The 48683-nt window shown below is 42.2% G+C and carries 48 protein-coding genes and 5 pseudogenes (1 of these 53 cut by a window edge); 10 read left to right on the forward strand and 43 right to left on the reverse strand.

Annotated elements, in window-relative coordinates:
- The 16 genes and pseudogenes from ACTNBR_RS02515 to ACTNBR_RS02590 all read right to left on the reverse strand — a co-directional run.
- Window positions 1–742, reverse strand: partial view of an LCP family protein gene (locus ACTNBR_RS02515; protein ID WP_320813516.1) — the 5' portion only. The gene continues 242 nt to the left of window position 1, outside the view; 742 of the gene's 984 nt are visible here — the first part of the coding sequence; the start codon lies at window positions 740–742; its stop codon lies off the left edge, out of view.
- Window positions 732–1496, reverse strand: a complete 765-nt coding sequence (gene srtB / locus ACTNBR_RS02520; protein WP_427805793.1) for a class B sortase — start codon at window positions 1494–1496, stop codon at window positions 732–734. The genes ACTNBR_RS02515 and srtB overlap by 11 nt, the downstream gene beginning before the upstream one ends.
- Window positions 1497–1499: 3 nt before the next feature.
- Window positions 1500–2243, reverse strand: a complete 744-nt coding sequence (locus ACTNBR_RS02525) for a YveK family protein (RefSeq protein WP_441015706.1) — start codon at window positions 2241–2243, stop codon at window positions 1500–1502.
- A gap of 142 nt (window positions 2244–2385) precedes the next feature.
- On the reverse strand, window positions 2386–2940 hold the full coding sequence (locus ACTNBR_RS02530) for a hypothetical protein (protein WP_427805795.1): 555 nt from the start codon (window positions 2938–2940) through the stop codon (window positions 2386–2388).
- A 102-nt stretch (window positions 2941–3042) separates the two neighbouring features.
- Window positions 3043–4527, reverse strand: a complete 1485-nt coding sequence (locus ACTNBR_RS02535; RefSeq protein ID WP_441015703.1) for an AAA family ATPase — start codon at window positions 4525–4527, stop codon at window positions 3043–3045.
- A 69-nt stretch (window positions 4528–4596) separates the two neighbouring features.
- A complete protein-coding gene (locus ACTNBR_RS02540) occupies window positions 4597–5043 on the reverse strand; it encodes a response regulator (RefSeq protein ID WP_441015700.1) in 447 nt (148 codons plus the stop codon).
- A gap of 44 nt (window positions 5044–5087) precedes the next feature.
- Window positions 5088–5990 (reverse strand): ABC transporter permease, encoded by a 903-nt coding sequence (locus ACTNBR_RS02545; RefSeq protein WP_427820361.1) that lies wholly within the window; start codon window positions 5988–5990, stop codon window positions 5088–5090.
- A gap of 1 nt (window position 5991) precedes the next feature.
- On the reverse strand, window positions 5992–6900 hold the full coding sequence (locus tag ACTNBR_RS02550; RefSeq protein WP_441015697.1) for an ABC transporter ATP-binding protein: 909 nt from the start codon (window positions 6898–6900) through the stop codon (window positions 5992–5994).
- 138 nt (window positions 6901–7038) lie between these two features.
- Window positions 7039–8319, reverse strand: a pseudogene (locus ACTNBR_RS02555) (AAA family ATPase).
- A gap of 220 nt (window positions 8320–8539) precedes the next feature.
- Window positions 8540–9490: a sugar phosphate nucleotidyltransferase gene (locus ACTNBR_RS02560; protein WP_441015694.1), complete on the reverse strand. Its 951-nt coding sequence runs from the start codon at window positions 9488–9490 to the stop codon at window positions 8540–8542.
- Between the two features lie 465 nt (window positions 9491–9955).
- A complete protein-coding gene (locus ACTNBR_RS02565) occupies window positions 9956–11140 on the reverse strand; it encodes a MerR family transcriptional regulator (protein ID WP_441015691.1) in 1185 nt (394 codons plus the stop codon).
- A 29-nt stretch (window positions 11141–11169) separates the two neighbouring features.
- On the reverse strand, window positions 11170–12084 hold the full coding sequence (rfbD, locus tag ACTNBR_RS02570) for a dTDP-4-dehydrorhamnose reductase (RefSeq protein WP_441015688.1): 915 nt from the start codon (window positions 12082–12084) through the stop codon (window positions 11170–11172).
- Between the two features lies 1 nt (window position 12085).
- Window positions 12086–13120, reverse strand: a complete 1035-nt coding sequence (gene rfbB, locus ACTNBR_RS02575; RefSeq protein WP_441015685.1) for a dTDP-glucose 4,6-dehydratase — start codon at window positions 13118–13120, stop codon at window positions 12086–12088.
- A 14-nt stretch (window positions 13121–13134) separates the two neighbouring features.
- On the reverse strand, window positions 13135–13710 hold the full coding sequence (gene rfbC / locus ACTNBR_RS02580; protein ID WP_441015682.1) for a dTDP-4-dehydrorhamnose 3,5-epimerase: 576 nt from the start codon (window positions 13708–13710) through the stop codon (window positions 13135–13137).
- Window positions 13710–14597 (reverse strand): glucose-1-phosphate thymidylyltransferase RfbA, encoded by an 888-nt coding sequence (gene rfbA, locus ACTNBR_RS02585; protein ID WP_441015679.1) that lies wholly within the window; start codon window positions 14595–14597, stop codon window positions 13710–13712. The genes rfbC and rfbA overlap by 1 nt, the downstream gene beginning before the upstream one ends.
- A gap of 418 nt (window positions 14598–15015) precedes the next feature.
- Window positions 15016–15267, reverse strand: coding sequence for a hypothetical protein (locus ACTNBR_RS02590; protein ID WP_441015676.1), 252 nt, complete (start codon window positions 15265–15267; stop codon window positions 15016–15018).
- A gap of 67 nt (window positions 15268–15334) precedes the next feature.
- Here ACTNBR_RS02590 and ACTNBR_RS02595 point away from each other — a divergent pair, with 67 nt between their 5' ends.
- A complete protein-coding gene (locus ACTNBR_RS02595) occupies window positions 15335–15604 on the forward strand; it encodes a type II toxin-antitoxin system RelB/DinJ family antitoxin (protein ID WP_427805806.1) in 270 nt (89 codons plus the stop codon).
- Window positions 15597–15866 (forward strand): annotated as a pseudogene (locus tag ACTNBR_RS02600) (Txe/YoeB family addiction module toxin). The gene ACTNBR_RS02595 and the pseudogene ACTNBR_RS02600 overlap by 8 nt, the downstream one beginning before the upstream one ends.
- 649 nt (window positions 15867–16515) lie before the next feature.
- Here ACTNBR_RS02600 and ACTNBR_RS02605 read toward each other — a convergent pair.
- Together ACTNBR_RS02605 and ACTNBR_RS02610 are read right to left on the reverse strand one after the other, a co-directional pair.
- The gene (locus tag ACTNBR_RS02605) at window positions 16516–16836 is read right to left on the reverse strand and encodes a type II toxin-antitoxin system RelE/ParE family toxin (RefSeq protein WP_427805808.1); all 321 of its coding nucleotides are present in this window, start codon (window positions 16834–16836) and stop codon (window positions 16516–16518) included.
- Entirely contained in the window at window positions 16826–17116 is a 291-nt protein-coding gene (locus ACTNBR_RS02610) for a hypothetical protein (RefSeq protein ID WP_427805809.1), read from the reverse strand. Before ACTNBR_RS02610 ends, ACTNBR_RS02605 begins: the two co-directional genes overlap by 11 nt.
- 201 nt (window positions 17117–17317) lie before the next feature.
- On the opposite strand from ACTNBR_RS02610, the gene ACTNBR_RS02615 reads away from it, so the two are divergent.
- The gene (locus ACTNBR_RS02615) at window positions 17318–17521 is read left to right on the forward strand and encodes a hypothetical protein (RefSeq protein WP_427805810.1); all 204 of its coding nucleotides are present in this window, start codon (window positions 17318–17320) and stop codon (window positions 17519–17521) included.
- A gap of 73 nt (window positions 17522–17594) precedes the next feature.
- Window positions 17595–18175: pseudogene (locus ACTNBR_RS02620) on the forward strand (transposase); the annotation flags it as partial.
- Window positions 18176–18362: 187 nt separating this feature from the next.
- Here the strand turns inward: ACTNBR_RS02620 and dprA are convergent.
- The 10 genes and pseudogenes from dprA to ACTNBR_RS02670 form a co-directional block, all read right to left on the reverse strand.
- Window positions 18363–19115, reverse strand: a complete 753-nt coding sequence (gene dprA / locus ACTNBR_RS02625; protein ID WP_427805811.1) for a DNA-processing protein DprA — start codon at window positions 19113–19115, stop codon at window positions 18363–18365.
- A 1-nt stretch (window position 19116) separates the two neighbouring features.
- Window positions 19117–20655, reverse strand: a complete 1539-nt coding sequence (locus tag ACTNBR_RS02630; protein ID WP_427805812.1) for a YifB family Mg chelatase-like AAA ATPase — start codon at window positions 20653–20655, stop codon at window positions 19117–19119.
- Complete coding sequence (locus ACTNBR_RS02635; protein WP_427805813.1) at window positions 20640–21197, reverse strand: transposase; 558 nt, start codon at window positions 21195–21197, stop codon at window positions 20640–20642. Before ACTNBR_RS02635 ends, ACTNBR_RS02630 begins: the two co-directional genes overlap by 16 nt.
- Before the next feature lie 102 nt (window positions 21198–21299).
- The gene (locus ACTNBR_RS02640) at window positions 21300–21650 is read right to left on the reverse strand and encodes a helix-turn-helix domain-containing protein (protein WP_427805814.1); all 351 of its coding nucleotides are present in this window, start codon (window positions 21648–21650) and stop codon (window positions 21300–21302) included.
- Between the two features lie 201 nt (window positions 21651–21851).
- The gene (locus ACTNBR_RS02645; protein ID WP_441015673.1) at window positions 21852–22106 is read right to left on the reverse strand and encodes a polysaccharide pyruvyl transferase family protein; all 255 of its coding nucleotides are present in this window, start codon (window positions 22104–22106) and stop codon (window positions 21852–21854) included.
- A 183-nt stretch (window positions 22107–22289) separates the two neighbouring features.
- Window positions 22290–23282, reverse strand: a pseudogene (locus tag ACTNBR_RS02650) (isomerizing glutamine--fructose-6-phosphate transaminase); the annotation flags it as partial.
- A gap of 61 nt (window positions 23283–23343) precedes the next feature.
- A complete protein-coding gene (locus ACTNBR_RS02655) occupies window positions 23344–23508 on the reverse strand; it encodes a hypothetical protein (protein WP_441015670.1) in 165 nt (54 codons plus the stop codon).
- Window positions 23509–23698: 190 nt separating this feature from the next.
- The gene (locus tag ACTNBR_RS02660; protein ID WP_441015667.1) at window positions 23699–24499 is read right to left on the reverse strand and encodes a metallophosphoesterase; all 801 of its coding nucleotides are present in this window, start codon (window positions 24497–24499) and stop codon (window positions 23699–23701) included.
- 393 nt (window positions 24500–24892) lie between these two features.
- Complete coding sequence (locus tag ACTNBR_RS02665) at window positions 24893–25225, reverse strand: helix-turn-helix domain-containing protein (RefSeq protein ID WP_441015828.1); 333 nt, start codon at window positions 25223–25225, stop codon at window positions 24893–24895.
- Window positions 25226–25237: 12 nt separating this feature from the next.
- Window positions 25238–25441 (reverse strand): annotated as a pseudogene (locus ACTNBR_RS02670) (helix-turn-helix domain-containing protein); the annotation flags it as partial.
- Window positions 25442–25512: 71 nt separating this feature from the next.
- Between ACTNBR_RS02670 and ACTNBR_RS02675 the strand changes: the two are divergent.
- Genes ACTNBR_RS02675 through ACTNBR_RS02695 form a run of 5 tightly spaced genes read left to right on the forward strand, consistent with a single transcriptional unit; the run spans window position 25513 to window position 29388 of the window.
- A complete protein-coding gene (locus ACTNBR_RS02675) occupies window positions 25513–27357 on the forward strand; it encodes a hypothetical protein (protein ID WP_441015664.1) in 1845 nt (614 codons plus the stop codon).
- A gap of 36 nt (window positions 27358–27393) precedes the next feature.
- Window positions 27394–27798: a helix-turn-helix domain-containing protein gene (locus ACTNBR_RS02680; RefSeq protein ID WP_441015661.1), complete on the forward strand. Its 405-nt coding sequence runs from the start codon at window positions 27394–27396 to the stop codon at window positions 27796–27798.
- Window positions 27791–28321, forward strand: coding sequence for an IS630 family transposase (locus ACTNBR_RS02685; RefSeq protein ID WP_441015659.1), 531 nt, complete (start codon window positions 27791–27793; stop codon window positions 28319–28321). The genes ACTNBR_RS02680 and ACTNBR_RS02685 overlap by 8 nt, the downstream gene beginning before the upstream one ends.
- Window positions 28322–28325: 4 nt before the next feature.
- Window positions 28326–28583, forward strand: a complete 258-nt coding sequence (locus tag ACTNBR_RS02690; RefSeq protein WP_441042661.1) for a hypothetical protein — start codon at window positions 28326–28328, stop codon at window positions 28581–28583.
- A gap of 4 nt (window positions 28584–28587) precedes the next feature.
- Window positions 28588–29388 carry an AAA family ATPase gene (locus tag ACTNBR_RS02695; RefSeq protein WP_441015653.1) on the forward strand — a complete coding sequence of 267 codons (801 nt, stop codon included), beginning with the start codon at window positions 28588–28590 and terminating at the stop codon, window positions 29386–29388.
- A 437-nt stretch (window positions 29389–29825) separates the two neighbouring features.
- Here the strand turns inward: ACTNBR_RS02695 and ACTNBR_RS02700 are convergent, their stop codons facing one another.
- From ACTNBR_RS02700 to ACTNBR_RS02710, 3 genes are read right to left on the reverse strand one after another with little or no spacing between them, the layout of a single operon-like run.
- Window positions 29826–31382, reverse strand: coding sequence for a sugar isomerase (locus tag ACTNBR_RS02700; protein WP_441015650.1), 1557 nt, complete (start codon window positions 31380–31382; stop codon window positions 29826–29828).
- Window positions 31375–32820, reverse strand: a complete 1446-nt coding sequence (wzy, locus tag ACTNBR_RS02705) for an O-antigen polysaccharide polymerase Wzy (RefSeq protein WP_441042662.1) — start codon at window positions 32818–32820, stop codon at window positions 31375–31377. Before wzy ends, ACTNBR_RS02700 begins: the two co-directional genes overlap by 8 nt.
- Window positions 32821–32822: 2 nt before the next feature.
- Window positions 32823–33902 carry a glycosyltransferase gene (locus tag ACTNBR_RS02710; RefSeq protein ID WP_441015647.1) on the reverse strand — a complete coding sequence of 360 codons (1080 nt, stop codon included), beginning with the start codon at window positions 33900–33902 and terminating at the stop codon, window positions 32823–32825.
- A 307-nt stretch (window positions 33903–34209) separates the two neighbouring features.
- Between ACTNBR_RS02710 and ACTNBR_RS02715 the strand changes: the two genes are divergently transcribed.
- Window positions 34210–35451, forward strand: a complete 1242-nt coding sequence (locus tag ACTNBR_RS02715; protein WP_441015644.1) for an IS110 family transposase — start codon at window positions 34210–34212, stop codon at window positions 35449–35451.
- Window positions 35452–35554: 103 nt separating this feature from the next.
- On the opposite strand, the gene ACTNBR_RS02720 is transcribed toward ACTNBR_RS02715, so the two are convergent.
- The 12 genes from ACTNBR_RS02720 to loaP all read right to left on the reverse strand — a co-directional run.
- Window positions 35555–36544 (reverse strand): glycosyltransferase family 2 protein, encoded by a 990-nt coding sequence (locus ACTNBR_RS02720; protein ID WP_441015641.1) that lies wholly within the window; start codon window positions 36542–36544, stop codon window positions 35555–35557.
- Window positions 36545–36583: 39 nt separating this feature from the next.
- Window positions 36584–37684, reverse strand: a complete 1101-nt coding sequence (locus ACTNBR_RS02725) for a glycosyltransferase family 4 protein (RefSeq protein ID WP_441015638.1) — start codon at window positions 37682–37684, stop codon at window positions 36584–36586.
- A complete protein-coding gene (locus ACTNBR_RS02730) occupies window positions 37681–38646 on the reverse strand; it encodes an ATP-grasp domain-containing protein (protein ID WP_441015635.1) in 966 nt (321 codons plus the stop codon). Before ACTNBR_RS02730 ends, ACTNBR_RS02725 begins: the two co-directional genes overlap by 4 nt.
- Window positions 38647–38662: 16 nt before the next feature.
- On the reverse strand, window positions 38663–39829 hold the full coding sequence (locus ACTNBR_RS02735; RefSeq protein ID WP_441042663.1) for a hypothetical protein: 1167 nt from the start codon (window positions 39827–39829) through the stop codon (window positions 38663–38665).
- 10 nt (window positions 39830–39839) lie between these two features.
- Window positions 39840–40469, reverse strand: a complete 630-nt coding sequence (locus tag ACTNBR_RS02740; RefSeq protein ID WP_441015629.1) for a sugar transferase — start codon at window positions 40467–40469, stop codon at window positions 39840–39842.
- Complete coding sequence (locus ACTNBR_RS02745; protein WP_441015626.1) at window positions 40470–40880, reverse strand: VanZ family protein; 411 nt, start codon at window positions 40878–40880, stop codon at window positions 40470–40472. It abuts the gene before it with no gap.
- Window positions 40880–42154, reverse strand: coding sequence for a DegT/DnrJ/EryC1/StrS family aminotransferase (locus ACTNBR_RS02750; protein ID WP_441015623.1), 1275 nt, complete (start codon window positions 42152–42154; stop codon window positions 40880–40882). Before ACTNBR_RS02750 ends, ACTNBR_RS02745 begins: the two co-directional genes overlap by 1 nt.
- Before the next feature lie 674 nt (window positions 42155–42828).
- On the reverse strand, window positions 42829–43386 hold the full coding sequence (locus ACTNBR_RS02755) for a hypothetical protein (RefSeq protein ID WP_441015620.1): 558 nt from the start codon (window positions 43384–43386) through the stop codon (window positions 42829–42831).
- A 91-nt stretch (window positions 43387–43477) separates the two neighbouring features.
- Window positions 43478–44707: a nucleotide sugar dehydrogenase gene (locus ACTNBR_RS02760; protein ID WP_427805841.1), complete on the reverse strand. Its 1230-nt coding sequence runs from the start codon at window positions 44705–44707 to the stop codon at window positions 43478–43480.
- A 15-nt stretch (window positions 44708–44722) separates the two neighbouring features.
- Window positions 44723–45793 (reverse strand): NAD-dependent epimerase/dehydratase family protein, encoded by a 1071-nt coding sequence (locus ACTNBR_RS02765; RefSeq protein WP_427805842.1) that lies wholly within the window; start codon window positions 45791–45793, stop codon window positions 44723–44725.
- 195 nt (window positions 45794–45988) lie between these two features.
- Complete coding sequence (locus ACTNBR_RS02770) at window positions 45989–48124, reverse strand: polysaccharide biosynthesis protein (RefSeq protein ID WP_441015617.1); 2136 nt, start codon at window positions 48122–48124, stop codon at window positions 45989–45991.
- A 106-nt stretch (window positions 48125–48230) separates the two neighbouring features.
- Window positions 48231–48683 (reverse strand): antiterminator LoaP (gene loaP / locus ACTNBR_RS02775; protein WP_441042664.1); only part of this gene is annotated, 453 nt, incomplete at its 5' end.

The following is a 48683-nucleotide window of genomic DNA, read 5'->3' on the forward strand; positions in this document are numbered from 1 at the left end:
TCAGAGCATTCATAAATTGCTGCTGGCGCTTCATTCTGTCCAGATTACTGTCCAGTTCATCAATATCCCTTGTGCGGACATATTTCTCAACCAGTTTACCGTCCATTGTAATCGTAGACCCCTTCACAAATGCCGGATCGATTGCCGTATAGTCTTCAGGAATGGTCATCTGAACCCCACCGATTGCATCAGCGATCTCAATCATCCCTTCAAGCGTAAGAGACAGGTAGGACTGAATATCCACTCCATAAAGGAGTTCCGATACTCTCTCTGCTGTAAGACGGCAGCTCTGCTCCTCTCCGTCACCATACGCATACTGAAGTGCAATCTGCATGGACTCAGTTCGATTTTTCACTCCATCTACAGAGTATACCTCCACATCAACCATAGAATCTCTGTTAATCTGTAAAATCTTCGCCTGTTTCGTTTCACGATCCACGATCAACAGATTCAGGCTATCACTCTGCCCGTTTTCACCAGGTCTGCTTCCATCCACACCCTTTGCCTGCTTATCAATTCCCATAAATAAAATTGTCTGTAGATTCGTATTCGGTCTGTATTCCACACCGTCAACTACAATTTTATCCGAATTTGATGTTTCTTCCTTTAACTCAGATTCTGAGCTCTTATCATCTTTTTCATTCTCGCTTTTATCAGCAAAGAAAACGGTATACCCTACTCCTCCAATCAGAATACAGCATAACACTGCCAGAACAACAATAATCGTATTTTTATTTTTCATCTGTCAAAACAGCCTCCACCAGTAATCTATGATCCGGTTCAGCAGCAATACAGGTGCTCAGACTTATAATTCTGTCACTCGTCGTAACTTCCAACTGATCGTTGTATTTATTTCTCATATCTCTTGAATTTTTTAATGAATCCAGAAAAGCCTGCCGATCCTCTGCTTTATCATAATCATAGTACTTCATCAAATGGCGATCATCATAAACTACTGCAGCAAAAACTTTATATGTAAGAATATGCTCCGGCGTATAGATGACAATTTCGCTATGATCTTTCATATATTCATCGTCCAGATAATTTCCCAACTGATGAAACATTGTCTCTACGCCTTCGCCCATCTGATGACCGTAAATCACCGTATTAAAATCAGTAAAATCTTTCTTATTAAAAGCCTGTGTAAAGATTGCGCCTTCAGCAGCATACTTACCTTCCCAGGTGTGCGTTAAATAGTATTCTTCCTGCTCCTCATTCTGAACAACCGGATAATCAATATTCGTACCATCGATCTTGATCCATGCATGCACATCCGGATTCGTCTCCTGAAGCGATGCAAAATCAATCGGTATCACGACTTTCTCTTCTTCATCCGTTGTCTGATTCGTCGTATCAACCACTGCCTCTTTTCTAGCTTTCTCATAAGATTCTGCCGACTTTGCTGCAGACGCATAATACCAGATCAGATATCCTGCACATCCGATTGCCACCGCAAGGAGCAAAATAATCAGTATTTTTCTTCCTTTTTCTTTCATCTGTTAATGCCTCTTTTCCAGCGGGAGAGCTGCCAGAGTATTCAGATCCAGATACTTTCTGACATCTTCTTCGGTCTGAATCGTATCATTCATCAGGTAAATGATAACAATAATACCCATAGCGAGAACTGCACCCAGAATTCCGCCAAGTGCTGTGTTCTTCACCGTGCTCGGACTGGAAGGTTTCTCCGGAGTAACCGCTTCTTCTACAATCTTCGGCTTATCAGTAGTCATAATGTATGCCACACGCTCTGCAGTCACTTCCGCCATAGCATTCGCGATCTCTTTGGCAAGATTCGGATCTTCATTCTCCACGGTCATCTTAAGAATACGGGTATCGGATGGATTCTGGGTCGTAATCATCTCTACCAGCTCTTCATATGTATAATCCAGATTCAGTTCATCAATGACTTCCTCAACCACCGGACGGCTCTTTGCCAGCACTTCAAAGTCTACCGTAAGCTGTGCACCCATCTGGATATCGGCAAGGGAAGTTACGCTTGTCGTCTTTGTCAAAATATAAATCTGAGAAGACGCGGAATACTTCGGTGTCAGGAGCATCTTCGTTCCACCGAAAGCAAGTCCTGCACCAATCACCATGCAAAGAATGATCACCCATGCCTTCTGCAGGAGCACCTGAAACAATTCCAGTAAATCAATCTCCATCTCATCATCCGGCTGGACCTTCTGCGGATTCATTACCCTAACATTTGTCCTTTGTACTTCTTCCTGTCTCAATTCACTCATAACACATACTCCTCTTCCTGTCATTTCTATCGGTTTGTGGCTTTTATCGTTTATCCATGTCAGTAATTTACACCATTTTGTTTCCAACTATAAATAATACTAAAAGTTTCCTAAGAAGTCAACAAATTTAGACAAATGATTCTTATCTGCGCCGTCTTTTTTTGCATACAACAATAAATATAGCGGCAGCAATCGCTGCCGCAGCCACAACAATACCGGAAAGTGAAAACGCATTTTGCGCTTTCTCTATTGTTTCTTTTTGAAATGTTAACGTATATGTTATCTCATGCGGCACACTCATCGCTGTCGTGTCCGCGATGACCTCCATCTTTCTGTCATACACATAAACAGGAATCTCAAATACCGAATTTCCGTCTTCATTGACCGGAAGATATTTCTCATCGTTCACAATCATATAATCATAATACTCGCTGCTCCACTGAATTCTGGCACAGGCAGTTCCGTCTTTTACTGTCATTTCAGCCGGGGAAGTGATAGCCGCTTTTCCCGTTCCGCCCTCCAGTTCCACCTCGATCGTGTAGGTACCGTCCTTTGCATCAATGGTCTCCGGCTGATCGGGAAGCTCTGCCGCTTCCTCTTTTTTCTGCATTTCCCGGACCAGTTTCTTCTTAGCGGCTTTCTCCAGTTCTTTTTCTTCGTCTGTCTGTGTTTCAGCCACCTCATATGTTTCTGTCATTGTTCTTCCTCTTTCCTATGTAGCTGTTCCAATATACGGTACTCGCTCTTTTCGAAGCTGACGGCTCCAATATCCGGATTCCCCCCTCTTCTATGGAAGCAGTTATGGGAGCAGTTCCCGCACCATTTTCTCATCAAAGGTCACCGACTCCAGATGATTCACCTCGATCTGATAGAGTGCGTTCGCTGCCAGATGCTCCGCCGCCTGCTCCAGATCACGGATACCGCTGGTATTCTTGTAAATATCCATAACCGCATCCAGTCCTTCCGGCGTCAGTACACATTCATTGTCATACATACCGATCCGCTTCATGACTTTCGGCAGTGCAAATCTTGAGAAAATAATCTTCTTCTCTTCCGGTGTATAATCCGGGATCTCGATCACCGCAAATCTGGACATCAAAGGTGCACTGATCTGATCCCTGTCATTAGCCGTCGCAATCGGATAAACGCCGACCGTCGGTATCATACATTCAATATAATTGTCCGTAAATCCCAGGTTATCAAGAAGCGTCAGGAGCACATCCGCCGGATTCCCGTTTCCTTTGCCGGAAGCCGCCTTGTCCAGCTCATTGATGATAAAGACCAGATTTGACTCTCCTGCCATGGCGAAGGCTTCCATGATGATTCCCGGCTTCGCATTTGCATAGATTCGAGAACTACCGGTGAGCTGCTCCGGATCATTGATGGAACTCATATCCAGCGTCGTCCACGGAAGTTTCAAAATCCTTGCAACCGCGTAAGCGATCTGGGACTTTCCGGTTCCGGCAGGTCCGATCAGCAGAAGTCCGTAAGCCGGAAGTGTGTGTGTCCGGTTGATCTGAATGATGGTCTCAATGATTCTCTGTTTCACGCGCTCCATTCCGTATAATTCTTCGTCCAGGATTCTGCGCGCCTCTTCCACATCAATGGCTTCAAAATAATTGCTCTTCCACTGTACGTTCATCATAATTGAAAGAGCTCTCTGTGCATGGCGGCGTTCCTCCTGGGAAACCTCATTGGAACGCGCGACTGCCAGATTTCTTCTCGCCCAGAGACGGATATTGTCGGGAAGCGTTCGTCCCGCACAGTTCATAAAATCCGTAATACTCTGGAGGCTGGTCAGCTTCATGCTGTCTCCCTCTTCCTCCTGATCTTCATCTTCCAGTTCCTCAGTCGGCGCGTTGCTGGAAAGGAGCCGTTCGATCATGAACTGAAGAAATCCGTCTTCCGCGGACAGCTTGCTTCCTCCGCCAAATGCGATTTCGCGGATCTTATACACCGCATATCCTTCCGCCGTATCGGCACCGGAGAGCCGGACACTGATATGATTTTCACCGAGCCATTTGATCAGGCTGACAAAACGCGCATCGATCTTCAGGATATCCGCCTGGATTGCCTGATTGTCTTCTTTTACTTCAAACGCGGTGCGCTTGACCGGATTGATGAACATTCCGCAGGTGTGGTGTTTCAGCGCTTGTTTCGAATTGTCTAAGATCAGAATCGGATTCTCCGGTGATGTCTCAGACACGTTCGTGCGAAAGATCGTATAGGTACACTCGGAAATTTGTGCCTTTTCCGGCGAATTCTTAAAGTCAAATACTGGCATAATAAGTTCCTCCCTGTTGTATGTATAATTGTTATCTGTATAATAAATGTTGTTTGATAACTAAATTTTCTACTGCAATACCTGCCTTACCGCTTCCACCAGCTTCTGAATCTCCACCGGTTTCGCAATGTGTCCGTTCATCACCGGCATCTGGACATCCATGAAAATGATATCATACGGATCCTCCAAAGAGGCTTTCACCTTCTCCACTGCGCGGGCACCGTTCTCGGCCGTATCCGTGCGGAATTTCATTTCCCGCAGCATATAGAGCGCGATCTCCCGGTTCAGTTCATTATCTTCCACGAGCAGCGCATGTATGCCTTCAATGACGCCCCCATCGTCCATCATGAATTTCGACATATTCTGAAATTCATCGGGCCCAATCTCATAACCGTCTTCCACCAGTTTCTTCAAAATATCCGCCACCACAAGGTATTTATTGATCTGCGCTTCTATTCTTCTGGATGCTGCCCGCGCCGTATAGCGCGCCTGTTCTTTCTGTGTCTGTGCACTCAACTGACAGATATGATAGGCGGCCCCTCCTCATTTTGGGAATCCTTCTATTTCTCCTTTGTTCCGTGCAGCATATTCAGCAGCACATAGATCACCAGAAGCAAAAGTACCGTTCCAACCAGTATCATATACATCATCGACTCACTGACCTGCGTGCCGAAGAAATACAGGTTGCAGTCAACCGAGTCTTTGATCGCCTCGATCACTTCAGATGGGAAATTCTGATTGCTCATCTCTTCAAATACACCCCTGAGCGCGTGATTGCGCAGAAGAGAAGTTCCGTAAGTTCCCGGAAGGAAGGAGATCACCTTCTGCAGTCCGTCCGAGAACTGGGAAATCGGCATATAGGCGCCGCACAGAAATCCATATCCCGCACTGACGATCGTACCAACTGCGGAAATCTGTCCCTGGCTGGATAGAAAATGATTGATGATGCTTGAAATCGCGGTTCCGAACATCACCAGAAGAAATACGTCCAGCAGAAGGAGCATCACATCCTTCACAGTCAGATACCATCCCACTTTGCGGATATACAAAAGGCACACCGCAGTTGCCGCATAACACACCAGAAGTGTGGAAATCAGTGTGGAAATATAGTATCCCAGTGCCAAAGTACTGCTCTTAACCGGCGAGATCGTAAGATCTCTTCTCGCACCGCTCACCTTATCCTGCACCATCAGCATATTGGAGCAGAAAGCTACGGTCACACAGCAAACCGCAAGAAGTGATGAAGCCAACTCTCCGCCTACACAGCCGCCAATTAATCGATCAGGTACGGATGCCCCTGCCGCCAGAAGCGACGAGCGGAACGTATCCTCATACACACTGCTCAAAAAGGATGCATACAATACCAGCAGAATCATCGGTGTGATCAGCGAAGTAAAGAACATTCCTTTATCTTTAAAAAATAATTTTGTATCCCGTTTTACAAGCGCACATAATTCCCGCATCCTACACACCTCCCGCCAGTTTCTTTCCGGTCACGGTAAGGAACACATCATCCATTTTCCCTTTCGTGATCTCATAATCCTTGAATATCTCCGGATAGCGGAGGATCAGCTGTGTCGCTGCAGCCGTATTCGGTACCGATACGCGGTACGCATCCCGGATCGCCTCATACTTTGCACCGAGCATTTTGATTTCTTCTTCCTTCGCCCCGTAAATCGTAATAAAATCTCCGGTATACAGATTCTTCAGTTCCAGCGGCGTTCCCTTCGCCACGATCTTTCCATTGTCAAGAATGATGACATAGTCCGCATCCGCCGCCTCTTCCATGTAATGCGTGGTAAGGAAAACGGTCATCTTTTCATTCTTTCTCAGATCACTGATCACACTCCAGAGCGTATTTCTCGTCTGCGGATCTAGTCCCGTCGTCGGCTCATCCAGAATCAGGATCTTCGGCCTGTGGAGCAACGCTCTCGCAATGTCGATCCGCCTTCTCTGACCGCCGGACAATTTGCCCACCGTCCGCTTCAGAATGTCTTCAAAATCCAGAAGGCGCGCCAGCTCTTTCAGTCTCATCTTAAACGCTTCCCCGGTGATCCCGTAGAGCGCCGCCCGGCTCTCCAGATTTTCCCGCACACTGAGTGCCTTATCCAGAACCGAATTCTGAAACACCACGCCAAGCTCCCGCTTCACTGCATCCACATTCTGATCCAGATCACTTCCGTCGATCACAATTTTCCCACTGTCTTTCGAAAGCTGACCACACATAATGTTGATCGTCGTCGATTTCCCCGCCCCGTTAATGCCGAGGAAGGCAAACAGCTCTCCCTCCTTCACACAAAAGCTCAGATCCCGAACCGCTTTCACCTCACCAAAACTTTTATTCAAATGCTTGATCTCAATAATATTTTCCATATTCTCTCTCCTTTGCGAAGCCAGATCTCTTTCATCCTTTTTCTATATTGTAAACGAAACAGGAATTTTGCGATAGAACGTAATTATACCGAAATGTGTCAATTATTTAGATTGTTTATTGTTCATATGGTACGAAGATTAGAATTCCATCATCTCTATTGCACATTGATGAACTTTCGTCTTTTTGTCATAATTGATGCCAACCAGCAAAATGTTTCCACTGTACTGCATCAATGATTCTGGATATTTCTTTTCCTTAATCTGTTACAAGGCTGTATCCACCGTTTCATTCCATTTCTTTGTAGCAGAAATAAACTCCTGCCGGATTTCTTTATTTGGGATGTAAGCAGTTTTCTTCTTCTGGTCATATGCAAGATATCCAAGATGAATGAGCAGCGTCAGAACATCTTCTTTGTCAATAAAGCTGACCATATCGTTCTGAAAAAATGACGTATCCACCTCGATTGATGCGCCAGAGATCATTTCAATGATCGAAGTTTTCAATCCATCAAAATCCATGTCGATATAAGGCCTTATAGATTCAAATGTTCCTGTCTGGGACCAGTAACTTTGAAAATTGCCCCTGTCCATCACACTTATAACAGCTCTCGGATTATAAATATGCAGATCAGAAAGTAGATAGCCATCATACCAGCGCTCAACTCCTCTGAAATCCCTATTATACTTTTCGCACAGTTCCTTAACTTCCTCTTCTGTAAATCCAACATAAGGAGCAAGCACGCCTGCATCAAGCATCGTATATTCCTCAAAATTATTTAACGCTGACTGCGTTTTTACTTTTTTGATCGGCAGGATTCCTGTCAGATATGCAAGACTGATAAACTTTGTCGGCTCATTACCCTTAAACATACCTCTCAAAAAATCAATATACTGCTCCTGTATTTCTCTGTTATCCGCTTCATCACGAATGAGAACATCCCATTCATCAATGATGACTATGAATTTATTTCCTGTTGCAGTATAAATCTGTGACATTGCATCGGGAAGCGAACTCACCGAATCTGCAAGGATGCCCGGATACGCTGTTTTTAATTCCTCTATTGTACTTTTTTCAATAAATTCAACCACATGTTCCGGCCCATTAGCCGGAGCCAGACACCACTGAATGTCCAAATGGATCACATCATATTTATTCAAGTATTTTTCGAAAGAATCCATGCTGCTGATCTGTAAACCAGAAAACATTTCTTTCGAATCACAGCCCTTACTATAGTATGCTGTAAGCATATTAGCCGCAATCGATTTGCCAAAACGGCGCGGGCGGCTGTTGCAGATAAAAGCCTTCATGGTATCGATCGCTTTATTAGTGTATTCGATTAATCCGGTCTTATCTACATATATTTCGGAGTTCAGTGTGATCTGAAATGCACGATTATTCGGATTCAAGAATCTTCCCATTTGCCCATACTCCTTCCAAAAGTGTCATTCATTTTGATTGAATTGTACCATACGAAAGTAGCAAAAGCAATCCACACGCCCAAAAACTCGATGCATAACCTTTGGTAACGCTTACCGCTTTCACCCAGGCCTTTTATGAAAACGCCACCGGCGTTCTTTCCAATAAAGAAAAAAGCAGGCAAAATCTTCTTAATTCCGATTTTACCTGCTTTTCATCATTCTATAAATCTGAATACAATTCTTCCTGATAAAACCCGTCGCTGATCAGCTTCCTGAAACTTTCCATAACCGCTTCTTTATCTTCCTTATATGTAACGCCAAACCATTTATCTTTGGTCTCCAACACCTTAACAGTATATTTTTCTCCACGGATCAGTCCACCGATCAGGGTCGGAAGTAAATACTCTGCTTTCAAAGGATTCTCCGGAACATCTTTCTCAAAGAAGGTGCGGAACTCTTCTTCCAGAACCTTAAGAAACACCGGTGCACATCCTTCCTCTGCCGGGAAGCCCCACATATTCATGGAAACATAAGACTCCGGATCAAGCTTCACTCCGTCAGCCGATGCACCGACAACTCCTGATTCATCAACCGTTTTCACGATATTGCCGGTTTCCACCACATCGATAACATGAGTATGACCCTCTTCCACTTTGCAGACACCTCGCGTCACACCGCCATTATCGGATAATGTATTTTTCAAAATGAATCCCGCCATGGCAATTGCATTGTCTGCATGATCTACTACCAGCCAGTCATGCATCTGACGGTACGCTTCTTTTCCATAATAATCGTCTGCATTGATCACCATGAACGGCTCATGGATCTCATCCTTCGCAGCTAGGACGGCCTGTCCGGTTCCCCACGGCTTGGTACGACCCGCAGGAACTTCAGCCGGAATATCGTTCAGATCCTGGAACGCATAGGCCACTTCAACGCCCTTCTTACCACATACAGTTTCAATACGATTTCCGATCCGCTCTCGGAAATCAGATTCGATATCCTTGCGGATGACAAAAATAATCTTGTTAAATCCGGCCTCAATCGCGTCATGAATCGAATAATCCATGATGATCTCGTCATGCAATCCGACAGGTTCCAACTGTTTGATTCCTCCACCGAAACGAGAACCAATACCGGCGGCCATGATTAATAATGTTGTCTTTTTCAAAATATTATTTCCTCCTGCACTCTTAATTCATCTCAACTAAATCTCAGACTCAAACGGACTCTCCGCATCCGGATCATAATACTGTTCACAATCCACCTGCCAGATATCATATTCATTTACTTCTGGCATTTGACAGAGCCTCATTTACACTAGAAATATCACCTACTCGAAAGAAATGAGTTCCGACGATCATTTGTAACCAAATCCTTACATCAAAATAATGTTAGCATAGGAGAAGCAATTATCAATCTATTTCTCATATTTCTCGATCATGCAATGATATTCTTTACTCCTGGGCTCATAGCTTATTCCGTGTGGATTTTTTCAATGATGTTTGCAACTGATTTGTAATCCCGACTCCAACCTGTCAATTCTGTTCCTCATCCAACATAAGAATTACATATTATTTTCAATTCTGTCGAATGGTTTTGACAGGTTAGTTTCCGGATTACACCTGTGTTAAATTTACTTCACCGTAGCAATAAATGCTCCGGCATCCTTTGTGATTGCGAAACCACGATCTGTTTTTTTCTTCACGAAATTATAAAAATCATGATACTTATCAACAATATATCGATTCTGATTTCCATGGCATGACAGAATGTATGCAATTAAAGGCTCTGGCTTTGTTACAGTCAGGCTGTCTTCAAATTGCTGCCAGCTCACCTCTGAGAAATACTGTGATAACTGCGCCCCGCCATTATCTTTTCCAAATTTATCAAAGAGTACATCGGCAGATAAAATAATCCTATCATCGAACTCCCGCACCAATTTGCTGACCTCCTGCATGTGCCTGCTACTGTAGGTACTGCAAATCATTCTTCCACCAGGCTTCAATACACGTCGAATTTCAGAAAAAACCTTTTCTAAATCCTCGCAATAGAACAGCATATGATTGGCGATCACAACATCAAAGTTTCCGTCTTCCGCATATATATGATGGGCATCCATCACCTGGCACTGAATGTCATGATTCAGCTCCGCCAGCTTTTTACCGGTTTCTCTGACGATACCATCGGAGATATCTGTTAATATTATAGAAGCATTATCTGGAATCAGATTCACATTCTGGGTCCAGAGCGATCCGTCACCGCACCCCAGTTCCAGTACCCTCTCGCCGGGCTTAATATCCGCCATCCGGTAAAGCCAAGGAAACCATCCCTCTTTGTTTTCAGAGTATTCACTATGCAGATGGATGCGTGCGGAAATATTGGAAGAATTAACATATTGTGTTTTTAGCTTCTGCTCTAATTCATTCGCATTGGAAAGTCTCAGCATTTCACTCCAGTTTACTTCCCTGCTTTCCAGAATCGCTTCTCTTGCTTCCTGAATTGATTTCTTCATCAGAATCATCTGTTCAATGTGTTCATCCAGCAAACTCGTCTGCATCTGTAAAGATTCCAGCCAAAAACCCTGGTCTGTTCCTCTGACTGTCAGTTCCTTAATATCAGAGAGAGGGAAGGAAAGATATTTCAAGAACAATATCTGCTGCAATTTTGCAAAATCATTATCCGTATAATATCTCGTTCCATTCTCTGCCACGTGGGAGGGCTTCAGGATATTCTGTGCATCATAATAGCGCAATGTTTTCTTCGTCACATGAGCCATTTCGGCAAACTTACCGCTGGCATAATAACCATCTTTTTTCATGTTTACCCTCCTTTCATTCCGTCAGTTTTTTACAGTTTTGCCTCTTCTAGGTATCTTCTCACTGCATCCTGCCATGTCGGCAAAGGCTCAAAACCGTTTTCAATCAGCTTGCGCTTATCCAGTCTGCTGTTTACCGGTCTCACAGCTTTAGACAATCCATACTCTTCAGTCGTAACAGGCACCACTCTGGTCTTCAATCCATACTGCCGGTAGAACTCACAGCAGAAGTCATACCAGGAAATATACCCACCCTCGTTGGTGGCATGGTAATAGCCGTATTTCTCCGTCTCGCACATATCCACAAGTAGGCGTGCCAGGTCGAAGCAATAGGTAGGTGTGCCAATCTGATCATTGACCACCCGAACTTCATCATGGGTCTTGCCCACATTGATCATGGTCTTAATAAAGTTCTTACCGTTCAGACCGAAGACCCATGCGATGCGGACGATGAAGTACTTCTCCAGCGTGTTCGCCACCGCAAGCTCGCCTTCTAATTTGGTCTGACCATAGACGTTCAGCGGCTTATAGTCCTTGCAGTCCGGTTTCCAAGGCTCTGTTCCCTGACCATCGAACACATAGTCGGTGGACAGATATAGCATCTTGCAATTCAGTTTCTTGCAGGTATCAGCAATGTTCTGGGTACCGCCTGCATTCACTTTTCTAACAGCTTCTACCTTATCGTCATCTTCTGCCGTATCCACAGCAGTCCATGCAGCACAGTGGATCACCGCATCCGGTTTGACAGCTTCAATCACCTTGGAAACCGCATCTTTATCTGTGATGTCCAGCTTTACGTAGTCCATTCTGGTAACCGCGCTACCATCTGCGACACCTACATAGGTATCTGCCATATCAGAACCGACGCCTTGATGACCTCTTTTATTCAATTCATTCATGACATCATGGCCCAGCTGACCATTAACGCCTGTTACAAAGAACTTCATATCAATTTCTCTCCTTGTAGTTCTTCTCAATCCAGTTGAGGTATTCTCCACTCGTGCATTCTTCAGTCCACTTTCTACCTTCTTCTGACAGGTACCAATCGATGGTCAGCACAATGCCATCCTTGAACATGGTGGTCGGTCCCCAACCAAGCTCTTTATTTGCCTTTGCAGGATCAATTGCATATCTCTGATCATGTCCATGACGGTCACCAACATGTGTAATCAGACTTTCAGGTTTACCCAGCTTGTCCAAGATAATCTTTACGATTTCGATATTTGCTTTCTCATTGTGGCCACCGAGGTTATAAACCTCACCAACACGGCCCTTTTCAATGACAGCGAGAATTCCGTAGCAGTGATCCTTTACATACAGCCAGTCACGGACATTCAAACCTTCGCCGTAAACCGGTAGCGGCTTGTCATGAGTGGCATTGTGAATCATCAGAGGGATCAGCTTCTCCGGGAACTGATATGGTCCATAGTTATTGGAACAGCGGCTGATCGTCACAGGGAGACCGTAGGTACGGTGATATGCAAGTACCAACAGATCCGCAGATGCCTTACTGGTGGAGTAAGGAGAACTTGTATGCAGAGGAGTATCTTCATGGAAGAACAGGTCAGGACGATCTAATGGAAGATCACCATAAACCTCATCTGTGGAAACCTGATGGTATCTCTCAATTCCATACTTACGGCAAGCATCCATCAATACAGCAGTACCAAGGATATTGGTCTCCAGGAAAATCTGAGGATTTGTGATGGAACGGTCAACATGAGATTCTGCTGCGAAGTTCACAACGATATCTGGCTTTTCCTCTTCAAAAATCTTCTCGATTGCAGCTCTGTCTCTGATGTCTGTTTTGTAAAACTTATAATTTGGATTCTTCAGCTCTTCTTCAATGGTGGAAGGGTTTGCAGCATAAGTGCAGACATCCACATTCAGGACTCTATATTCAGGTCTTTCTGCCAGCAGAAGTTTGCAGAAGCAGTTTCCAATAAAACCAGTACCACCGGTTACTAAAATAGTCTTACTCATATCTCTATCTCCCATTAACAATTCTCGTTGTAAATAAACTGATTATCAGAAGTATCAAGTGTTGGGCCAATCATGTCCTTTTCACTTAATATCGGTTCAATACCATTCAGCAGACTGCCCCAATCTACATTGACCTCAGGTGCATCGTATCTCATGCCGCCCTCTGAAGCCTTGTTGTAAACATTGTCACACTTGTAGCGGAACTCAACGTCATCTGTGAGTGTCAGAAATCCGTGGGCAAATCCACGAGGAATAAAGAACTGTCTGTGGTTCTCCGCTGATAATTCAACAGATACCCACTGCCCAAAGGTCGGACTGCCTTTACGAATATCTACAGCAACATCGATGACAGTACCTTTCGTGCAAGACACTAATTTTGCCTGAGCGTAAGGAGGATTCTGCCAGTGAAGACCACGAAGGGTTCCTTTCTGAGCAGAGAAGCTCATATTGTCCTGGACAAATTCTGTGGTAATTCCCAGCGCGTTATATTTCGGCTTGTTATAGGTTTCTGTAAAATACCCACGGTGGTCACCGAACACATCCGTCTCGATAATTAACACACCTGGAATTTTTGTCTCGATTGCTTTCATTATCCTCTTACCTTCCCTTCTGCTACAGCCTGCAGATGCTTTCCATATGGACTCTTCCCATAACGTGCAGCGGACTCCAGCAGTTTTTCTTTATCAATCCACTCATAACGGAATGCGATCTCCTCCGGCGCGGAAATCTTGATACCCTGTCTCTTTTCTACCATCTGGACAAAATCAGCTGCTTCCACAAGGCTATCCATTGTACCGGTATCGAGCCATGCAAAGCCACGACCAAGAAGCTGAACATCAAGACGACCTTCGTTCAGATACATCTCATTCAGCGTTGTGATTTCCAATTCTCCTCTTGCGCTAGGCTTCACTTCATTCGCCTTAGCACTTACACCTGCAGGATAGAAATACAGACCTGTTACAGCATAGTTGGATTTCGGATTGAGCGGCTTTTCTTCAATACTGGTAGCCTGTCCATTCTCATCAAAGGCAACAACACCGAATCTCTCCGGGTCTGGAACGTAATAGCCAAACACGGTAGCACGGTTGTTTTCCTCAGCATCAACTACAGCTGCTTTCAAAATCTTACTGAAGCCATTACCATAGAAAATGTTGTCACCAAGAACCATTGCTCCGGCTTCTCCATTAAGGAACTCCTCGCCAAGGATAAATGCCTGCGCCAGTCCATCAGGACTTGGCTGAACCTTGTACGAAAGTCTGATGCCATACTGAGATCCATCTCCAAGTAGAGCCTCAAAACGAGGTGTGTCGGTAGGCGTAGAAATAATAAGAATATCCTTGATACCGGCAAGCATCAATGTGGACAGTGGATAATAGATCATCGGCTTATCGTAAACAGGCAGTAGCTGTTTACTGGTAACCATGGTGAGAGGATAAAGTCTGGTGCCGGAACCTCCGGCAAGAATGATACCTTTCATAGTGTTGATACTCCCTTATATATGTTGATTTCTAATGTACTCATTCGTTACACTTATCACATGAGTTGCCCCTTTGATACACGGATTTCTCCGCACTTTGTGCTCTCGAAATCCTAAAAACATTCGAAATCCGCCCTATTCGGGCTACTTTCTCATGTTTTTGCGAGTCCCAAAGTCATGCTTTTTCATGCAGGCATGAAAAACATGACCTTTTGACCCTTGTATCATCACATATACATCATACACTATGCCCCAAGGTCACACTCAATACTTTTTTTAAAAAATACACAAGAATTTTGCAGAGCGCACTGTCTGACAACCTATACTTCCGAGTGTTCAATGCCCTCATTCATCACATTCTGTAATAATCCCTAATTCAAGCAATGTTGGCGCAAGGTTATCCAAACTTGAAATTGACTCAGATATATTTTTTCATTACGCGCATATAATCCTTTTTAGCATGGAATATCGCCATCACGTTTACCTGTTTTTCCTCTTCGTCAACCAGGAAGAAGATCAGATACTCCTTGTGGACGGTAAACCGATACTCCGCACTGCGGATGACTCTGTCTTTGGGGATTCCTCCCGCATTCGGGAAAAGAAAAGCACCAACCTCAAACAAGAGATTGATTATCGTGAAATTATGAATTTTTTGTAAATTGTAATACATTCGCTTGCTAAGCGAGCACGATACGCATATAATATAGGCATATAGAATACAGAAAGGAGAACTGAATATGCCATTATCTACATTAACCGCACGTGTTGATTCACAAGACAAGATTGATTTTGATTCATTTTGCTCCAACGTTGGTCTCAACACATCAACTGCCATCAACCTATTTGTAAAAGCTGTACTTCGTGAAAATCGCATTCCGTTTGATATCACTCAAACACCCGATCCTTTCTACTCCAAATCCAATCTCGACTATGTCAAAAAATCTGTTGCCGAGCTAAAAGCTGGTAAAGGTACAAGACACGAACTTATCGAGGTGGATGATGAGTGATAAAATATGGTCTGATGACGCTTAGGATGATTACCTTTACTGGCAAACTCAAGATAAAAAGACACTGAAGCGTATCAACCAACTTATAAAGGATATTGAACGCAACGGATGTATGGAAGGTATCGGAAAACCAGAACCCCTTACAGGCGATTTACAGGGTGAATACAGCCGTCGCATTGATGAACAAAATCGTCTTGTCTATCACATGGAGAATGGAAAAATCTTTATAGCCCATTGTCGGGGTCATTACGACGACAAATAACATCTTTCCCCCATTAGCTTATTTCCTGCTGATGGGGATTTTTTTCTGTTATTGAATATTCCGGCGTTTGTGTCCGTGCTGTCCGGTCAGAAGGAAACCGCAGAATCAATGATTGACTGGTGAAATCCTATCAGATATTGCGGCATTGTAAAGCCTGCTGCAGCACCGCAAAGCGGCTCTGGGCTTGACAATAAAGAAAGCCATCAAGGAACAGACAACCACCAAACTTGGGAATATATCTTTCCAATACGCCGGTTCCCATCTCTTCATTCAGCTTCCGTCTGGAAGAAAACTTTCCTATGTTGAGCCGCGCATTGGCTAGAATAAGTTTGGCGGAGAATCCATTCAGTACATGGGTGTGGGCGCAACTAAGAAATGGGAATTGCTGGAAAGCTATGGACCAAAGTTTGTCGAAAATATCATCCAGGCTATTCCCAGAGATATCTTATGCATAATACTTTCTCACCTTGAATTCAGAAGATCAGATTGGTTAGTTCCTTTCCAGGCAGGATTTCCACCTACATTATTTCAAGCCCTTGCAGGGCACACTACCTGACACCGTGTGATTTCCTGACAACGAGTGCACCTGAAAAATGGGTATAAAATCCCCTGCCAGTTCTCCACCAGCAAGGGTTATGGGGAAAGTTCTTTACATTTTGGGGAACAGAATTCTCATGTAATCCCGACCTGCGTATACAACACGGTCAACATAGACCACATTGTCCGGTCTCAAGCGATAGAAAGCAAAGTAATTCTTGAAAACGACAAAACGATATCCGCTTTCCAGCCCATTATCAAATTCCAGCTTTGCTCCCGACTCAGGGAACATCGCAAGGTCATCTATTTTATCCATGATACCCTCTACCGTATTCTGTGCTGCACTTGGATTGCATAGTTCGATCTCGATGTAATCCCAGATTTCATCAAGATCGCGCACAGCTTTCGGAGAATACTCAATCTTACTTTGCATTCGCACGAACCCTAAAGTGGCTTCTTACATCTTCCGATGAAATCCACCCTTCTTCCTCTCCTGACCTTCTGCCCTCCGACAGTTCGCACATCAGGCGAAGCTGTGCCTGCATCCGATCATACTTTTCAGCTTTTATGCGCTGTTCTTCCTCCTCATCAATGTTCAGAACCGTATAACAGCCACGCCCATTTTTCGTCAAATATAGTGGCTTTCCAACCTGAACGGTTTCAAGAACAGTTGCATAATTTCGTAAATCTGAAATTGGCTTGATGTTCGGCATAACAAAATACCTCCTTCCCAAGTTTCTGCTTTTATTATACCCTATGCCTGTGCTAAATTCAACATCTAATTTAATGTCAAATTCAGCAGCGAACGTTGGAAATTATATTCACACTGTTCATACCATCCGGACGTAAAAAACGGGGCTCATAAAAAAAGCGATCTCATACCAACCGCAACCTGTAAACGGAACCGGGAAACCATGGTCATTCCCAACCTTCCGGATACCGTATGTACCATCGTGAACCGCAGTTCCGACCAGGAGACCTGCCTTGCATGGAATGGCGTCCGGGCATGGGCATCCAAACACAATTACACACCACCGCGTAATAAACCCCAGCAAGTGAACTATGTGTGGATCGCTGACCACACAAAGCTGGATATTTTTGTGAAAACCACCCAGTGAAGTGCTATACTAACGTTGTAACAGTAGTGGCTAATAAGATATAATCAATCTATCAAAGAAAGAAGGAATTATTATGCCACAGACTTACACTCCAGAATTTAGAAAAAAGATTGTCCGTCTTCATGAGGAAGAAGGACGCACCTACAAAAGCATCACTGCGGAATATGGTGTATCCAAAGCCAGCATCTCCAAGTGGTGTAGAGAATTCAGCGAAGAATGCCAGGAGAAAGCCCTCTCAAATCCAGATACTCCAAATGAAATGGAGCTTATGAAAGAGAATCTCCGGTTACGAAAAGAACTGGAAGAGGCAAAAAAAGAAAATCTCTTCTTAAAAAAAGCAGCGGCATTCTTTGCAAAGGAAATCGATTAGAGGCTTATCGATTTATCGAACAACATCATAATGAATTTGGCTTGCGTTGGCTTCTGCGGCGCTTTGATATCTGTCCAAATGCTTATTACAACTACCGAAAACATCGGAAGGCGGATTACTATGCCCATCGAGAGAAGACTTTGTCAAAAATCACAGAACTTTATCACAAACACCATGGTGTAGATGGATACCGCAGCATGCAGGTATACTTAGAACGTGAAGGTTTCTCGTACAGCACAACAACTGTTCACAAGTATATGAATTCAATACTTGGGTTGAAATCTTCCTACGCTTAACCATTTTGGTTTCCCTTGTGGCTCAAGGTCGCTACCGATGGTGTGGCTGACACCTTTTCGAATGGGATTTCCACCCATTAAATGATGCACCCTTGTCTGGACGCACTGACATGCTCCCACTACTTAAGCCCAGTTTCTCGTGCCTGACACCGTGTGTGCACGTGTGGTTTTTCTTTTACATCACTTCTACCTCTCTTCCATAATTTTTCTCATATTCCGCAGTAATAAACGCACCGCTTCCTCTTCCAGCTGCTACCACAATCAGTTTATCAGACCATGCACTGATCAGTCTGTTTCTTTTGGGAAATCTGTATGGGGCCGGCTGTGTTCCCGGCGGATATTCGGATATCAGAAGTCCTTTTTCTGCAATCTGTTCCATCAGTTTCCTGTGTTCACAAGGGTAACATATTTCCAGGCCATTTCCCAAAACGGCAACTGTATAACCTCCTGTTTTCAAACATGCCGTATGAGCATAAGAATCTATTCCTTTTGCCATCCCACTTATAATCGCAGTGTGATCAGATACATATTGTTCTGTGATTTCTTTCACCTTAAGCTTTTCTTCCTGTGTGCATCTTCTAGCTCCTACGATCCCAACAGTTTTTTCCATATTCCGGACGCATCCTTTATAATATAGAATGATCGGTGAATCCTCCGGCTCTTTCGCACGTTTCGGATAATCTGGATGATTTTGAGTCAGAATAGAAATATGATGTTTCTCACAGTCTTCCATGATTTTATGCACACGATCCAGCGATCTGTTTTCTATGATGCTATTGATCTGCCTTTGCGTGATTCCTTTTATCTGGCACAGATCAGATGCATCAGACCGATAAACTGTTTCCGGATCACCAAATTCCTGCAGCAGTCTCCGGGATGTAACGGGACCGATATAAGGAACAGATGAAAGCCATATCCAGTATTCCATATCATTTCACCACCATCATCTTACTGTTGCTCTTATCCAGATCTCTACAGGATAATACCTTTTGCACATCAGTCAATCGTATATTTTCCACTCCATCCAGGTCTGCACTTGTTCGTGCGAGCCGCAGCAGTTTATGTATCACACGGGCACTGTATCCATATTCTTCACTTATACTCTTTAACAGTTTAAGCGACTCACCATCCAAAACACAGTATTTCTGGATAAGTGATGTCGACATCTGTGCATTACAATTTATTCCTTCTTCTCCTTTATAGCGTATCTGCTGAATCGTTCGTGCTCTTTCCACACGTGCTCTTATCTCCGATGAGGAGATTGCGGGAGTGGCCTCGTTTAAACTGAAATAATCAACCGGATGGACTTCTTTCTGGATATCGATCCGATCCATGATAGGACCGGATATTTTTCCTCTGTATTTGATTATTTCATAATCTGTACATCTGCATCTGGAACTGGGGTAATAGCCACAAGGGCAAGGATTCATTGCGGCAACAAACATGAAATTAGAAGGAAAGGTATTGGTACCATTTACACGGGAAATAGAGACTTTTTTATCTTCTACAGGTTGGCGGAGAGCATCTAATGTGCGCTTTGAAAACTCGGCAAGCTCATCCAGAAACAACACTCCATTATGAGCAAGTGAAACCTCGCCAGGCATGGCATTTACCCCGCCCCCGATCAGGGCATTTAATGAGGCATTATGGTGCGGGGCACGGAACGGACGCTGTTTCATTAGCGCATGTCCATTAGGAAGAAGTCCCGATATACTGTATATTTTGGTGATTTCCAGGCACTCTTCCTCTGTCATCTGCGGAAGTATCGTTGGTATCCTTTGGGCTATCATGGTTTTCCCACATCCGGGTTCTCCGATCATCAGCATATTATGTCCCCCCGCTGCTGCCAGTGTCACCGCATCAATGACTTCATCCTGTCCCTTAACATCTGCAAAGTCCAACAGATTATCCTGCCAGATTGCCTTTTCTTCTTCCAGAACTGTATTTTCGCATGTTTTTTTCCCTTCCAGATAGTACAATACATCCAAAAGCGTTCCAAACCCCAATATCTGAATTCCCTGCACCAATTTGGCTTCCACCATATTTTCTCTGGGAACAATGACACTTTTATATCCATGTTTCTTTGCTGCAATGATCATAGGCAGGACCCCTCTGCTGGGCCTTAATCTTCCGTCTAAGGAGAGTTCTCCAATCAGCCCATACTGGAGAAGATTCTTTGCATCTATCAGCTCCGCCTGCTTCAGCACTCCAACTGCCATTGCCAGATCAAAATGTGAGCCGCACTTCTTTTTGTCAGAAGGAGCCAGACTGATGATCACTTTCTTTTTCGGGAATTCATACCCACTCTCATCGATTGCTGACTGGATACGTTCTGCAGCCTCTTTTACTGCCTGATCCCCCAGCCCAATAATCGATATCATAGGCTGCCCTTCCATTGTCTTAGTTTCGATGTCTACTGGATAGGCATCAATTCCCTGGATCGCAAAACTCTTTACCAAGGTAGCCATATTTCATCCTCCTCAATTTCTTTATGTATCTCCGTCTCCGTAACAGTGTATTTGTGTCCGATATCCTCTACAAAATCCCTGTATCTATGGACACTTTTCCCTTTGAAATATCCCAGTGTCTTTTCCCTTACCGTGATCTTGTCATCTGACATGCCAAGCACTGTACGGTAACTGCTCCACCTGTAATCCTCCGGATGTGCTGCCATGCGGGCTTTCACAGGATTCAGATGAATATAGCGGCTGGTCTGTAAAAAATAAGCATCATCCTTTACAAGACAGGATTTATACCTATCTTCAAACAGATGTCCTCTATAACCATATTTCCTATTGTAGGTCCTTGCGTAATCTCCTGCTATTTTTTGCATGATCTTTCCTATTTCGCTTTTGTTTGTTTCCAACAGGAGATGTATATGGTTTGTCATCAGGCAATATGCGTGTACCGTTGCTTCATATCTTTCCACCACTTTTTTCAATATTGCCATAAACATCTGATAATCCATTTCCTCCTTAAAGATTTCCTGCCGGCGTATCCCTCTTTCCATCAGATGATATATCGCTCCCGGATACCATTCTCTTTGTTTTCTTCCTATACGCCTCACCTCTTATTTCATAATTATTACGTTTATACGTATTATAGGGGGATTTTATTGTAACTCCTTTAATGCTTCCAAGTATCCCCTTAATCGCTTTTGCATATCTGAATCCAGTTTCTGGTAAGACTCAACCAACATACCAACATCCGTTCCCTTACTGATCACATACGTATCGTGTTCCCTGCTTCTGCTTCCGGTATGCTCCGCTCCTGATAGCAACTCATAAGGGGACACATCTAATACTTCACATATGATCAATATCTTATCCGATACAGGATTCGTTCTTTTCTTTTTCCAGTCACTGATCGAACTCTCTGCAATCCCGGTCCTCTGGGCAAACTCTTTCTGCGTCATCTTTCTCTCTTTCAGTAACTCAAATATCCTGTCACTTACTGTCTTCATTCCGCTGTTTTCCTTTCTCCTGGCACATCTCTTTCAAGCACGACTCAGCATACTTACTGCAAGGAGATTGGATCTGCACCAAGGATTACTTATCATCCCCACCATCTATAGCTGTGGAATCTTATCTCCTTGCAGGATTAACTTAAAACTTTGTAAAAGTATAACACTTTCTTCAATATTTGTAAATACGAATTTATTTGATTATAAATATTTTATTGTGTCTGACACCCTATATACACCTCTTTTGCCATTAGTTTCTCCATAATTTCTATTGCTCAACCCACAACAATTTAAAATGTTATCAATTCTATCATCTCTTTTTATTTTACCAGTTTCATCCATTGTTCCCACACGATAAAATTCTTTTTTGAAAATGATAGAAAACGCAATCCCGTGAAAAGAATTAGAACATACACATTCTGCATTTTCAATCAGATTTAAAAAGTAAGCGGTCAATAATCACCCGTCAAGGGCAAAAGAAAAAGCACCTCGGACAGGAGGTGCAGAAAATCAGGTAAGATGGCAATACTGCGGGATGGACTCAGACCACGGGAAAAGAGGTTTGAGCTGTTCCATTGCAGGCATTTCACCAAGTTTAGGAAGCTCCTGTAAATATTTTATTGTGTCTGACACCTAGTAAACTTCATTCACCACGGCAAGAGTCTTTACACCTTTCTCTTTTGCCAGTCTCAATGCAGCTAAGGTGTCAGCTGTTTCTCCTGATTGTGAGATGAGAATAACAAGAGAGGAAGAAAGAAGAGACATCTTCCTATATCTGAACTCCGATGCCAGTTCTACTCTGACCGGCACATCGGCTAATTCTTCAATCACATATTGAGCCTGCATACCAACATGCCATGCTGAGCCACAAGCTACGATGTAGATTTGCGTAATTGCCTGAATCTCCTCGTCGCTCAAACCAATTTCAATCTTTCCATTCTTGACAATTGAGTGAAGCGTATCTTCTACAGCCTTAGGCTGTTCATGAATCTCTTTGATCATGAAATGCTCATAACCAGCCTTTTCAGCTGCCTCAGCATCCCATTTAATTTCCACAGCCTCTTTCTGAACCTCATCACCATCTAGGTTATAGAAATGAGCCTCGCCTGGAGTGAGCTTGGCAAATTCCAAATTGCCAATGTAGTAAACAGAACGAGTGTGTTTCAGGAGGGCAGGTACATCAGATGCAACGTAAGTCTCACCATTTGCTATTCCGATAATCATTGGGCTGTCTTTTCTTGCTACCCAAATCTCGCCAGGATAATCCTTGAACATCAGCTCAAGAGCATAAGAACCCCTGATTCGTACCATCGCCTTTGCAATGGCATCAACCGGGCCCATTTTGTATTTTTTGAAGTAGTAATCTACTAACTTAACGGCGACTTCTGTATCTGTATCGCTGTAAAATTTATAACCATGTCTGGACAGCTTATCTTTTAATTCCTGGTAGTTTTCGATGATACCGTTATGAACACCGACTACCTCGGACTCCACTTCACCCGAACCAGAGCCGGTACAGTTTCCAGAGACGTGTGGATGTGCATTTTTGATGCTAGGCTCACCATGAGTAGCCCAACGAGTATGACCGATTCCACAAGTACCTTTAAGAGCGTTTCCTCCATCAATCTTTTCATAAATATTTTATTGTGTCTGACACCTAGTAAACTTCCGAATTTATTCGTTTATAAATATTTTATTGTGTCTGACACCTAGAGTGACACTGCTGTATCAATTCATCAATCTGATGCCTGATTTCTTGATACTCCTGATGATTTGCTCTTAGGTATGTCCCGACCTTTACATCCACATCCTCGCCTAGTGTGCTTTCTCTCCACCAATAATCCTCTCTTTTTTCCATTTAATCCCTCTCTTCTGGTATATGGCTGAGTGTGGCCGCTCACCGCCATCTATCTCTCAGCGACCTGGTTTTCTTGTATCAGCCATAGACTATACCACTATCCCTGGAAATAGCAATTCATCATACCTACCGAAAAAGAGGGTTACATACTGGTTATATTACGGTTGAGCCATATCTTGTGTGCCGTGGGCTATTGTGTTGGCTGTGAGCCCCCTACCCGCACAACCACGACCTCGGGTTCATTCCCGAACCGTGGAATAGATGCAGTATTGGCGCAGCCGGATGATACCACCAGCCGACCGTCATAGACACCGTGATGATAACGAGGTAGTAGCCCCTGCCCCGGTGCAAAGATACCGTGATTGCAAATCCTAATCTGACCGCCATGGCAATGACCAGAGAGAATAAGGTTGATGGGGTAGGACCGTAATTGACAGTAATACTCCGGGTGATGACACAGGAGGACCTTGTATCCGGGGAGTTCGCTGAAGCTGGCCAGAAACTCTGTGTCTATCTTCCCGGTAATCTGCTTGGAGGGTATGCCTCCGAACAGGACGTTCTTGATCTCCACAGTACTGTTATTCAGCAGCGCAACATTCGCATCCTTGAGAACAGCTTTATCTTCCTCCGTCAGATACAACTCATGGTTGCCCAGGCTCATCACCACAGGGGCGATCTTGCTGGCTTCCACGAGAAAATCATATGCGTTCTGTTTGCAGCAGCGGTGCTTCTGCCGCCACCGCAGTCCAGCCAGACGATTCGCTAAGTGGATGATGCGACAAAGTAGACGAGAAATCAGACTGTCATCCTCTTTATCGAGATTCTCTCCGAACTCGTGATTTTCAAAAAGGTCGCCGGGTACCGCGATCACATCGGGTCTTATCTCTGACAGTCTTGATAATACCGGCTTTGGTTCAAACTCATGCAGGTCCGCCACAATTGCGATGCTGATGTCAGCAGGACCCGCGACACTGTATTCTGTAGTTATCATAGTATCGCCTCCACACCATATAAAGCCATACTATTTACTACATAGCAAGTCCTAATATTGAGATGGGTGGAAAGATAATAAAGTGAAATAGGGGCTTCGGCTGCTTTTTTTATGCTTTAATGGGCGAAAATTGGATGACAAAAATGCTCGAAAATTGGAAGGTTACTGACAGGCTATTCTGCTGGCTTCCATAAGAAAACCATACGCATTCTGTTTGCAGCAGCGGTGCTTCTGTTTCCACCGCAGTCCGGCCAGACGATTTGCTATGTGGATGATGCGGCACAAGACACGCGATACCAGGCTGTCATCCTCCCTATCGAGATTCTCTCCAAACTCATGGTTTTCAAAAAGGTCCCCCGGCACCGCAATCACTGTATTTGTGCTTTCAGTGTGTCAATCCAACCCGCTGCGCATTCTCAACTCTCTGATAATCTCCGGATGCTCATTCAGCCAGGAGATAAGCTTATCATCAATCTTATCCTCTAAAACATCTTTTCTGTCACCGTGCCCTGTCATTAGCCACTCCAGTCTTATGGAAAATACAGATGCCACCTTATGAAGGAACTTATCAGACGGTTTAACCTTACCCGACTCCACAAGATGAATTTGTATATTCGTGTACCCTGTGGCAGCAGCAAACTGCTCCTGAGTTAGCTTCAGATCCTTGCGGAGCTGCTTCACACGAGTCCCCACATTCTCCCTGTCGACCGCAGCTTGACTTGTCATCTCTCCTTCCCCATTACGGAGCCAAGACTCGTTGATGGAGAACGCAGAGCAGATACTCTTTATTGTATCATCAGACACATTGCTCCTGCCAGTCTCTACTAAAGAAATAAACCCAGGAGACTTATTAATTTTCTGTGCAAAGTGCGCCTGGGATAGGCCAAAATGCTCTCTGATCTGTTTTATTCTGTCTTGCAACAACATTTCAAAATCCCTCATTGACAAATCGACAAAGTAGCCTTACAATTAAAATCAATTGCCTAGTACTTTAAATTGGTGGGTGAGGCAAAATGTTCCCGTATTTAATTTCAATTCCGATCCTGTCAGAAATTACCAGAACAAAAGAGAAGCAACTCAGAAAGATGTATGCCCAGATAATCGATAACGACTGTGTTCCTCTCCCGGCAATTCCTTTTGACCAGCAGGAGAAATATGCCAAGGATTATCTCTTGAGATCTCAATACGTAGACATTGATCTCATGCAGGAAGCCACTCCCGATTCCGATACTCCCTACCTCTCAGAAGGAGTACAGAGGTTCTTCCAAAGAACCAATGTTGTCAGAAAAGCATTGTCAATTCAGGCTGCATATGCAGCCGACCGAACCGTGACTGCAAAACTAACAGAACTAGCTTCCAGTTATGGTATGTCATACAGGACACTCATGCGTGAAAGGAGCCGCTTTATGAAACACACATCCTTGATGAACCTTCTCGCCGATCCAAACAAGGGAGAAGACACCGTTGACAGATATCGCACCTGCTGCTTTTATTGCAGGGACTATATCATTGCCAGACACGAATCAGCAGGGCGGCCTTCGGACAACAGCATCTTTAGGGAAACTAAGAATCTGAGGTCCTTCTCCTGCTCGCAATGTCCATATTACCCGGACTTCAAAGCCAAGTCTCATGGCAAGGATATCATCATTCCGGTTGCAACCTGCCGCAGGAAGTCAACCCATATGATCACTCCAAACACCCGGGGCACGGTGAATACCATCGTGAATCGAATCCCTGAACAGGAGACATTCATGGCTTGGGCCGGTGTCAGGGCATGGATAGCAAAATGTCAGCACACCATTCCGAGAATAAAGCCTGACGCTACTAACTTTTGCTGGTGTGCCGACCACTCCGTCCTGGACATTATCGTCAAGACCAAAGTTTACAAGGATGGGCACTTTGATACGGGGCGTGTATGGATAACAGGAATCATGGATGTGGCAAGCAATATGCTTGTCGGGTATACGCTTTCCACAAACCCGAATTCTGAATTGATCGCCCATACCTTCTCGACAGCAGCTGCCTTCAAGGCCGATTCGCCAGTAAATGGTATTTGTCTATACTGGTATTGCGACAATGGCAAGGACTATCGCTCGGAGCTGATGAAAGGACATCCGCACACTGGAGAAGAGCCTCCGCTCTACCTCAACAAGGATTTCTGTGAATCCGGCTTTTTGGAGTGGCTGGGGATTACGCAGATAAAGGCCAGGTATTTCAATGGACGCGCGAAACCCATCGAAAGGGCATGGCGCATCATTGAAGATGAGTTCATCTGTAAAATGCAGGGATACTGTGGGAATAAGCCATCAAACCGCCCTGCAACATTGAATGATGATATAAAGAGCGGGAACCTCTATACCATGGAACAGTTTGCAGACATCTTTGCGGACGTCATCTATCCCGGCTATAACAACCATAAAGCTACAGGAGAAAGCGAGTCTCCTATGGAATTGTATCTTCGTCTTCCAAAGGCCAAAACCATCGTTCCTGCATGGAGAACTCTGGCAGTATTGAAGAAAAAGAAGAAAACATATTCCGTACACCAGGATGGAATCCATTATGGCAAACTGGATAACAAGCATCCTCTGGTCTACTGGCACCCGGGACTGGCTCGGTTCATCAGGCCCGAAAAGCCTTATGAAAAAGTACAGGTCTACGCCTTTGACGAACCCTTCAATCGCTCCATTGCCATCGTGTATGGTCAGGTATATATCGGTGAAGCACATCCTGTGCAAGGGCTGAACTTCATCGAGGAGCGACGCTATAAAGTCATACAGCACATGAAAGAACAAGCCACACAGTTAAAAACTTATTCTTCCAATATTATAGCAATCCAACGAAATAGAACGAAAGCTTGACAGCAGTGGTACTATGAAGCCAAAGAGGCGATTGATATGCTGCACAATGAAGCAAGAAAGTTATTACTCAAGGCACTGGAAACCACGCACAACGCAAAAGAGGTTGCAGAGTGTTTCTCCGTACACATCAGTACGGTTTACCGTCTGAAAAAGCAGATGGATGAAACCGGCTCAGTTGAAACCAGAACCAATCTCCGTGGCCGGAAACCTGTATTGAGTGCGGAAGACATCAGTCGTATTGATGCGCTGATCCAAAACCAGTCTGACATTACCCTGCAGGAAATCATCAATACGCTGCAGCTGAAAGTCAGCGATGAAACCGTGCGCAAAGCCATTCTGAAGCTGGGCTATGTCTATAAAAAGAAATCTCTCCATGCCAGCGAACAGGAGCGTTCCCGATGTGAGGGAGAAACGCAGAAATTGGGAAAAGAGTATGTCTAGGTACAATCCCGCAAAGCTGGTATTTCTGGATGAAAGCGGCGTCAATACCGATATGACAAGGCGGTATGCCCGAGCCGTCGGCGGAAACCGATCGGTGGATTCTGCTCCGCTCAATAAGCCGAAGAATACAACCATTCTGTCCTCTGTCCGACTGAACGGAGAAACTGCGTATACAATCTATCAGGGCGGAACAACATCAGAACGGTTTACAGAATACCTGAAGACGGTATTGATTCCCACACTGGAGCCTGATTCTGTAGTGGTAATGGACAATATGCGTTCTCACCATACAGAGGCTGTAAAAAGCCTTCTTGAGCAGGCGCGGGTCCACTATGCGTATCTTCCGCCCTACAGCCCAGATTTGAATCCGATTGAGAAAATGTGGTCAAAGATCAAGGCTTTTTTGAGAAAGAAAAAGGTGCGGCTGGCCCAGAACCTCCCAGATGCGGTGAGACAGGCTTTTGATACCATTACTCCGCAGGACTGTGCAGGCTGGTTCCGTTCCTGTGGCTATTCGGGATAATTTGTTGGATTGCTATAAGAAAGTTCACAGGATTGTATTGCAGAATAATCTAATAGAAAAAGGAACAGGCATCCCGGCAATCGATAATATTGCATATGGGCAGGTCATCGATGAAGAAAGAGATAAGAAAGAAGCAGTGGACGACCCACGTATTCCTGAAGAACTTAAAGAACTCGCGATCAAATATCAGAGCTTTGATATTGAACCGGAAGCGCCCGATATTATCGGCGACTTCCTGATCAAACTAGGCCAAAAGGAGTAATCATATGAACCGAACTTTCCTACCGACAATGAAAACCAAATCCTATGCGGAAGTCATGGGGACCATCAAGATGGGCATCAAGCAGAAGAAGCTGACTGCCATATTCGGCACTCCAGGCTCGGGGAAGAGTTCACTGTTGGATGATATCGTGAATGAGAATCCATGTGCTCACCGTATTCTATGTTCTCCAACAATGACAATGAAAAACCTTCTGGTGCAGATAGGCAACTGCATAAACACCCATGTCAAAGGAGATACTTACATGGTTCAGAAGCAGTTGACTGATGCATTGCTTACTGATCCAAATCATATTCTCCTGTTTGATGAATGTGAGTACCTTCACAGAGGAAACGTAAGCAAGATTGATGTGCTGCGACAGATTTATGACGAATCCCACATCCCCATGGTCCTCTGCGGGACATATCAACTACAGGCGCTGCTCTCCGGAGCAAACGATCACAATCAGCCGCAGATATTCCGCAGATTATTCAAAGCAGAATTCAAACTAGTAACAAAGGAAGAATTCACGACTTATCTTGATGAGCTCGAACCCCTTCTGCTGATCCGTTTCACGCCAGAAGTAAGGAGTGAGCTATTTGCGCTCTGTACTGACATAGAAAACGGAGGTCTTGGCATCTTCATCTATCTTCTTGAGAACACACTTACTTTCATAAGACCGGAATGGGTTGATATTTGCATAGCGTATAAGAACAACACAACACCGTATGATACCTCTCAGCTTAGCTCCGTTGTGATTGACAAAGATATCCTAAAACAAAGCAGCAGATTTCAAATGAAGAAATGAGCACCATCCCTTCACTTCCTCCACGAAATGTGGAGGATTTTTTATGTCTCGATGGAGGATTTAACTCTATCTTTTCTGACACTTCCCCTCCGCCTATCAAAACCAAAACGGAGGACTTATAGTGGCAAGGCATCTACCGAAAAATATTGATGACTCATTAGCTATGGAAAAATGGAGAGTTCAGATTAGAGTTTTGTGACACTCTGAATAACCAGGTACACGTACCTTTACAGCATCTTCTTTATCTGTAAACATGCCCAGATAAATCTTATTCTTCTTGAATGATATAGACGCAACCCAATGTCCGGTCCTCTTATCTTGGCGAACGCCTCTTACCCCGGATGTGTTTGATTTGAAAAGTTCTCATTCTGAGTCCGGGAGATCAACAACACTATTATAGAAATTATTTCTTTATAGATTGTTCTTACATACATTGATCAACGCTTGCTCCGCAATATCTTTCTTGCAAGTAATAACGTGTATTTTTTATTTACTAGTATATTTATAACCACAGAAACAAGCAGTATTTCTATAGTTGTTTTTATAGCTAAACCAACCCATCCTATATATCCCTGTACAGACGTGTTAATTGTCAAATTAACAAATAGTATTGAACAAGTCATTATACATATATCTGTGACAATATACTTAATGAAAATATATATATTCCGCTTTATAATGTTTTTTCTTAAATAAAGTGCAAAATAAAGCGTATGGAATGTTAATGCCGCTATTGTTCCTAATGCTACACCTATCAATCCAAATCTTTTCACAAAAATAACTGACGTTATAATGTTTATTGAAAGAGAAATAAATGCACCATTTTGCGTTTGTTTGTAATGACCAGCTGCCTTTACAAGTCTAGCATAAGGAGTTCTATAGCACTGCATACCAAATGCAAATGCCAAAAGCATCCCGAACAATGGTTGATAATAATTTGCATCAGAAACACCGTTAGTATATACAATTACAAAAGGCGCAATTAAGGCTCCTGTTGCTGTAAAAAGAACAGTAACAACAGAATGAATAAACCACTCAATGAATCCAAAAGATTCATTCAACTCTGGCAATTCATCTTTCGCAATCATATTTCCCCACATTGCCTCCAAACTATTTACTGTAGTCATCACTATTTGAGTAATTCCATAAACGACACTGTAATAGACAGTATAAATTGACACATTCGTCAACGTTGACATTGAAGTTAATACTACTACATCGGTATTATCTAATACAACAGAGGCTAAGTGCTGTGCAAATCCGTTCCATTTTTGCTTAATTGGATTCTCAACAATTGAAACATGTTTATCAATTTGATAGTGTTTCTTTACATAAATATTTAAGAAAATCGGTCTGAAAATATAAATAGAAGCAGATACCAATCTTACTACATGAATTGGCATCCCCAAGCGCATAAGCATAATGCACAGAACGGTATTGACAATTAATGTAGCTGAATTCAATATATACTGAATGTATCCTTTTTGGTCTGCATTCAATAGCAACTGATATGTCATTCCCCAAAAATACTGTGAAAGTAGACTTAATGAAAGAATGACTATTAATGATGCGGTAAATATAAAATCGGCATCCGTTGATGTTATAGACGTAAAAACAAAACAAAGCACCAAAATATACACTATAAATATAACTGCTATTTTTCTAAAAAAGTTTTCTGATGCCTTAACAATTTGGGATACTGATACTCTATCTCCTACAGCCAATGGTTTATATAAATTTGATTGAATAACCGGTCCAATCCCCATTTCCAAAAATGTAATAAATCCCAGAAATTGTGTTATTGATGAAACAAGACCATTAATCTCAGATCCATAATAAACCAACATTGCTCTTGTTAAAACAAATCCACATATCAGTGTTATTAATTGTCGTGAAAGACCAGCAAATGAATTATAGAAAAATTTTCTTTTTCTGTTCAACTCATTACTAGTTTTGTTCATTACATCACCGCCATCTCTTTGTTTGTCATTCATCTTCTCGAAAATAGAGATTAGATTTGAATCCCATACAAATTTTAACTAATATTACGAATCCTAAGCATCCTAAAAACCAATATTTGAAAAATTCATGCGATGAATTTCTAATTAAATTTAGTACATAGGTTGCGGTGCTAATCGAAAAAACCAGTTCAAGAGGACTAATTGCACCGTTTCTTTCATTAATATTAAAAACTTTTGTTAATAAGAAACCTATAAATATTATAAATAAGGGCGCAAACACTTTTCCGAAATTAAGTGCAGCCTCGGCATACATGGTAAATCCAGCTCCGTAATTTATTGCAAGGTATGTCTTTGAAAACCATGAGGCAATCGGATCGTATTCAAATCCTAACATCTGAGGAATTCTCATCGTAACCATTGCCAGCAATGCCAGTATATAGCTATTACCAAATGGATATTTTACATTTTGCGAAAGGATTACAATATTAACACTCATTGAATCTCCCATTTCAAAAATAAAGTTCTTGATAGGGTTATCTCCTTTAACAAGTAATGCATTAACTATTCCTTCTGTGCTAAGGCCGAAATCTCTAATTGCTACTATGGCTTGAAGAATATATAATAAAATTAGTGCGATTATTCCTGCTTTTAACACTTTTTTTATATCAAAAGGCTTATAAAAAGAGTGATGCATCCATAACAACACAAGAAGCCTGTAGAACCAGTTTCCTCTATCACCAGTCAAAAGATCCAAAATAATGTATGCCGCAAAAATAATATATACTAGCTTTAATGTTTTTTTTCTATAACCACTTCCAATAAGCAATCCTACTAGACAAGTAAAAAACATCTGCGAAAGTATCATGTAGTTTGTTGATGTAGTTGCATTCGCACCGTAGTAAAGGCCACCATAACCATATATTAAAGATAACCTTACTTGCTGAATTAGTTCGAGGAATGTTATGGGTATAACTACAAAGCTAACTACTCTTGAAACATTATAAACCACATACGTTTGCTTATTCATTGGAATATGCATCGCACTACTTAATTTTCCGTAATCTGTTTTTTTGATAAAAAGCATATACCCAGTATTTATTGCCAAGATACACACTAGGAAAAAAACTTGCGCCAGCAAAATATCTGCATTATTGATAGCTATATGCTTATATAAAGAATCTCGTATCTCATTTTTTGAATGAATACCTAACGCCCAAAACAAGCACTGCCCAAAATTAAAAGCAAATGATACAAATATAAAAATGGTATACAATGTAAAAATTTTACCCGTTTCTTTATACTGCATAAATATTATAAAGAGAAGAACACCTATACCCAGCCACGAACATAAGAATATCCATTCATGAGATATATCCCTAGATGAAGGAAGTAGTGTTGTTGTAAATACATAAAGGATGTAGACACTAAAAAAAGCTATCATAGATTTTACACCGCTACGATTAACAAGCATCTTTACTCTCCCCCCTGAATTCTTAAAATGTATTTTTCCCAACTTGCAACTATTTCTTCCTTAGAGTACAAATTTCTAACTTTTCTTGCATTATTCCCCACTTTCTTTCGCAGTTCTTCATCATCTATAAGCATGTCCAATTTAGAAAACAACTGAGAATCATTTCCTGTTTGTATTAAGAACCCGTCTACTTCGTTCGCCACAAGTTCTCTAGGTCCACCAGATGGACAATCTGTTGATATTACAGGAAGTCCAATAGCCATCGCTTCCATTAATGAATTCGGCATGCCTTCGTAATCAGAAGAAAGCACGTAAACATCTGTGTTAACCAGTTGTTGATGAACATTGGAGCAAAAACCTTTAAAAACAATATTATGCTCTAATTTCATTTTGCGAGTAAGTTCTTTCAACTCATTTTCTAACTCACCGTGACCAAAAACTAGTAATGTGTATTCAGGATGTTTATCAACAAACTTTCGAAAAGCCGTAAACAACATTGGGTAGTTCTTTTGTTCACACAACCGTCCCACAGCTGCTATAGTGTAATTCAGCCCATAGTTTTCTTTTGTCGGTAATCCTTCTTTTATAGGATTTGCAATTACAATTCCTTTTCTTTGTAATTGTTTTGAGCAGCTAGACATTGCCTCATTTGTCTGAAACACAATTCCCTTAGCTGTAGGGTAGAGTATTTTTCTCATAACCTTAAATACAACGCTCATTTTTTCATGTTTTGGCGCGTTTCTTTCAGATATGATCAAATTCTTTCTCAATGCCAGATTGCAAAAACAGCTTAATACATTTTCAAATATACAAAATGACACATACACATTGGCATTTTGCCTTTTCATCTCTTTTAAAAGCAAAATAGGTAACAGTAATAGTCTTTTTCCTCTAGAAATGTTCTTGTTTGTAAGAATTATTTGATCAATAGACTCATTTAAGTAATATGACTCTTCTTCAGACTCTCTGAACATTATTATCGATACTTCATATCCTCTATGTGACAATTCATTAGATAACACTGAAATTACTCTTTCAGCGCCGCCGCTACTCATTGAGCCAATTATAAATGTTATTTTCATATTTATGACCATTCCTTTCCGCTGCGCTCCAAGGCACCAAAGGAGATGAAACACAGGTACCTCTAACGCAGCCAGTTAAAATTTGTTAGAATATGCTTGAGGAAGCAGGCACACTACAGAGCACGTGAAGGTGAGTAGGCTCAGCCTTGCGCTGGACTGAATATTTATGCCGGATGCTCTTTCAAGCACCAATGAGTAGGGCTTAGCACCCTGTAACCTTATCTTTGGAGAGACGAACTACTTCAATCTTTCAGTGAACGTCCAGTCCCTGCCTGTTCCCTCAAATATTATTTCGAGGGGATGTGTTATGCTCAAAATCGTATACCGTATCTGCTGTGGGATGGATGTCCACAAATCCTTTGTCATCGCCTGTATCGCTTCCACCAACGAGCAGGGCGTAACAAGCTACAAGAGTAAGCGCTTTTCCACTTTCACCGGAGATTTGCGGCGGTGTGAGGCTTGGTTGGCTGAGAACAACTGCAAGGATGTGTGCATGGAATCCACAGGAAAGTATTGGATTCCCATCTACAACATTCTGGAACCTACCTGCAACATTGTTCTGGCTCACCCTAAATACGTGAAGGCAATTCGGGGAAAGAAAACTGACAAGCGCGACGCTATGTGGATCGCCGACATCTTCAAGCACGACCTTGTTTCCGGCAGCTTCATCCCTCCGGCGGATATTCGCCAACTTCGGGATTTGATGCGCTATCGCTGGAAACTTACCAGTTTCACCACCGGCGAGAAAAACCGGGCGCAGAATTGCCTTACCGTTTCCAACTTCAAATTGGACGATGTGTTCTCGGATGTCTTCGGCAAGGCCGCCTCTGCTATCATTGCCAGAATTTTAGAAAATCCTACGGAAAAGATCACAGATGTTTCCGGCTTCCGCACCAAGGGCATGAAAGCCACTGACGAGGAAGTCCTTGCCGCTTTAGACGGAGAGATGTGTGCCGAACAAGCTGAAAAGCTCAGCATCATCCGTTCTCACATGGACAGCCTTGAAATGTGCAAGGCCAATCTGGAGTCGCTGATTCTGACAACCGCAGAGAAGTATCTTCCCCAACTCAACCTTGTTATGACGGTGCCGGGTATCCAATCCTTTGCCGCGATTGGCATCATCGCTGAAATCGGAGTGGATATGTCCGTGTTCCCCACCTCAAAGCATCTTTGCTCTTGGGCAGGTCTTACGCCGCAGAACAACGAAAGTGCGGGAAAGAAGAAAACCACCAGAATCAGCAAAGCCGGAGCTTACATCAAGCCGTTGCTTGTACAATGCGCCCTCTGTGCCATCCGCACGAAAAGCAATCCCGAAATCCGAAACCGCTACCTTTCGTTAAAAAAACGCCGGGGCCACAAAAAAGCCATCATTGCCATTGCAAGAATGCTGCTGACTACCATTTACAACATTCTCAAGAAGAATGAACCCTATGACACCGAATTATATCGGTGCTGCAACACTCCGCCAGAACACAGAGCAGTTTCTGTGGAGGAGGCCATCTTCATTTTACAAAGACAAGGCTATCTCGTGACGCCCAGCGCCACTTAAATTATACAGCTTCCCCGCCTCTTTGAAAAGCCCGCTTTTTTGGGGGGATTAGGTTTGTGCACCCTTCTTCGGAACGGTACTCAAATTACAATGTTTCAACCTTTTACCTTCTCTTTGAGTACATATAAAACAGGAAGTACAATCTATGCTGCAAGGCAAACTTTATAAGTTTTCCTTTCTTCTCCTCATAATATACCTTACTAATTGCCTCCTGATAAAAATCATTATTTAAATTATTGTTAATGTCCTTAATAATATCAACAATACTCTTTTCTTCATAAAACCGCGAGCAAACTACATTAAACAAATTGTGCACCAAATTACGATATATCTGGGTGTCAAAAGAATATGAACTATTCTGAAGTTCATTAAATAAATGTTTTCCGATTAATTCAGGTCCATTCCACGGAAACGGTTTCCTATTCTTTGTCATAGAAAGCGGATTTAGCCTATACATATACAAACTTTCATCAGTAACAAAGACTGAATTTGCATATGTCAACGCAGGTTTTGAACATGCTTGATCCTCTCCTATCTTTATCGCGGGATTCAATGACATTTGAGCTTTAGTATAAATATCTCTTTTGATTGCTTTTGACCATATAGAAGGGCTTAAATAATTACCATCCTCAGCTTCTATCAATTTAGGATACAATTCTTGTTCTATTTCTTCCTTCGAATATAATCCTGGTCTTTCTCCGAATATATGTTTTTCTGAAAAACCATCCCTAAAATGTGTGGCTCCAAAGCAAATATAATCAGGGTGATATTTCACTATGATATTCTCTAAACTATCAAAATAATTTGGAAGAACAAAATCATCTCCATCTACATTTAGAATATACTCACCTGTAGCTACGCTACATCCTGCTTGCCTTGCACTTACAAGCCCACCATTTTCTTTGTGTACAACTTTGATTCTTGAATCAATCAAAGCGTACCTGTCGCAAATTTCCGGCACTTTATCTGTAGCACCATCATCCACAAGAATTATTTCCACATCCGTATAATCTTGCGAAATCAAGCTCTCAATACATTCTGGAAGAAACTTTTCAATATTATAGCAAGGAATAATCACACTAAATCTTAACATTTTTCGTACATACCTCTAGTCCAATCACTAAAAGTTTACTCATAGTCTTCTTATGGTTTCCGATACAACAATGTTTTTGTCAAATAATTGTTCCATTCTTTTTCGACCTTCTAAGCCCATGTTTTTTCTTTCATCATATGATAGACTAATAAACTCTTTCATTGCATTATACAAATCATCAGCATCACATTTTTCAACAAGGAATCCACTTTTATTATTTTCAATGGACTCCAGGCAACCGTGTATATTAGTTGTGATTACAGGTCTTCCCATTGCTGCGCTTTCTAGATTTGTATTTGCCATTCCTTCATGCCAAGACGGCAATACAAAGCAATGACACTTCTCAATAAATGGTCTTACATCTTTCTGGTATCCATGGTAATGAAGCCAACCTTCACTCTCGTATTCCTTTATCTTCGCTTTGTAATCTTCTTCATAACCCCCTAGGACATCCAGCTCGCAGTTAACACCATCAGCAATCAATTTCTTCATTGCTTCGAAGAGTTCATCAACTCCCTTTTCAGCCATCACGCGTCCCATAAACAAAAACTTCGTTACTTCTCCGTGTGGGTATTCATATACTTGAAACTTACCTAAGTCGACCCCAGCGCCATTCAATCGATGTGTCTGACTTTCCCTTACTATTTTTTCTTTAATAAATATTTGTCTGTTTTCTTCATTTTCAAAGAACACAACTCTAGCATTTTTACACGCTACTTTATTCATAATAGTTACTATTTTTTTTAGTAGACCGTCATTTTCAAATGCACTACCAAGTCCAGTTATATTAACTGCATAAGGGATTTTTGCTAACCGGCAAGCTACTCCACCATAAACATTAGGCTTAATTGTATATGTGATAACCAAATCAGGCTTAATTTCATTGATTTCTTTTCTATAATTTAAGAATAGTTTTATGTCTGCCAATGGATTTATTCCGCGTCGATCAATAGGAATACTAAGAAGTTCACAACCTCTTGCGGTTAGTTGTTCTTCCGCAAATAACTCTTCTTCCAAATCAGAAGGTGGAACAATTGCATATACCTTATTATTTAAAGCAATAAGTTCATCAATTAGCATTCCTCTAAAATCATTCAAGCCAGAAGAACAATTACATATAATTAGCACTCTTTTATTCACTGTTTTCTCACCATAACTTCGTTATACTTCATCATGTAGGTTCCAACTTCGTAGTTCTCACCTACAACGCATTCATTAGCCTTTCCAGCAAGATTGTTTAGGATTAGTTTCATATGGTCTGCACCACTCTCATAAGCATGAGGGTATCCACCACCGAAACGAGGATTAACTTCAGAAATGTAGTACTCTCCGCCTACATCGAAGATGTCGATATCAATCTGTCCACTATATCCAGCTTCGGAAACAAACTTTTTGATCAAATCAAACAGCTTTTCATCTTTAAAGGATTCAGCCTTATCAGTCTCACCGGCACGCATAAGAATCTTCTTCTTAGTGAAGATAGAAATAACCTCTCCACTGATCATATCGATGTAAACATCAGCACCGATTTCTTGGCCATCAAGGAATTCCTGAATCATTAGTCCTTCACTATGTGAGAAAAGAAGTTCGATAGTCTCTTTATCGTACACCTTAGAAATAGCAATGCTTGCACTACCTCTAGCTGGTTTCACAAATACAGGGTATTGCGCTTTCCCGGCTTCCACATCTGCGTAGAATTCCTCTTTATTCATATAGGATTTCGCGCACTTATATCCATGTGAAGTTAACCATTTGTACATCTCATACTTATCCAGCGACATTTCGCAAAGCTCATATGAAGAACCAATAACGGTTGTACCTACTGCTGCGAACTTCTCTTTGTTCTCTGCTAACAGGGAAAGCTCCGGATCAATAAGGCTAAGAACGCCATCGATTTTTTCTTTCTTACATATGTCGAGAATAACATCCAAATATCCCGGGGCTGTCATTCTCGGTACAGTAGAATATTTATCTGCCTCATAAATTGAAGGTGCTAAATTACTCATATCTGTACAGATAACATTTCCGTCACCTGCTAATGCCTTCTTAAAATACTGTACAATCTTATTTCTTGTTCCTGAGCTTAAAAGTAATATATTCATCTTTTTTCCGTCCTCCTCAAATCATTGAATTCATAACATACTGTTCCGGTTTCCACGCATTTCTTACAATCTTAAGCTCATCATTTTCTTCTACATAAACATCAGGAAAATACTTGATAAATAATGGAGTAAGGCACATTGTGTATGCTCCAACCTTATCATAAATAATCTTGTCACCAACGCTTAATTCAGGTTCATTTATTGCGGTAAACAACCGGTCATGTTCCATACATGTATATCCACAAATAACTTGTTTTGGAATCCGCTCTTTGTCGCTATGTCTTTCATATGTATGAAAATATGACGATTTTGTCATCAGTGGATCAATACTGGTTCTAGTTCCATCTGTGACAACAAATCGATTGAACTCAGTATCTTTTACATCAACCACGGTGGTGACATAACTTATTGGCGCACCAATAACTGCCATCCCAGGTTCAACGATAAGTTTTGTTCTTTCCTTATTAAAATGCTTTGATAATATATCTTCCATTAGAGAAAGATACTCATCAAACTGTGGTTTGGTAGACAATCCTCCAAAAAATCCTCCACCAACATCAATAAAAGCTAGGTCAAATCTAAATTCTTCTTGAACTTTACATGCCATTTCTGCAATTGCACGGTAGATATCAAGTCCTCTTGATTTAGAACTTGTGTGAAGATGAATTCCTGATATTTTTACATTCTTCTCTTGAAGCTTGCGGACTACTTTGGATAACTCTCCATTTTCATAACAGAATCCAAATCGTCCACCTTCTTCAGCACATTGTGACTGGCCAGGACACATTTTTTCGATATCAAAATTGATACGAATCCCGACTGTCCTTTTGGCTTTCTCAACCTCATCAAGCCATTCGATCTCCCGTTGGGAATCAATGTTAACAATACATCCGTTCTCTAATGCCTCAATAAAAGTGTCCTTTGTTTTGATAGGGCCGTTATAAATAATGCTGTTTTTTTGAACACCGATCAATTTCGCAAGATTGTATTCATCCTCAGATACTACCTCTGCATAACAACCTAACGTATCAAAATGTTTTATTACCCAAGGTAAAGCATTGGTTTTATAAGAATACCCAACAATGTAATTGCCCCAATGTTTTTCCATTGCATCTTTTAACTTTTTGAAATTAGAATCAAGTTCCTCTTTATGTATCACATAATATGGTGTTTTTAATTCCATACTTTTTCCCTCAATTAGTCCCATCAAAATCTTCCATTGTGTCAGACGTTGCCGATGAGATTCCTTCTTGCTTTATAAATGCCTTTTCTACCGTTTGGAATAGAATTTTCAAATCCCCCAGGAAAGTTATCTTGTCAACATACTCACAGTCCAGTTCAAACTTATGAGTCCATGTGATAGAGTTTCTTCCATTTACCTGAGCATATCCCGAAAGTCCAGGCCTAACATCATGTCTGTGTCTCTGCTTTTCTGAATAAAGAGGTAAATATTGAACCAATAAAGGGCGAGGACCAATCAAACTCATGTCACCCTTAATAATGTTAAAAGCTTCCGGAATCTCATCTAGACTTGTTTTTCTCAGAAATCTGCCATACTTGTTTAACCGGATTTCATCAGGCAGGAGATTTCCGTCCTTATCTTTCCTGTTGTCCATGGTACGGAATTTAATGAGTCTGAATATCTTCTCATCCTTACCAGGACGCTCCTGGAAAAAGAATGGATTTCCTCTCATGAAGATTGCACCAAGGATGATAAGAATTAAATACAACCACCAAAATAAAGCTACCGCTAAAAGACCGCATAATAAATCGATTGGTCTTTTAAAATATTTCTCATATGGCCCATATGGTTTGTGACTCATTTACTTTCCCCTCTTAACTCTTCCCAACATCAAAACAACAACGGCACCAATCGCAGCACCCATTGTGTTATCAAACACATCATCAAACTCGGCAAAACCGAGCTTAAATAACAACTGGAGGAACTCGACTGTTCCGGATAAAAAGCAGGCTGAAGCTACTGTGAAAATCAGCTTTCTCTTCCAACTGCCATCAACGCAAAACGGAACAAGAAGACCAAATGGTACGAAGAATAGGATATTCAGGAGTATCTGTCTTGCCTGTGCATCAATTTTTCTCCATGACCAGAACAGCTGAAAGTTGTATTCCCTGTAGTCTTTCGGTTCCCTGCACAAGAGTGTTGTGTATATGATAAATCCTATGTAGAGGACTAATAGGATTCCAGCTATTATTCTTTCCCTGTTCTTCCCCATCACTCAAAACAAGCCTTGATAACTTCAATAATCTTTCTCTGCTCACATTCCGTCATCTTGTTATCAGACGGCAAACACACACCACGAGCAAAGATATCAGCGCCAACATCTTCTACACCACCAGCGATATAAGCGTTGGTCCGGCAGCGGATACTACCCTCTCTTCCAACACATTCATGCATTCTGTACATTGGCTGCATATGCATCGGTTTCCAGATCGGACGACCTTCCGCATTGATAGAAGCTATTGCTTCTAAAATTTCAGTCGGGCAGGACTTTCCTTCTTCTGGCCTGTAGCATACATCTGCTTCCCCTCTTACCTGCTTGCACATAGCATCAGGATCTATTATCAACGCACTCAGCCAATAGTTCGGTTCGGTAGCTTCTACAACCGGATTCATCTGAACCGGTAAGCCTTTCAGCCCATCTCTGTATCTCTCGTATATTGCTTTCTTCTGCGCGATATGCTCTTCCAGGTACTTGTACTGTCCCCTCACCACGCCAGCGATGACATTACTCATACGGTAGTTGTAGCCGACTTCCTCATGCTGATACCAAGGGGCATTTTCTCTAGCCTGTGTACTCCACTTTCTAGCTCTGTTCGCATCCTCAACATCACTACACAGCAGGCAACCGCCAGAAGAACCTGTGATGATTTTGTTTCCGTTATAGCTGACTGCACTATAATCCCCAAAAGAGCCACACTGCTTACCATCAATAGTTGCCCCCATAGCTTCAGCAGCATCTTCAATCAGCAGAGCCCCGTGCTTCTCGCATATTCTCTTGATCTCATCCATCCGTCCGGGGAATCCGTAGAGTTCAGCAGATACAACGAGCTTAACCTCTGGATAGAGTTCAAAGGCCTTCTCCAGAGCAACGGGATCCATGTTCCAGCTATCTCTTTCTGTGTCGATAAACACAGGAATACCGCCTTCATAAACCACAGGATTCAGAGTTGCGTCGAAGGTCATATCAGAGCAGAATACCCTCTTGCCTTCAAGTGCACCATGGCTAATTGCAGGCTTTCCGTACAATCTCTCACCAGCCAACTTCACACACAGATGCAGAGCAGCAGTACAAGCAGAAAGACCAACAGCATAATTGACCCCTGCCTTTTCAGCAGCGATTCTTTCAACTTCATTTATGTTTTTACCAACCGTGCTCATCCAGTTGGTCTCATATGCTTCGGTTATGTACTTTAATTCCTCACCATGCATGGTTGGACTTGCCAGCCATATCTTGTGATCAAATGCTTCAAACTTTCTTTTAAACATGTCCTTCTCCCCTGGTCTGTTCTTTTCTTATATATTTCCTTGGTGCGTTCTTTTGCACTTTTTCCTCTTCTCATCCACACTTCTACCTTCCTCGCTCCGCTCTTATTCCCCCTACTCTTTTATGGGTGGTTTTGTGGTTGAGCGGAAGTGAGATGTAGTAGTAGGGATGGGTCGATAGATGATTAGGGATTCACCCCTACATGCACCTCTTTTTTTCTCTTTTCCGCCCATTTTCAATCCCTCTTTCCCCCTCTTTTCCACCCCTCCCGCACCGTCATACTCACCAAAAAGTGAGTAGTAAAATTGGTGAAGTTGATAGGTAGACAGATAATTAGGGATTGGTGTCGAGAGTGAGGTGTCGATAGATGATTAGGCATTGAAGGTGAAAGTGAGGGTCGATAGATAATTAGGGATTGGTGTCGATATGCACCTCTCTACTACACTTTTACCTACCTTTTCCTCCTCCGCATCCTCTGTGGTGTGGCATTCCGCACTCCTATTCATCTTTTTCCTTCTCCTCAACCCGTGTGGTAGGCAGAATAGAGGAAAAATAGCGGAAAAGTAGTGAATAGTGATGAATACGGGTGTGATATGGAGCTTAGTTTTTGTTGCTTTTTTACGGTTGATAGATGATTAGGGACTAATTCCAACATTTAGTGTCACAACTATATCTTCTATTGAATATTTCCAATCGCTTTACATTCATTCCATGCATCTGTAGGATTCGTAGACACGCCCTCTATCCCAATTGCATATCCAGTAATCGTGACATTGATATCGTCAATAGCTGCATACTCTGCAATAGAAATTGATCGCATAGTCATCTGATTTGTCAAAGCACTTGTGCTTTCCCCTGGACACAACACTGTCATCTCAGTATCTCCATAAGCGTAAACAACCTTTCCACTATCCTCACAAACAACACACCAATCATTATCAGTATCAAATAAGAAAAGTGCTCCATCTACCGTTGTCGGCATATCTACTTGAATAAACACATACATTTCTTCTGTTGCATCACTATATACAACAGGCTTTACATCAAAACTATCCCCCGGTCCCACTTCTGTTGCTGACATATCAGTCGTAAGATTAAATTGGAACACCGTTTTTTTATTAAGTTTTGATGTTTCACTATTTGTAAAAAACAAAGAAGTTATGGCATATACAATCATTGTTGCCCCAAGCAAAATCCCGCAAGCAACTCCTATCCTGACCGCTTTTTTATTCATGTAGAATCACCTCTTGATTACTCCTTTGTATTCTTACTAGATAGGAAAAAACAATCTTATCTGACCATTTATTTGTGATTACAACAAATCATTAATCTCTCCCATACAAATCTCTTGTATAGACCTTATCCTTCACATCATCCAGACAACTGTCATATCTGTTTGCAATGATTGACTGGCTCATTGCTTTAAACTTCTCCAGATCATTTACAACCTTACTTCCAAAGAATGTATCTCCATCTTCCAGTGTTGGCTCATAAATAATAACAGTCGCACCTTTTGCCTTAATACGCTTCATAACACCCTGAATACTGCTCTGACGGAAATTATCAGAATTACTCTTCATTGTCAAACGATAGACACCTACCACAACTTCTTTTTCTTTCCCTTTATTCCAAGTGTCATTTGCCTCATATCCTCCGGCGATTTCCAATACACGGTCAGCAATAAAGTCCTTTCTGGTTCTATTACTCTCTACGATGGCAGACATCATATTCTGAGGAACATCCGCATAATTTGCCAGTAGCTGCTTCGTATCCTTCGGCAGACAATATCCTCCGTATCCGAAAGACGGATTATTGTAATGGGTTCCAATTCTCGGATCCAGACATACTCCATTGATAATGTCCTGTGTATTCAGTCCCTTCATCTCAGCATAAGTATCCAGTTCATTAAAATATGACACCCTGAGTGCCAGATATGTATTGGCAAAAAGCTTGACAGCCTCTGCTTCAGTAAATCCCATAAAAAGGGTATCGATATTTTTCTTGATTGCTCCCTCCTGCAGAAGTCCTGCAAAGATCTCTGCCTTTTCGCGAGTGCCATCGTCACAACTCACAATGATCCGGCTTGGGTAGAGATTGTCATACAGTGCTTTCGATTCACGCAGGAATTCCGGGCTGAATATAATCTTGTCTGTGTTATATTTCTTTCTGACAGATTCGGTATATCCTACCGGAATGGTGCTCTTAATCACCATGATAGCTTCCGGATTCACCTTCATCACAAGCTCAATCACAGACTCCACTGCAGAGGTATCAAAGAAATTTTTCTTGCTGTCATAGTTGGTAGGAGCCGCAATGATGACGAATTCTGCATCCTTATACGCAAATTCTCCATCAGTTGTGGCTGTAAGATTTAGTTCCTTCTCTGCCAAATACTTTTCAATATAATCGTCCTGAATCGGACTTTTTTTATGATTCAGCATCTCTACCTTCTCAGGTATGATATCAACGGCTGTCACCTGGTTCTTCTGAGCCAACAAAACAGCCAGAGACAATCCTACATATCCGGTTCCTGCTACTGCTATTTTTCTATTCATATCGTTTTCCCATCCTTATACTGCATAAAATTCCTTATACCACTGAGCAAATCTTCTAAGCCCTTCTCGAAGTGGTGTACTGGGTTTGAATCCATAATCTCTTTCCAGAGGCTCTGTATTTGCATAGGTAATCGGAACATCCCCCGGTTGCATCGGAACCAGTTCCTTATGGCTCTCAAAGTCGTAATCCTCCGGAAGCACACCGGCGCTGATCAATTCCTGCTGTAAGATATCTACAAAATCCAGAAGATTTTCCGGATTCTGATTTCCAATGTTATACACTGCATACGGCGGCACCGGCAAACCATCTTCTCCGGTCTTTCGCTCCGGAGCACCCTGCATGACTCTCTTTACACCTTCAACGATATCGTCCACATAAGTAAAATCTCTCTTACAGTTTCCATAGTTGAATATCTGAATCGTCTCACCTTTCAGCAGCTTATTCGTAAATCCAAAGTAAGCCATATCCGGCCTTCCGGCTGGTCCATATACCGTAAAGAAGCGAAGACCTGTTGACGGAATGTTATAAAGTTTGCTATAGGCATGAGCCATCAATTCATTACTCTTCTTCGTAGCAGCATATAAACTGACAGGGTTATCAACCTTATCATCAGTACTGTATGGAACCTTTTTATTTGTTCCATATACGGAGGAACTGGAAGCATAGACCAGATGCTCCACACCTACTTCATCGTTATCATAGCTGTGCCTGCAAGCCTCCAGAATGTTATAGAATCCGATTAAATTTGACTGAATGTACGCATCTGGATTTGTAATGCTGTATCGTACACCTGCCTGCGCAGCAAGATTTACGACCACTTCCGGCTTATACTCATCAAAGATTCCATCAATTGTTTCTTTATCAGAGATATCCCCTTTGATAAATATCCACTGACCATCCATCTTCTCTATTTCTTTCAGTCTCCATTCCTTGATGGATACGTCATAGTAATCATTCATGTTGTCGATACCAACAATCTTTATATCTTCAATTGTCTTCAAAAGTTCGATTACAAGATTCGCTCCAATGAATCCTGCCGCTCCGGTTACAAGAACGGTCTTTCCTTTTAAATCAATTTTCTGCATCTTTTTTCTCCAAAAAACTTAAATTTAGTTCTTTTTATATAATCAAAGCCATATTGTACATTACGTTTCATAATAAATGTCTGAGGCATATCAAAAGCCTGTGGGTTTATCCCTGCAGGCTTTTGTCCATTCTATTTTTAATTTTTTCGTACATGAGTGGATGAACACTCTTCATCACTGATTGTGGCAATTTAATTAAGCAGTAATGAATTCCTGAGTATTTCTCCCATTTCTTTCATCCCCCGTAGGCTTCTCCCCCACCGGATGAAACGTACTAACCATTTCTTCCACCATCTCAACAATATTTTCACTATTGTTATAACTAGCATCTGCCAGTTCTACTAACTGTTCCAAGAACACCTCAATATCAAAAGCAACCGGCTTCCCGATATGAATCAGTTCATTATCCGTCTTCTTTATACCTTCTTCTGCCATCAGCTTCTCTTCAAACAGTTTTTCTCCCGGCCTCAGCCCGGTATATTCCACCTTGATATCCACATCCGGCTTATACCCTGACAAATGAATCAGGTTTCTTGCTAATGTATCGATCTTCACCGGTGCTCCCATATCCAGCACGAATATTTCTCCACCCCAGGCATAGGTTCCCGCCTGAAGCACCAGACTTACCGCTTCCGGAATCGTCATGAAATACCGGATAACGTCTGGATGTGTAACCGTAACCGGTCCACCTGCTTCAATCTGCTTTTTAAAGAGTGGAATAACTGATCCATTGCTTCCAAGCACATTTCCAAACCGTACAGCTGCGAACTGTGTACCCGTACGATTTTTATTTTTTACAGATTCTATTTTGATTTTCTTATGTTCTTCCGTTACGGCTTTTCCATTTTTAAGCTGCGATAATTCTCCACTCTTCATCCCATCCCGATGTGCATGAAGATGCGGGAGCAGATCCATTCGTCCTTCCCTGCTGATTGCATCCATAGTCTGGATAACCATTTCGCAAAGACGTTTCGAAGCACCCATAATATTAGTCGGGTTTACAGCTTTATCCGTACTGATCAGAATAAACCGTTTTGTCCCATACTTCATTGCCGCAAAAGCAGTTTTATATGTACCTACCACATTGTTTTTAATTGCCTCGTTCGGGCTCGTTTCCATAAGCGGTACATGTTTATGGGCTGCCGCATGGAACACAATATCCGGTCTGTATTTTTTGAAGACCATATCCAGTCTTCTGCTGTCACGTACAGACCCGATCAGCGTCACAAGATTCAGTCGATCTCCATATTTACGCTTCAGTTCCTGCTCAATTTCATAAGCATTGTTCTCATAGATATCAAAGATAATGAGCTGTTCCGGCTCGTGTCCGGCAATCTGTCTGCACAGCTCTGAACCAATACTTCCACCACCACCAGTTACCAGGATTCGTTTCCCTTTAATATACTGGAAAATTTCATCCATATTGACCTTGATCGTATCACGACCAAGAAGATCTTCCACCGCCACCGGTTTCATCTTACTCAGTGATACTTCTCCATTTGCCAGCTGATATACGCCCGGAAGGCTCTGAAGCTCACAATGCGTTTCCTTACAGATATTCAGGATCTCCCGCTTGTCTTCCATAGAAGCAGTCGGAATCGCAAAAAGGATCTGATCCACATGGTACTTCTCCACCATTGCCAGAATCGAATTTCTTCCGCCAACGATCGGAATCCCATCCATCAGTCTTCCCCATTTATTATCATTGTCATCAATGATACAGACCGGACGCGCATTCACCTCAGCAGAATTCTTCAGATCACGCACAATAATCTGACCCGCAGCTCCCGCTCCGATCACCATTGCCCTGTGAAGCGCATTCTGCTCTTTATCCCGCCTGGATCGTTCCATATTTACAAAGCGGTAGGCAAATCGAATCGCAGTCACAAGAGAGAACTGCATAATAGCCCCTATAATATAGTAGGAAATCGGCATTCGTTTCACAAAAATCGTAATTCCAAAAAGGTGAAAAAAAGTCGTTATGGCAGATGATACTATGATTCGATTCAGTTCACTGAAACTCGCAAACCGCCACAAGCTGTTATATAATTTCAAAAAATAAAAAACGACAACCGTAAACAGCGTATAGACCGGCGCAAATTTTAAGAACGAATATAGATATTCCTTGGGAATAAGAGAAAAGCGCAAATCAAACCGAAGCCATAATCCCAGGAAATAAGAAAAATTGATTGCCAGCACATCATAGATCAATAGATAAAACGCAATAATCTCCCAGTGCTTGAATTTTCTGTTTAACTTTGCTCTGAGACCGCCTGCCAAGTTTGCATTTACGTCCGTAGTTTGCTCAGTATCTTGCTTTTCTTCTTGCATATTGTAATAACCCAACCCTCTAAACCTTGCACTTTCTTTTATAACCAGTATTTTTATCGTATAAAAAATGATGTTTCTAGCAACGTAGTTATTTCAGTTCCATTTTTTACACGGTTTTGGAAATAATTTCCAATCCCACTTCAACTCTCTGCATTCTTCCGAACATTTCGATTTCCAGCCAGGCTTTACGCTTGTGGCGGTCAATCTTTCGAATGAACGCTTCCATCCCTTCAAGAGGTCCGGACAATATTTTCACTTGTGAATTTTCAATTATTCCTTCTGACATTTGAACGATCTTATCCTCACCGCCGAAATGCTGAATAAACTCAACTTCCTCATCGGTGAGTGGAACGATCTCCTGACCGGTTCCGATCATCTTGGTCATTCCATCAATGTGTTTTAATTCTTCATATAAATCATTCAAATAATCTGTAACCACAAAAACATAACCGGGAAATAGAATCTTTTTCTGAACAGTCCATTTACCTCGGAAGTGTTTCTTCTCTTCATACTGAGGTATGAAACATTCTTCCATAATACTTTTGTCTATCTTCTTTTC

Source organism: Bariatricus sp. HCP28S3_F11, assembly GCF_052065395.1.
Taxonomy (GTDB): Bacteria; Bacillota; Clostridia; order Lachnospirales; family Lachnospiraceae; genus Allocoprococcus.

Coding starts and splice junctions, on each gene's coding strand:
- ACTNBR_RS02715 (WP_441015644.1), top strand. CDS start 34,210: ATGCTCAAAATCGTATACCGTATCTGCTGTGGGATGGATGTCCACAAA.
- ACTNBR_RS02660 (WP_441015667.1), bottom strand. CDS start 24,499: ATGATAACTACAGAATACAGTGTCGCGGGTCCTGCTGACATCAGCATC.
- ACTNBR_RS02640 (WP_427805814.1), bottom strand. CDS start 21,650: ATGAAGACAGTAAGTGACAGGATATTTGAGTTACTGAAAGAGAGAAAG.
- ACTNBR_RS02720 (WP_441015641.1), bottom strand. CDS start 36,544: ATGTTAAGATTTAGTGTGATTATTCCTTGCTATAATATTGAAAAGTTT.
- ACTNBR_RS02735 (WP_441042663.1), bottom strand. CDS start 39,829: ATGGAATTAAAAACACCATATTATGTGATACATAAAGAGGAACTTGAT.
- ACTNBR_RS02595 (WP_427805806.1), top strand. CDS start 15,335: ATGCCATTATCTACATTAACCGCACGTGTTGATTCACAAGACAAGATT.
- ACTNBR_RS02545 (WP_427820361.1), bottom strand. CDS start 5,990: ATGCGGGAATTATGTGCGCTTGTAAAACGGGATACAAAATTATTTTTT.
- ACTNBR_RS02590 (WP_441015676.1), bottom strand. CDS start 15,267: ATGTATTACAATTTACAAAAAATTCATAATTTCACGATAATCAATCTC.
- ACTNBR_RS02550 (WP_441015697.1), bottom strand. CDS start 6,900: ATGGAAAATATTATTGAGATCAAGCATTTGAATAAAAGTTTTGGTGAG.
- ACTNBR_RS02615 (WP_427805810.1), top strand. CDS start 17,318: ATGGTCATTCCCAACCTTCCGGATACCGTATGTACCATCGTGAACCGC.
- ACTNBR_RS02530 (WP_427805795.1), bottom strand. CDS start 2,940: ATGACAGAAACATATGAGGTGGCTGAAACACAGACAGACGAAGAAAAA.
- ACTNBR_RS02535 (WP_441015703.1), bottom strand. CDS start 4,527: ATGCCAGTATTTGACTTTAAGAATTCGCCGGAAAAGGCACAAATTTCC.
- rfbD (WP_441015688.1), bottom strand. CDS start 12,084: ATGAAGTTCTTTGTAACAGGCGTTAATGGTCAGCTGGGCCATGATGTC.
- ACTNBR_RS02750 (WP_441015623.1), bottom strand. CDS start 42,154: ATGTTTAAAAGAAAGTTTGAAGCATTTGATCACAAGATATGGCTGGCA.
- dprA (WP_427805811.1), bottom strand. CDS start 19,115: ATGGAATACTGGATATGGCTTTCATCTGTTCCTTATATCGGTCCCGTT.
- ACTNBR_RS02700 (WP_441015650.1), bottom strand. CDS start 31,382: ATGAATGACAAACAAAGAGATGGCGGTGATGTAATGAACAAAACTAGT.
- srtB (WP_427805793.1), bottom strand. CDS start 1,496: ATGAAAGAAAAAGGAAGAAAAATACTGATTATTTTGCTCCTTGCGGTG.
- wzy (WP_441042662.1), bottom strand. CDS start 32,820: ATGCTTGTTAATCGTAGCGGTGTAAAATCTATGATAGCTTTTTTTAGT.
- ACTNBR_RS02695 (WP_441015653.1), top strand. CDS start 28,588: ATGAACCGAACTTTCCTACCGACAATGAAAACCAAATCCTATGCGGAA.
- rfbA (WP_441015679.1), bottom strand. CDS start 14,597: ATGAAAGGTATCATTCTTGCCGGAGGTTCCGGCACCAGACTTTATCCT.
- ACTNBR_RS02755 (WP_441015620.1), bottom strand. CDS start 43,386: ATGAATAAAAAAGCGGTCAGGATAGGAGTTGCTTGCGGGATTTTGCTT.
- ACTNBR_RS02680 (WP_441015661.1), top strand. CDS start 27,394: ATGCTGCACAATGAAGCAAGAAAGTTATTACTCAAGGCACTGGAAACC.
- ACTNBR_RS02675 (WP_441015664.1), top strand. CDS start 25,513: ATGTTCCCGTATTTAATTTCAATTCCGATCCTGTCAGAAATTACCAGA.
- ACTNBR_RS02525 (WP_441015706.1), bottom strand. CDS start 2,243: ATGAGTGAATTGAGACAGGAAGAAGTACAAAGGACAAATGTTAGGGTA.
- ACTNBR_RS02630 (WP_427805812.1), bottom strand. CDS start 20,655: ATGGCTACCTTGGTAAAGAGTTTTGCGATCCAGGGAATTGATGCCTAT.
- ACTNBR_RS02655 (WP_441015670.1), bottom strand. CDS start 23,508: ATGGAAAAAAGAGAGGATTATTGGTGGAGAGAAAGCACACTAGGCGAG.
- rfbC (WP_441015682.1), bottom strand. CDS start 13,710: ATGAAAGCAATCGAGACAAAAATTCCAGGTGTGTTAATTATCGAGACG.
- ACTNBR_RS02710 (WP_441015647.1), bottom strand. CDS start 33,902: ATGAAAATAACATTTATAATTGGCTCAATGAGTAGCGGCGGCGCTGAA.
- ACTNBR_RS02730 (WP_441015635.1), bottom strand. CDS start 38,646: ATGAATATATTACTTTTAAGCTCAGGAACAAGAAATAAGATTGTACAG.
- ACTNBR_RS02740 (WP_441015629.1), bottom strand. CDS start 40,469: ATGAGTCACAAACCATATGGGCCATATGAGAAATATTTTAAAAGACCA.
- ACTNBR_RS02685 (WP_441015659.1), top strand. CDS start 27,791: ATGTCTAGGTACAATCCCGCAAAGCTGGTATTTCTGGATGAAAGCGGC.
- ACTNBR_RS02605 (WP_427805808.1), bottom strand. CDS start 16,836: ATGCAAAGTAAGATTGAGTATTCTCCGAAAGCTGTGCGCGATCTTGAT.
- ACTNBR_RS02765 (WP_427805842.1), bottom strand. CDS start 45,793: ATGCAGAAAATTGATTTAAAAGGAAAGACCGTTCTTGTAACCGGAGCG.
- ACTNBR_RS02665 (WP_441015828.1), bottom strand. CDS start 25,225: ATGACAAGTCAAGCTGCGGTCGACAGGGAGAATGTGGGGACTCGTGTG.
- rfbB (WP_441015685.1), bottom strand. CDS start 13,120: ATGAGTAAGACTATTTTAGTAACCGGTGGTACTGGTTTTATTGGAAAC.
- ACTNBR_RS02770 (WP_441015617.1), bottom strand. CDS start 48,124: ATGCAAGAAGAAAAGCAAGATACTGAGCAAACTACGGACGTAAATGCA.
- ACTNBR_RS02565 (WP_441015691.1), bottom strand. CDS start 11,140: ATGAAAAAAGATGGTTATTATGCCAGCGGTAAGTTTGCCGAAATGGCT.
- ACTNBR_RS02610 (WP_427805809.1), bottom strand. CDS start 17,116: ATGCCGAACATCAAGCCAATTTCAGATTTACGAAATTATGCAACTGTT.
- ACTNBR_RS02745 (WP_441015626.1), bottom strand. CDS start 40,880: ATGGGGAAGAACAGGGAAAGAATAATAGCTGGAATCCTATTAGTCCTC.
- ACTNBR_RS02635 (WP_427805813.1), bottom strand. CDS start 21,197: ATGGAAAGAGGGATACGCCGGCAGGAAATCTTTAAGGAGGAAATGGAT.
- ACTNBR_RS02760 (WP_427805841.1), bottom strand. CDS start 44,707: ATGAATAGAAAAATAGCAGTAGCAGGAACCGGATATGTAGGATTGTCT.